Source organism: Streptomyces sp. NBC_00005 (genome assembly GCF_045160215.1).
Lineage (GTDB): Bacteria > Actinomycetota > Actinomycetes > Streptomycetales > Streptomycetaceae > Streptomyces.
Map to the genome: position 1 here is coordinate 113,743 of NZ_CP108316.1, position 55,559 is coordinate 169,301.

At 69.0% G+C, this 55,559-nt stretch carries 52 protein-coding genes and 9 pseudogenes (2 of these 61 only partly in view); 23 read left to right on the forward strand and 38 right to left on the reverse strand.

The window, feature by feature from the left end; all coding sequences use genetic code 11:
- Positions 1–66, reverse strand: partial view of an NAD(P)-dependent alcohol dehydrogenase gene (locus tag OG303_RS00565; RefSeq protein ID WP_405863606.1) — the 5' portion only. Its footprint begins 894 nt before the window's first position; only the first 66 of its 960 coding nucleotides appear in the window; the start codon lies at positions 64–66; its stop codon lies off the left edge, out of view.
- Positions 67–218: 152 nt separating this feature from the next.
- Here OG303_RS00565 and OG303_RS00570 point away from each other — a divergent pair, with 152 nt between their 5' ends.
- Entirely contained in the window at positions 219–1,061 is an 843-nt protein-coding gene (locus OG303_RS00570) for a helix-turn-helix transcriptional regulator (protein WP_405877021.1), read from the forward strand.
- Between the two features lie 75 nt (positions 1,062–1,136).
- Here the strand turns inward: OG303_RS00570 and OG303_RS00575 are convergent.
- Positions 1,137–1,427: pseudogene (locus OG303_RS00575) on the reverse strand (transposase family protein); the annotation flags it as partial.
- Between the two features lie 319 nt (positions 1,428–1,746).
- Between OG303_RS00575 and OG303_RS00580 the strand changes: the two are divergent.
- Positions 1,747–2,439, forward strand: coding sequence for a transposase family protein (locus OG303_RS00580; RefSeq protein WP_405863608.1), 693 nt, complete (start codon positions 1,747–1,749; stop codon positions 2,437–2,439).
- Between the two features lie 431 nt (positions 2,440–2,870).
- Here the strand turns inward: OG303_RS00580 and OG303_RS00585 are convergent, their stop codons facing one another.
- Positions 2,871–3,035, reverse strand: a complete 165-nt coding sequence (locus tag OG303_RS00585; RefSeq protein ID WP_405863610.1) for a cold shock domain-containing protein — start codon at positions 3,033–3,035, stop codon at positions 2,871–2,873.
- A 73-nt stretch (positions 3,036–3,108) separates the two neighbouring features.
- Between OG303_RS00585 and OG303_RS00590 the strand changes: the two genes are divergently transcribed.
- On the forward strand, positions 3,109–3,513 hold the full coding sequence (locus tag OG303_RS00590) for a hypothetical protein (protein WP_405863612.1): 405 nt from the start codon (positions 3,109–3,111) through the stop codon (positions 3,511–3,513).
- 847 nt (positions 3,514–4,360) lie between these two features.
- Here the strand turns inward: OG303_RS00590 and OG303_RS00595 are convergent.
- Together OG303_RS00595 and OG303_RS00600 are read right to left on the reverse strand one after the other, a co-directional pair.
- Positions 4,361–4,801 carry a PaaI family thioesterase gene (locus OG303_RS00595; protein ID WP_405863614.1) on the reverse strand — a complete coding sequence of 147 codons (441 nt, stop codon included), beginning with the start codon at positions 4,799–4,801 and terminating at the stop codon, positions 4,361–4,363.
- 58 nt (positions 4,802–4,859) lie between these two features.
- Positions 4,860–5,744, reverse strand: coding sequence for a molybdopterin dinucleotide binding domain-containing protein (locus OG303_RS00600; RefSeq protein ID WP_405863616.1), 885 nt, complete (start codon positions 5,742–5,744; stop codon positions 4,860–4,862).
- Positions 5,745–5,874: 130 nt separating this feature from the next.
- Between OG303_RS00600 and OG303_RS00605 the strand changes: the two genes are divergently transcribed.
- The 3 genes and pseudogenes from OG303_RS00605 to OG303_RS00615 form a co-directional block, all read left to right on the forward strand.
- Entirely contained in the window at positions 5,875–6,174 is a 300-nt protein-coding gene (locus tag OG303_RS00605; RefSeq protein WP_405863618.1) for a transposase, read from the forward strand.
- Positions 6,171–6,965 (forward strand): annotated as a pseudogene (locus OG303_RS00610) (IS3 family transposase); the annotation flags it as partial. The gene OG303_RS00605 and the pseudogene OG303_RS00610, both read left to right, overlap by 4 nt.
- Before the next feature lie 128 nt (positions 6,966–7,093).
- A pseudogene (locus OG303_RS00615) lies at positions 7,094–7,339 on the forward strand (IS30 family transposase); the annotation flags it as partial.
- Between the two features lie 77 nt (positions 7,340–7,416).
- Here OG303_RS00615 and OG303_RS00620 read toward each other — a convergent pair.
- The 3 genes from OG303_RS00620 to OG303_RS00630 are packed head-to-tail and all read right to left on the reverse strand — an operon-like array spanning position 7,417 to position 12,471.
- On the reverse strand, positions 7,417–10,170 hold the full coding sequence (locus tag OG303_RS00620) for a phosphoesterase (RefSeq protein ID WP_405863620.1): 2,754 nt from the start codon (positions 10,168–10,170) through the stop codon (positions 7,417–7,419).
- A 13-nt stretch (positions 10,171–10,183) separates the two neighbouring features.
- Positions 10,184–11,533, reverse strand: a complete 1,350-nt coding sequence (locus OG303_RS00625; RefSeq protein WP_405863622.1) for an ABC transporter permease — start codon at positions 11,531–11,533, stop codon at positions 10,184–10,186.
- Positions 11,530–12,471: an ABC transporter ATP-binding protein gene (locus tag OG303_RS00630; RefSeq protein ID WP_405863624.1), complete on the reverse strand. Its 942-nt coding sequence runs from the start codon at positions 12,469–12,471 to the stop codon at positions 11,530–11,532. The genes OG303_RS00625 and OG303_RS00630 overlap by 4 nt, the downstream gene beginning before the upstream one ends.
- Before the next feature lie 1,286 nt (positions 12,472–13,757).
- Here OG303_RS00630 and OG303_RS00635 point away from each other — a divergent pair.
- Complete coding sequence (locus OG303_RS00635; RefSeq protein ID WP_405863626.1) at positions 13,758–14,285, forward strand: hypothetical protein; 528 nt, start codon at positions 13,758–13,760, stop codon at positions 14,283–14,285.
- Here the strand turns inward: OG303_RS00635 and OG303_RS00640 are convergent.
- The 4 genes and pseudogenes from OG303_RS00640 to OG303_RS00655 form a co-directional block, all read right to left on the reverse strand.
- Complete coding sequence (locus OG303_RS00640) at positions 14,245–15,078, reverse strand: IS5 family transposase (RefSeq protein ID WP_405863628.1); 834 nt, start codon at positions 15,076–15,078, stop codon at positions 14,245–14,247. The genes OG303_RS00635 and OG303_RS00640 overlap by 41 nt on opposite strands.
- A gap of 1,095 nt (positions 15,079–16,173) precedes the next feature.
- Complete coding sequence (locus OG303_RS00645) at positions 16,174–16,452, reverse strand: SpoIIE family protein phosphatase (protein WP_405863630.1); 279 nt, start codon at positions 16,450–16,452, stop codon at positions 16,174–16,176.
- A gap of 91 nt (positions 16,453–16,543) precedes the next feature.
- Positions 16,544–17,254, reverse strand: coding sequence for a hypothetical protein (locus OG303_RS00650; RefSeq protein WP_405877883.1), 711 nt, complete (start codon positions 17,252–17,254; stop codon positions 16,544–16,546).
- Positions 17,164–17,502, reverse strand: a pseudogene (locus tag OG303_RS00655) (hypothetical protein); the annotation flags it as partial. The gene OG303_RS00650 and the pseudogene OG303_RS00655, both read right to left, overlap by 91 nt.
- Between OG303_RS00655 and OG303_RS00660 the strand changes: the two are divergent.
- Together OG303_RS00660 and OG303_RS00665 are read left to right on the forward strand one after the other, a co-directional pair.
- The gene (locus OG303_RS00660; RefSeq protein WP_405863632.1) at positions 17,416–17,652 is read left to right on the forward strand and encodes a hypothetical protein; all 237 of its coding nucleotides are present in this window, start codon (positions 17,416–17,418) and stop codon (positions 17,650–17,652) included. The pseudogene OG303_RS00655 and the gene OG303_RS00660 overlap by 87 nt on opposite strands.
- Before the next feature lie 342 nt (positions 17,653–17,994).
- Entirely contained in the window at positions 17,995–18,402 is a 408-nt protein-coding gene (locus OG303_RS00665) for an SgcJ/EcaC family oxidoreductase (protein ID WP_405863634.1), read from the forward strand.
- Between the two features lie 69 nt (positions 18,403–18,471).
- Here the strand turns inward: OG303_RS00665 and OG303_RS00670 are convergent, their stop codons facing one another.
- Positions 18,472–19,140 (reverse strand): sigma factor-like helix-turn-helix DNA-binding protein, encoded by a 669-nt coding sequence (locus tag OG303_RS00670; protein WP_405863636.1) that lies wholly within the window; start codon positions 19,138–19,140, stop codon positions 18,472–18,474.
- Positions 19,141–19,334: 194 nt separating this feature from the next.
- Between OG303_RS00670 and OG303_RS00675 the strand changes: the two genes are divergently transcribed.
- Positions 19,335–19,586 carry a tyrosine-type recombinase/integrase gene (locus OG303_RS00675; protein ID WP_405863638.1) on the forward strand — a complete coding sequence of 84 codons (252 nt, stop codon included), beginning with the start codon at positions 19,335–19,337 and terminating at the stop codon, positions 19,584–19,586.
- A gap of 4 nt (positions 19,587–19,590) precedes the next feature.
- On the opposite strand, the gene OG303_RS00680 is transcribed toward OG303_RS00675, so the two are convergent.
- The 6 genes and pseudogenes from OG303_RS00680 to OG303_RS00705 form a co-directional block, all read right to left on the reverse strand.
- Positions 19,591–19,734 carry a hypothetical protein gene (locus OG303_RS00680; RefSeq protein WP_405863640.1) on the reverse strand — a complete coding sequence of 48 codons (144 nt, stop codon included), beginning with the start codon at positions 19,732–19,734 and terminating at the stop codon, positions 19,591–19,593.
- Positions 19,731–20,276: a dihydrofolate reductase family protein gene (locus OG303_RS00685; RefSeq protein ID WP_405863642.1), complete on the reverse strand. Its 546-nt coding sequence runs from the start codon at positions 20,274–20,276 to the stop codon at positions 19,731–19,733. Before OG303_RS00685 ends, OG303_RS00680 begins: the two co-directional genes overlap by 4 nt.
- A 60-nt stretch (positions 20,277–20,336) precedes the next feature.
- On the reverse strand, positions 20,337–21,281 hold the full coding sequence (locus tag OG303_RS00690) for an RNA polymerase subunit sigma-70 (protein ID WP_405863644.1): 945 nt from the start codon (positions 21,279–21,281) through the stop codon (positions 20,337–20,339).
- A gap of 151 nt (positions 21,282–21,432) precedes the next feature.
- Positions 21,433–22,345 (reverse strand): annotated as a pseudogene (locus OG303_RS00695) (IS982 family transposase).
- An 85-nt stretch (positions 22,346–22,430) separates the two neighbouring features.
- Complete coding sequence (locus tag OG303_RS00700) at positions 22,431–23,369, reverse strand: MerR family transcriptional regulator (RefSeq protein ID WP_405863646.1); 939 nt, start codon at positions 23,367–23,369, stop codon at positions 22,431–22,433.
- A 220-nt stretch (positions 23,370–23,589) separates the two neighbouring features.
- A complete protein-coding gene (locus OG303_RS00705) occupies positions 23,590–24,219 on the reverse strand; it encodes a TetR/AcrR family transcriptional regulator (RefSeq protein ID WP_405863648.1) in 630 nt (209 codons plus the stop codon).
- Positions 24,220–24,308: 89 nt separating this feature from the next.
- On the opposite strand from OG303_RS00705, the gene OG303_RS00710 reads away from it, so the two are divergent.
- Positions 24,309–24,722 carry a DUF4345 domain-containing protein gene (locus OG303_RS00710; RefSeq protein WP_405863650.1) on the forward strand — a complete coding sequence of 138 codons (414 nt, stop codon included), beginning with the start codon at positions 24,309–24,311 and terminating at the stop codon, positions 24,720–24,722.
- Positions 24,723–24,741: 19 nt separating this feature from the next.
- A pseudogene (locus OG303_RS00715) lies at positions 24,742–24,998 on the forward strand (ATP-binding protein); the annotation flags it as partial.
- A gap of 324 nt (positions 24,999–25,322) precedes the next feature.
- On the opposite strand, the pseudogene OG303_RS00720 reads toward OG303_RS00715, so the two are convergent.
- From OG303_RS00720 to tnpA, 9 genes and pseudogenes are all read right to left on the reverse strand, one after another.
- Positions 25,323–25,512, reverse strand: a pseudogene (locus OG303_RS00720) (transposase); the annotation flags it as partial.
- Between the two features lie 272 nt (positions 25,513–25,784).
- Positions 25,785–27,035: an SWIM zinc finger family protein gene (locus OG303_RS00725; RefSeq protein ID WP_405863652.1), complete on the reverse strand. Its 1,251-nt coding sequence runs from the start codon at positions 27,033–27,035 to the stop codon at positions 25,785–25,787.
- Entirely contained in the window at positions 27,032–29,935 is a 2,904-nt protein-coding gene (locus tag OG303_RS00730; protein ID WP_405863654.1) for a DEAD/DEAH box helicase, read from the reverse strand. The genes OG303_RS00725 and OG303_RS00730 overlap by 4 nt, the downstream gene beginning before the upstream one ends.
- A gap of 76 nt (positions 29,936–30,011) precedes the next feature.
- The gene (locus tag OG303_RS00735) at positions 30,012–32,207 is read right to left on the reverse strand and encodes a plasmid pRiA4b ORF-3 family protein (RefSeq protein ID WP_405863655.1); all 2,196 of its coding nucleotides are present in this window, start codon (positions 32,205–32,207) and stop codon (positions 30,012–30,014) included.
- A gap of 240 nt (positions 32,208–32,447) precedes the next feature.
- Positions 32,448–33,174, reverse strand: a pseudogene (locus OG303_RS00740) (IS200/IS605 family accessory protein TnpB-related protein); the annotation flags it as partial.
- Positions 33,175–33,267: 93 nt separating this feature from the next.
- Entirely contained in the window at positions 33,268–33,651 is a 384-nt protein-coding gene (locus OG303_RS00745; RefSeq protein WP_405863657.1) for a toxin Doc, read from the reverse strand.
- A gap of 3 nt (positions 33,652–33,654) precedes the next feature.
- Positions 33,655–33,903, reverse strand: a complete 249-nt coding sequence (locus tag OG303_RS00750; RefSeq protein WP_405863659.1) for an antitoxin MazE7 — start codon at positions 33,901–33,903, stop codon at positions 33,655–33,657.
- Positions 33,904–33,974: 71 nt separating this feature from the next.
- Positions 33,975–34,367, reverse strand: a complete 393-nt coding sequence (locus OG303_RS00755) for a hypothetical protein (RefSeq protein ID WP_405863661.1) — start codon at positions 34,365–34,367, stop codon at positions 33,975–33,977.
- A 261-nt stretch (positions 34,368–34,628) separates the two neighbouring features.
- Positions 34,629–35,060, reverse strand: coding sequence for an IS200/IS605 family transposase (gene tnpA, locus OG303_RS00760; protein WP_405863663.1), 432 nt, complete (start codon positions 35,058–35,060; stop codon positions 34,629–34,631).
- Positions 35,061–35,086: 26 nt separating this feature from the next.
- On the opposite strand from tnpA, the gene OG303_RS00765 reads away from it, so the two are divergent.
- Positions 35,087–36,412: an RNA-guided endonuclease InsQ/TnpB family protein gene (locus OG303_RS00765; protein WP_405863664.1), complete on the forward strand. Its 1,326-nt coding sequence runs from the start codon at positions 35,087–35,089 to the stop codon at positions 36,410–36,412.
- Positions 36,413–36,501: 89 nt separating this feature from the next.
- On the opposite strand, the gene OG303_RS00770 is transcribed toward OG303_RS00765, so the two are convergent.
- On the reverse strand, positions 36,502–37,479 hold the full coding sequence (locus OG303_RS00770; RefSeq protein WP_405863666.1) for an aldo/keto reductase: 978 nt from the start codon (positions 37,477–37,479) through the stop codon (positions 36,502–36,504).
- Between the two features lie 338 nt (positions 37,480–37,817).
- On the opposite strand from OG303_RS00770, the gene OG303_RS00775 reads away from it, so the two are divergent.
- Together OG303_RS00775 and OG303_RS00780 are read left to right on the forward strand one after the other, a co-directional pair.
- Positions 37,818–38,705: a helix-turn-helix domain-containing protein gene (locus OG303_RS00775; RefSeq protein WP_405863668.1), complete on the forward strand. Its 888-nt coding sequence runs from the start codon at positions 37,818–37,820 to the stop codon at positions 38,703–38,705.
- A 141-nt stretch (positions 38,706–38,846) separates the two neighbouring features.
- Positions 38,847–39,692: an aldo/keto reductase gene (locus tag OG303_RS00780; protein ID WP_405877023.1), complete on the forward strand. Its 846-nt coding sequence runs from the start codon at positions 38,847–38,849 to the stop codon at positions 39,690–39,692.
- Positions 39,693–40,610: 918 nt separating this feature from the next.
- Here OG303_RS00780 and OG303_RS00785 read toward each other — a convergent pair.
- Positions 40,611–41,024, reverse strand: a complete 414-nt coding sequence (locus OG303_RS00785) for a winged helix-turn-helix transcriptional regulator (protein ID WP_405863670.1) — start codon at positions 41,022–41,024, stop codon at positions 40,611–40,613.
- Between the two features lie 106 nt (positions 41,025–41,130).
- Here OG303_RS00785 and OG303_RS00790 point away from each other — a divergent pair, with 106 nt between their 5' ends.
- From OG303_RS00790 to OG303_RS00800, 3 genes are read left to right on the forward strand one after another with little or no spacing between them, the layout of a single operon-like run.
- The gene (locus OG303_RS00790) at positions 41,131–41,844 is read left to right on the forward strand and encodes a DsbA family protein (RefSeq protein ID WP_405863672.1); all 714 of its coding nucleotides are present in this window, start codon (positions 41,131–41,133) and stop codon (positions 41,842–41,844) included.
- Between the two features lie 46 nt (positions 41,845–41,890).
- On the forward strand, positions 41,891–42,535 hold the full coding sequence (locus tag OG303_RS00795; protein ID WP_405863673.1) for an FMN-dependent NADH-azoreductase: 645 nt from the start codon (positions 41,891–41,893) through the stop codon (positions 42,533–42,535).
- A 14-nt stretch (positions 42,536–42,549) separates the two neighbouring features.
- Complete coding sequence (locus tag OG303_RS00800; protein WP_405863675.1) at positions 42,550–43,212, forward strand: hypothetical protein; 663 nt, start codon at positions 42,550–42,552, stop codon at positions 43,210–43,212.
- A 240-nt stretch (positions 43,213–43,452) separates the two neighbouring features.
- On the opposite strand, the gene OG303_RS00805 is transcribed toward OG303_RS00800, so the two are convergent.
- Entirely contained in the window at positions 43,453–44,472 is a 1,020-nt protein-coding gene (locus OG303_RS00805; protein ID WP_405863677.1) for an amidohydrolase family protein, read from the reverse strand.
- Positions 44,473–44,645: 173 nt separating this feature from the next.
- Here OG303_RS00805 and OG303_RS00810 point away from each other — a divergent pair, with 173 nt between their 5' ends.
- Positions 44,646–45,857, forward strand: coding sequence for a LuxR C-terminal-related transcriptional regulator (locus OG303_RS00810; RefSeq protein ID WP_405877025.1), 1,212 nt, complete (start codon positions 44,646–44,648; stop codon positions 45,855–45,857).
- A 424-nt stretch (positions 45,858–46,281) separates the two neighbouring features.
- Here OG303_RS00810 and OG303_RS00815 read toward each other — a convergent pair whose 3' ends face one another.
- Genes OG303_RS00815 through OG303_RS00825 form a run of 3 tightly spaced genes read right to left on the reverse strand, consistent with a single transcriptional unit; the run spans position 46,282 to position 48,913 of the window.
- A complete protein-coding gene (locus OG303_RS00815) occupies positions 46,282–47,007 on the reverse strand; it encodes a maleylpyruvate isomerase family mycothiol-dependent enzyme (protein WP_405863679.1) in 726 nt (241 codons plus the stop codon).
- Positions 47,004–47,837: a fumarylacetoacetate hydrolase family protein gene (locus OG303_RS00820; RefSeq protein WP_405863681.1), complete on the reverse strand. Its 834-nt coding sequence runs from the start codon at positions 47,835–47,837 to the stop codon at positions 47,004–47,006. The genes OG303_RS00815 and OG303_RS00820 overlap by 4 nt, the downstream gene beginning before the upstream one ends.
- On the reverse strand, positions 47,834–48,913 hold the full coding sequence (locus OG303_RS00825; protein ID WP_405863683.1) for a cupin domain-containing protein: 1,080 nt from the start codon (positions 48,911–48,913) through the stop codon (positions 47,834–47,836). Before OG303_RS00825 ends, OG303_RS00820 begins: the two co-directional genes overlap by 4 nt.
- Positions 48,914–49,046: 133 nt before the next feature.
- Between OG303_RS00825 and OG303_RS00830 the strand changes: the two are divergent.
- A pseudogene (locus OG303_RS00830) lies at positions 49,047–49,145 on the forward strand (helix-turn-helix domain-containing protein); the annotation flags it as partial.
- Positions 49,099–49,308, forward strand: coding sequence for a hypothetical protein (locus OG303_RS00835; RefSeq protein ID WP_405877885.1), 210 nt, complete (start codon positions 49,099–49,101; stop codon positions 49,306–49,308). The pseudogene OG303_RS00830 and the gene OG303_RS00835, both read left to right, overlap by 47 nt.
- 78 nt (positions 49,309–49,386) lie before the next feature.
- Here the strand turns inward: OG303_RS00835 and OG303_RS00840 are convergent, their stop codons facing one another.
- The 3 genes from OG303_RS00840 to OG303_RS00850 are packed head-to-tail and all read right to left on the reverse strand — an operon-like array spanning position 49,387 to position 51,958.
- The gene (locus OG303_RS00840; RefSeq protein WP_405863685.1) at positions 49,387–50,091 is read right to left on the reverse strand and encodes a 3-oxoacid CoA-transferase subunit B; all 705 of its coding nucleotides are present in this window, start codon (positions 50,089–50,091) and stop codon (positions 49,387–49,389) included.
- A complete protein-coding gene (locus OG303_RS00845) occupies positions 50,088–50,759 on the reverse strand; it encodes a 3-oxoacid CoA-transferase subunit A (RefSeq protein ID WP_405863687.1) in 672 nt (223 codons plus the stop codon). Before OG303_RS00845 ends, OG303_RS00840 begins: the two co-directional genes overlap by 4 nt.
- Positions 50,756–51,958 carry a thiolase family protein gene (locus OG303_RS00850; protein WP_405863689.1) on the reverse strand — a complete coding sequence of 401 codons (1,203 nt, stop codon included), beginning with the start codon at positions 51,956–51,958 and terminating at the stop codon, positions 50,756–50,758. The genes OG303_RS00845 and OG303_RS00850 overlap by 4 nt, the downstream gene beginning before the upstream one ends.
- Positions 51,959–52,041: 83 nt before the next feature.
- Here OG303_RS00850 and OG303_RS00855 point away from each other — a divergent pair, with 83 nt between their 5' ends.
- On the forward strand, positions 52,042–52,929 hold the full coding sequence (locus OG303_RS00855; protein ID WP_405863691.1) for a LysR family transcriptional regulator: 888 nt from the start codon (positions 52,042–52,044) through the stop codon (positions 52,927–52,929).
- Positions 52,930–53,115: 186 nt separating this feature from the next.
- Here the strand turns inward: OG303_RS00855 and OG303_RS00860 are convergent, their stop codons facing one another.
- A complete protein-coding gene (locus tag OG303_RS00860) occupies positions 53,116–54,681 on the reverse strand; it encodes an MFS transporter (RefSeq protein WP_405863693.1) in 1,566 nt (521 codons plus the stop codon).
- Positions 54,682–54,808: 127 nt separating this feature from the next.
- Here OG303_RS00860 and OG303_RS00865 point away from each other — a divergent pair, with 127 nt between their 5' ends.
- Positions 54,809–55,559, forward strand: partial view of an Lrp/AsnC family transcriptional regulator gene (locus tag OG303_RS00865; protein WP_405863695.1) — the 5' portion only. The gene runs 245 nt beyond the window's last position; the window shows 751 of its 996 coding nt (coding positions 1–751); it begins with the start codon at positions 54,809–54,811; its stop codon lies beyond the right edge, outside the window.

The window sequence follows — 55,559 nt, forward strand, 5'->3', positions numbered from 1 at the left end:
CCGGTCGACGTCATTGACCCGCAGGACGTCCGCCGCGCCGTAACTCATGACCTGAACGGCCTTCATGTCGCTGTTCCTTCCGTGACCGGCTGTGGTTGATCCGATGCTGGACCCCGCGCGCGACATCACGGTCGTTCTCCTTTTCCTCGGTCCGGCAGACCCACCCTCGCGAGCCACGCACGCCGCATACTGGCGCCGTGACCGACTCCACCCACGCCATGAGCGACGATCCCCGCCGCGAACTCGCCGAGTTCCTGCGCACCCGCCGAACCCGGCTGCGGCCACAGGACGTCGGCCTGGAGCCCGGCCCGCGCCGACGCGTAGCCGGACTGCGGCGGGAGGAACTGGCGCTGCTGGCCGGGGTGAGCTCGGACTACTACCAGCGCATGGAACAGGGCCGCGAGGTCCGGCCCTCCGCACAGGTCCTCGACGCCCTCGCCCGCGCCCTCAACTTCTCCCCCGAGGAGACCCGCCACCTGCACAGCCTCGCCGCCGCCGCACGCACCCCGGCCCGCCTGCCACGTTCGTACGCGCCGGAGGAGGTACCGGACACCACGCTGCGGCTGCTGCGCACCATGACCTCGCCCGCTCTGGTCGTCGGCCGGTTCCTGGACGTGCTGGCCTGGAACCCGCTCGGCGGCGCCCTGCTGGGCGAGTTCACCCGGCAGCCCCAGCCTCAGCGGAACCTGCTGGCGCTGTTCCTGCACCCCGAGGCCGACCGGACCTGCCCGAACCGGGCGGCCACCGTCACCGAGCTGATCGGCATGCTGCGCACCCAGGTCGCCGCCGATCCCGGCCACCCGCGCGCGGTCGAGCTGGTGGGTGAACTCGCCGTCCGCAGCGACGAGTTCGCGGCCCTGTGGGCCCTCCACGACGTGGAGGAACCCACCCGCGGCCAAATGCGCCTCAACCACCCCCAAGTCGGCGAACTCAACCTGGACTGGGACGCCTACCCGATACCCGGCAACCCCGGCCCCGCACTCATCGTCTGCACCGCCGCCGAAGGCACTCCCGACGCCGAACGACTCCACCTCCTCGCCAGCCTGCTCAACACGCGCTGACCCACAGCAGACTGACGAGGCAGAACCAGTGCGACACACCCGCCCACAGCCTGGAGACCTTGACCGGCCACGCAACTCGGTGGAGGCGGTCTTCAGCGCCTCGGTAAAGGTCGGCGCGAGGGCAGCGAGGACGTCGATGGCCTCCGCGATGTACCGGTAGGCGGTGGTGGCGCCGATGCCGAAGCCTGCGGCCAGTTGGGCGTAGGTGTGGCCGGAGCGCAGGTGTGCCAGAACGAGGAGGGCCTGGCGGTCCGCGCTCACACGGCACCATCGTGTTCCGCGTTCCTGGCGGCGGGCCCGTAGACGGGCGGAAAGGTAGCGCAGAGTCGAGGCGGACACATCGAGGCCTGACGCGTAGACAAGCACGCGGAAGCTCCTGGTGGGCACGTGATCTTGGTCGTGAACCCGTCTATCAGGGGCTACTTCATGTCCACACACCACCTCACGAGCCCAACTGACGGCCTCTCCGGTGAGGTTGGAGAAGGTTCGCTGTCACCACGCCACCCAATCAGTGAGCTTCTTCGAGCGGGCCACCGATCGGGTGACGGTCCGTGAAGCGCAACGAGCGAGGCCCCCGGGCAGTTGATCGAGATGTCTGACGTCTCAACCACGCTGCTCAGGGGCCTCGTTAGTCATCTATCCTGCCGCACTCGACCTGCCACATGCGCTCGTGGAGTGGGTCACCATGCTCATCGTCACCCGTGAGGGTGACCGCCGCTGCAAGCTCCGTCCGTCTCAGCGCGCGATAGTGGCACTGGTGTACCTGCGCGAGCACACCACCCTGGCGAAGGTCGCTGCCGGGTTCGGGATCAGCGAGTCCACCGCCCACGCCTACACCAGCGCGGTCATCGACCTCCTCGCCGACCGTGCACCGGGCCTGCTGAAGGTCCTACGCGAGCAGGATCCGGACTTCGTCCTCCTGGACGGCACGCTCGCCGAGTGCGACCGGGTCGGCGACGGACGGGCCGACTACTCCCACAAGCACCGCCGGCACGGGGTGAACGTGCAGGTAGTCACCGATCCGGACGGCCGGCTGCTGTGGCTCTCGCCCGCGCTGCCGGGCCGCTCCCACGACCTGACCGCCGCCCGCACCCACCGGATCATCCGCATCTGCAAGCGCCAGAGCGTCCCCATCCTGGCCGATCTCGCCTACCAGGGCGGTGGCCCCTGGCTGACCACGGGCATCAAACGCAGGCCCCTGCGGGAACTCACCCCTACCGAGAAGACCGTCAACCGGGCTCTGGCCGCGGCACGGGCACCGGTTGAGCACGGCGTGGCCTGCCTGAAGTCCTGGCGGATCTTCCGCAGGTCCCGCTGCAGCCCCAACCGCATGACGTCAATCGCCAAAGCCATTCTCACCCTGGAGCGGCAACGCTGAAGAGGCTCAGTGTTTGTGAAGCGTCAGTAGGATCACGTCATGCGTTCCCGACAGCCCGCCGCTACCTGCTGTCTACCCTGCTGGTCGTGGCACTGGTCGCGTTCGGCTACTACGCTCTGCAGCCCGTCCGAGCAGCTTGTGCCCTCAACTCCGGCCCCTATGGCTCCACCTTCACCCCAAACAACGCCCACGCATCCGGCGATGGTCATTGCGGTGAAGAGCGCACGCGGTTCCTGACCTGGCTCGGGCGATGGGCACACCCGACCGGTCGAAGCCGCTGAGCTCAGGGTTTCCGCTGGTCAGGAGCTGCCTGACAGTCGCTGAATTGGCCGGTTGGTGGGCCCCTGATCGGTGGTGCCGTGGCTGTTGACGGTCCCCTTCCACCCGATCCGAGCGGTACGACGCAGGCTCAGAAGCCAGGTTGGAAAGCCTCACTCCCCCTCGTCAAGAGTGCGGTAGCCCGAAATCTCGATTTCCGAGTAGTGGACGAAGACGCCCTGGTTGCCGACCCCGATGTCGTGGTCCGCATAAGCCTCCACCGTGAGGTAACCGTAGCCCTTCTCGCTGTTGAACCACTTGAAAAAGCTCTCAGCCATGCCCTGCCTCCGGTGGCCCGACATGCACAATGGCCGGACATCGCCTTTCATCATGTGATGGTGGACCTTTAGGGTGTCAGTGATCGAAAACGGAGGGATCATGAAAAAGGTTTTGCGATTTAGGGTCGTCGCGCTCCTGCTGACTGTTACGGCCTTCAGTCTGGCGTTTCCTGGCGCCGCAAATTCTGCGCCCGGCAACTCTGGGAATATTTCCTCGTCGTACTCCAACTCCTGCGCAACGGGGTGGGTGGCGCCTGCGTCCGATGAGATGCCCATCCGGTCTCAGGCGCGGAACAATGCCACCGTTCTGGAAAGGGTCAAGCTGGGTTACATCATTCGCTGCTCGAAACACGTAGCGGTTACAGGTGACCACTACAACGGATGCGGCATCTATGACGCCAGCGCGTGGCTCATTGTGCTGACGGATGACGGGGTGCTGGGCTATACCGCGATGACGTGTTGGAGGGATTTCCACTGAGCCCTGAAGCAGCTCGAGTACACCTCTACGATCTACGTGAGGAAATAGCAAGGCTCGGGCTTCTCGTCCCAAAGCTCCCCGCCGGAATGACGCTCAGCAAGCGACCGGATGAGTACCTGGCTCACGACGATGACGGTCAGGTCGTCAGCCGTTGAACTCAACATGATCCTCCGCCATTCTGAGGCTGGAGCTGGTCGCCGGCACCGGTGCCCAGTTCCTGGGACGGCTCCGCGCCAACCGCCGCACCCCGGTTCTGGTCATGCTCGCGGACGGCTCCTACCTGTCCGTCCTCGGCACCCTCCCGGTCCGGGTCGTAGAAGCACAGATCGCTGTGACCTGCGACGACAGCAGCACCTTCACCGGCTCCTACCGCCTGGTGACAACTCCTCACCGGCGCCCGCCGCTACCCGGCCGGCGGTCTCGTCGGCCTCTACCACCAGCGGTGGGAGCACGAATCTGCCTACTTCGCGCTGCGGCACACCGTGATGCGGGGCCGGGTGCTGCGGTCGGGCGACCCGGTCGGTGTCGAGCAGGAAATGTGGGCCCTGCTCAGCCTCTACCAGGCCCTGCGGACCGTGATGGTCGAGGCGGCAGAGTCCCGGCCGGGCACCGACCCGGACCGATGCGGCTTCACCATCGCCCTGCACACAGCCCGTGACCTGGTCGTCCAGGCCGGGAGCATCACCGGAAGTGCAACGATCGGCGTCATCGGCCGAAAACCAGATCCTGCGCCAGCAGCTCGGGCAGCGCGCTGCCATCGTCCACGCGCTGCCCCCGCAGCCTCGGCCGCCGACGGCCCACGCGGAACGCGACCTTCATAGCAGGTGAAGCCGACCTCGACGAACGCCTAAAGGATCATGCAGGTGGTGGCGTGGGCGATCAGTTTGCCTTGGTCGTCGAGCACCTTGCCTTCGGCGGTCGCGGTGCGGCGGCCAGCGTGGATGACGATGCCCTCGGCGGTGAGGGTCTGGCCGTCGGTGCGGGCGGCGCGGATGTAGTTGACCTTGAGTTCGAGGGTGGTGTAGCCGGTTCCGACGGGGAGGGTGGTGTGGACGGCGCAGCCCATGGCGGAGTCGAGGAGGGTGGCGGCGATGCCGCCATGGACGGCGCCGAGGGGGTTGGCGAAGTCGGGGCGGGTGTCGAGGGAGATGACGATGCGGCCGTGGGCGACCTCGTCGAAGCGCATGCCGAGAAGGCGGCCGATGGAGGGGATCTCGGTGGGGCGTTCGGTCTGCACCCAGCGCATCAGTTCCAGGCCGGTCATGGCGCTGAGGTCGGTGGTGGTCACGGGTCGTTCTCCTTGCATGGTGCTGGTGGTGCCGCCGCCCCGAGGGGCGGTGTGTTCATCAGGCGGGGAGGGGCTGGATGCGGGCGGGGACGTGTTTGTGCCAGGGGGTTCCGGCGATGGGGTCGCGCCAGGTGAGGTCGGTGAGGGTGTTCAGGGCGACGCCGGTGCGTTCGGTGCCGCCGTCCTGGGTGGGCAGATCGAGGCCGAAGCCGTTGGGCAGGGCCGCGTGCCCGGGTTGCAGGCGGTCGTCGATCTCGACCACCGCCTCAGCGGTGCCGCGCGACGTGGTGATCTGGGCGAGAGCGCCGTCGGACAGGCCCAACTGTTCGGCGTCGTGCGGGCTGACGCGCAGCGTGCCCTGGGGGTCGCGCTTGCGCCAGGTGTTGTCGCGGAAGATGGTGTTCGCGGTGAACGCCCGGCGCTGGCCGGCGGCCAGGACGATCGGGAAGTCGTCGCTGGTGTGGACGGCGGGGGTGGTGTCCAGGTCTGCGAGGAGGCCGGGGAGTTCGGGGATGGGCAGCGGGATGCGGTGGCCGGGGTGGCGCACGTAGGTCCAGGCGTCGCCGTACTCGTCCTCGGTGAACGTGATGCCGGACCGGCCGCCCAGCATGGCGTCGAACAGGGCGTCGGGGCTTCGGTGTCCGGCCCGGCGCATGGCGGTGGGGTACTCCTTGGCGATGGGCTGGGCAAGCGCCCACAGCACGGCGCCGGAACGGGCGCCTGCGGGAAGGGTGCGGCCGAGGGTCTCGTACAGCAGATACGGGGCCATGGCGAAGGTGCTCTTGTCGAGCGCGGCGAGGGCGGCGAGGGCGGCGAGGGCGGCGAGGGCGAGCTTGTAGGGCGTGCGGCCCAAGCGGGCCGCGGCGCGCAGCAGGGTCAGCCTGCTGCGGGGGACGGCGTTCAGCTCGCGGACGAGGCGGGCGTATATCTCGGGTTCGGGCAAAGTGCCGGGCAGCGGATCGAGGACCGGGGCACGCAGGTGGAAGGTGTTGTGGGGGAACTCGCAGGTGATTCCCCTTGATCGTGGGCACCTGGAGACTGGGATCTCGAGGTTCCAGAGGAAGTAGCACCAGGTGGGAAGCAAGTACACGAAGCGGTACACCGAAGAGTTCAAGCGGGACGCGATCGCGCTCGTCGACTCCTCGGGCAAGACGGTCACGGCGGTCGCCCGGGAACTCGGCATCAGCTCCGAGTCCCTGCGCGGCTGGTACCGCAAGGCGAAGGCGGAGCAGGGCGAGGGCACTCCCGGCGAATTGAGCAGTGCCGAGCGCGAGGAGCTCAAGCGGCTGCGGCGGGAGAACCGCGATCAGCAGCAGACGATCGAGATCCTGAAAAAAGCGACCGCCTTCTTCGTGAAGGACAACGACCGGTGAGCGAGTTGCGCCGGTTCATCCATGCGGAGAAGGCGAACTACCCGATCGTTGTGTTGTGCCGGGTGCGGCACGTCGCCCGCTCCTCCTACTACGCGTGGCGCGAGGGCGAGGCCGCCCGCCATGTCCGGCAGGCCGCCGACGACGCGCTCGCGCACGAGATCACGGTGCTGCACGTCGCCTCCCGCCGCACCTACGGTGTCCCGCGCATCCACGCCGAACTGCGGCGTCCAGGGCGGCGGGTGAACCGCAAGCGCATCGCCCGCGTGATGCGCGAGCGCGACATCCGAGGCGTCACCCGGCGCAAGCGCCGCTCGTTGACCCGGCCCGACAAGAAGGCGAAGCCGGCCCCTGACCTGATCGGCCGCGACTTCCACGCCGAGCGGCCCGGGATCAAGCTGGTCGGCGACATCACCTGCCTGCCCGCTGCCGAGGGCTGGCTCTGCCTCGCCTGCTGGCTGGACCGGGCCACCCGCGAGGTCGTCGGTTATGCCATGGCTGATCACCACCGCGCCGAACTGGTCATGGACGCCCTCGACATGGCCGACGGCCGGGGGAACCTGGAGCCCGGCTGCGTGATCCACAGTGACCGCGGCAGCGAATACACCTCGACCCAATTCCGCGACCGAATAAGGGAGTTGGGACTGCGGAACAGCTGCGGACGCACCGGATCATGCTTCGACAACGCGGCCGCGGAGAGTTTCTGGGCCCTGCTCAAGGAAGAGATCGGCACCCGCATCTGGCCCGACCGGGCCACCGCCCGCGCCGAGGTCTTCACCTTCATCGAGACCTTCTACAACCGCCGCCGCCTCTGCAAGCACAAGACCTTCGGCTACCTCACCCCGGCCGAGACCAGGCAGCGACATCAACACGCCCTCACGGCATATCCGACGAGTGTCCAAGATCACGGGGAAACTTCACCCACCACAGCTTCACCGTCGCCACGGACATCCCGGTCTACTTCTGCGACCCGGCAAGCCCCTGGCAGCGCGGCTCCAACGAAAACACCAACGGCCTGCTGCGGCAGTACTTCCCGAAAGGAACCGACCTGTCCGTCCACAGCCGCGAGCACCTGGACGCCGTCGCCGCCCAGCTCAACGGCCGCCCACGCAAAACGCTCGGCTGGGAAACCCCAGCCGAGCGTCTGCATAAACTGCTCGCCGTCTGACACAACCGATCATGTGTTGCGACGATCCCTAGAAACCAACGACGCCGGCCAGGGGCCCTTGATGCGATGGGGCTGTCTCAGCCGTCGGACTCCGACGACGGGAGGTAGGCGCCCGGTACGTCCTTGGGCGCGTAGATCTTGCTGTCGCCGGGGTACGGCTTGGCCCAGTTGTGGGTCTGGTACCAGGTGTAGCGGTTCATCTGGGTGGGGTTCGCGTAGTCGGGCACGGCGTTCGGGCCCGTCAGCCGCTGGTGCGACGCCCAGGTCTTCCACTGCGCCGCGACCTTCGTCTCGGCCGCCGGCACCGAGACCGTCGTCGGTGCGGCCGCCGCCTTGCTGTCCTGGGGCGCGGGGGTGTCCGAGCCGCAGGAGGGCTGGGGGCTTACGCCGAGGGTCAGCGAGGTCCGGTTGGGCACCGCCGTGAACGGCGTGTCGTCCGCCTTCGACGTGAACGCCCCGTACATCGGGGTAGCCGCGCTGTCGAGCTGGTTCATCGGGTGGACCCCGAGGATCTGCTCGATGGTGCGGACCATGGTGATCTGCGAGTAGTAGTGGTCGTCGACGGTGTCGTGCTTGGCGTACGGGCTGATGACCTGGACCGGGGCGCGGTGGCCGTCGACGTGGTCGAGACCGGCCTGGGAGTCGTCCTCGACGACGAAGATCGCCGAGTCCTTCCAGTCCTTGCTGTGCGTGATCTCGTCGACCATCCTGCCGACCGCGAGGTCGTTGTCGGCGACCTCGGCGGCAGCGTTCGCCGGGCCACCGGTGTGGTCGTTGGAGAACCAGAACATGTTCAGGTTCGCCGGACCGTTCTTCTCGAAGTCCTGCTGCCAGATCTGTTCCTTGTAGACGTCCGGGACGTCGAGGTCGAACAGCGGGAAGCCCTGCACCGACACCTTGTTGAGCGAAGGGATCGCCGAGCCCGTCTTGATGGGGTACGCGGTCTGCGCTCCGGTCGCGGCCATGTTCTTGCTGTCGCAGTACAGGTTCTGCCAGGTCGCGCCGGACGGCTTGGTCTCCAGCGACTGGAACTCGCCGAAGTCCTTGACGGACTTGCCGGCCGCCTGCGCACCGCTCCAGATGAACCCGGACTTCTGGTGGCCGAGGACGTCGTTCTCGGTGTCGTAGCTGCGCGTGTACTCGCCGGCCGAGGACTCGGTGTACTCCGGGTTGTCGGACTGCATCAGCCAGTTGTGGCCCTCGGCGGAGTTCGTGCCGATGTCGTAGAAGTTGTCGTACAGACCGAACTGCTGGGCCAGCGCGTGCTGGTTGGGCGTCACGTTCTCGCCGAACTGCGTGAGCGAGGAGTTGCCGTTGCCCTGCGGGAGGTCGCCGAAGACCTGGTCGTAGGTGCGGTTCTCCTTGACGAGCAGGAAGACGTGCTTGATCGTCGAGGGGTCGCCGAGACGGGCGGGGACCGGGACGGCCTTCGTGCGGCTCTTGCCCGTGGCCGTCTTCACCGACCCGGCCGTCCAGCCGTTCTGCTTGAAGACCTTGGCCGTCTGGGACCTGACGACGAGGTCGCTCGGGAGCGTGAACTGAGTCAGGCTCGACGTCGTGTCATGGGTGTTGTGGCCGGCACCGTCGGGGCGGAGCGCGTCGATGCCACGGGTGTTGGAGACGACCACCTTCTTGCCGACGGTGGTGATTCCCGAGGGGAAGTAGTCCGTCGGGAGCAGGCCGATGTAGCGGGCGGGCTGCTGCGGGGAGGTGTAGCGGTAGACGGCGACCGCGTTGGCGCGGCCGAGCGTGACCAGCAGACGGCCGTCGTCGGTGAGCGTCACCGCGTTGGGCTCGTAGCCGACCGACGCCTCGGGCCACGGCTGGGTGGCGATGGTCTGGACGACCTTGTCCTTGCGGGTGTCGATGACCGACACGCTGTTGTCGGCGGTGTTGGTGACGAACACCGCGCCCTTCTTGGCGTACACCGCGGTCGGGTGCAGACCGACGTCGATGGTGCCGACGGCGGCGGAGGGGTCCGCGGTGTCGATGACGCTGACCGTGCCGGTGGTGGTGGCACCGGTGTCGGGGTTCGCCGGCACATCGGTGCCGTAGGAGTTGATGGTGGTGTCGCCGGCCTTGGCCGGGCGCCCGCCCTCGTTGCTGACGTAGAGCTTGCCGCCGACCAGGGCGAGACCGCGCGGGGCGGTGCCGACGGCCCAGCTCTGCTTGATGGTTCCGGTCGCCTCGTCGATGGCGACCACCTTGTTCTGACCGTTGACCGCGGAGTACACGGTGGAGCCGTCGGCCGAGAACACCGCCGCGCCCACCAGCGCCTGCTTGGAGCCGTCGGCCGCGATCGGTACGGCTGTCGGGTCGGAGAGGGTGCCGTCCGCGTTGACGGTGAACTTGGTGTAGCCGTCGGCCTGGCCCAGCCACAGCTGCTTGCCGTCGGGCGAGTACGTCGGGCCCTCCTGGCCGACGGCGCCGTTCTTGATGCGCAGGTCGTCCGCCGCGTTGGTGCCGACCTTCTGCTTCACCTGCCCGGTAGCCAGGTCCATGACCACCAGGGACGCGTCACCGTCGGCGACCGAGGCCGCGAGGTGGGTGCCGTCCGGGCTGACCGTCGACGACATGATCTTGCCGTCGTTGATGACGGTGCGGCTGCCGTACGGCTTGATGTACTGGTCGCTGGAGATGACCTGGCCGTTGGCGGTGGTCTGGCCGACCTGCTGGGTGCCGAACTGGTACGTCGAGGCGACCGCGGTGCCCGTGACGCCGAGGGCGACGGCGATGCCTGTCGTCACCAGCAGGGCACGGCGGCCGACGTGTCTACCGAAGAGGTTGACTTGCTTCTTCTCGTTGAGCCGACGCTGGCGGGTTACCTGCACGGAACTGTTCCCTTCAGTGGGTTTCGAGCAACTCGACGTTGCCGTCGAACTGCCACAGCGGATTCGGGGCGTCACCGGTCGAAGTCCGCACCAGGAAGTAACCGTTGACTTCCTTGGGACCGTCGCCGTCCGCCACGAACCGCCCGTCCGAGGTGATGTCGAGCTGATAGATGGCCGTCCCAGTGACCGCGACCCCGGGGAGATGCCAGGTCACGACGCAGCGCCAGTCGTTGCCCGCCCCCTCCTGGGCGGCCTGGCCATCGCTCTTGGTGCACGCCGCCGCCGTCCGCAGCTGGGCCTCGGTGACGGCGGGGCGGTGGAGTTGCCGCGTCTGCAGGCGATAGAGGTGGGCGAACACCGTGGCGAGGGACCGCTGCACCTTGGCCTGCTCGATTCCGGAGCCCGTCGACGGCGTCGCCACGGCCACCGCCCCGACGGTGACGGCGGTGAGCACGGCCAGCGGCAGCAGTCCGACGGTGATCGCGCGGCGCCCGGAGCCGTCGTAGGCCTGGTTGGTGAAGTCGCGCCGTACGAACAGCAGATAGGCCAGCGCGGTCGCGAACACGGCCCACACCAGGCTGACCGCGATGCCGATCAGGAGCGGGGCGAGCTGGGCCGGGCTGGTGAACAGACCGTTCCAGGCGATGAAGGCGTAGCCGGGCAGGGCGAGGCGCACGGCGACGGGCAGCGGCAACATCTGGGCGACCTGCATCGCGAGCGCGAACAGCACGGGCAGCAGCAGCCCCATAGAGGACCGCCCCAACGCGACCGACCCGAGGAGTCCGATCGCGGCAAGGGCCAGGGTCGGGGCGAGGGCGCAGACCCAGGCGAGCAGGACCCGGCCCGCGGCGTCACCCGGCGCGAACAGGTGACCGTCGAGGCCGACCAGCGGCTGGTTGCCGACCGACACGAGCCCGCCGGCCGCGCTGGAACAGGCCAGCCCTGCCACGAGCACCAGGATGACGGTGAGGCTGGCCAGAGACTTCGCCACGAAGATCCGCCTGGGCGAGCGGACCGCCACCAGCAGATGGCGCCAGGTGCCTAGCCGGTCCTCGGAGGCGAACACGTCGCCGGCGACCAACGACGTCAGCAGCGGGAGCGCCCAGGTGCCCGCGAAACCGAGCATGACCAGGGGTCCCGCCCACCCCGTGGCGTGCATCCAACGACCGAAGAGAGTGTCGGAGGGGAGCGTGCCCTGCCCGCTCACCCCGGCGACGAAGAGCGCCGGCGCGACCCAACAGGCGAGGACCAGCAGGCGGATCCGCCATTGCGAGACCAGCTTGACCAGCTCGAAGCGATAGCCGCGCGAAACCGAGACGCGGCGGGCTACGACGGCGTGTTCGGCGACGGCGGTCGCGGTCATCGGCCGGCCTCCTGCTGCTCGGTGAGGGCGAGGAATGCGGCCTCAAGCGGCGACACCACGGGGGCGAGCTCGCGCAACGCGATGCCCGACTGCACGAGACCCACCACCAGTTCATCGAGGGCGGGCACCAGCGCGCGCACGACGAGCACCTCGGCGTCATGCCGTGCCCCGGCGTCGTCGACGACCCGGATCCCGGCCGTGTCGGCAGCCAGCAGGCGCGCGGCCTGCGCGTCGGAGGTGCGCAACCGGTAGTCGAGTTCACGGCTTTCGGCAGCCAGCTTGTTCAGCGGGCCGGAGAACACGACCCGTCCGGTGGCCAGGATGGTGACCTCGGAGCACAGTGCCTCGAGGTCGTCCATGTTGTGACTTGAGAGCACGACGCCGGTTCCGTCCGCGGCGAGCCGGGTGAGCACACCGTGTACGTGTCTTTTGCCGGCCGGGTCGAGCCCGTTGGAAGGTTCGTCGAGCACGAGCAGCCGGGGCTTGGTGAGCAGGGCTGCGGCCAGCCCGAGCCGCTGACGCATGCCGAGCGAGAATCCACGGGTCCGGTCATCGGCGACATCGGTGAGCCCGACCTGGTCGAGCACGTCGTCAATTCCCGCTGTCCGCGCGTCGCTGCCGCGAAGGGCGGCCAGCGCAGCGAGGTTCTGCCGGGCGGTGAGCGAGGGATAGAGACCGGGCCCGTCCACGAAACCGGCGACACCGTCGGGAGCGGCGAGCGCCCGCCCGACCGGTGTACCCAGGATCTCGAGGCGGCCGCCGTCGGCGACGGCCAGGCCCAGCAGGAGGCCGAGCAAGGTCGTCTTGCCGGCGCCGTTCGGTCCGACCAGGCCGTGGATCTGCCCCTGCGTCACATCCAGATCGATGCCGTCGAGTGCGACGACGTCGCCGAAACACTTGGTGATCCCGCGAGCCCGGATTGCGAGGAGTGCGTCCATGAGCCCCTTCTTTCGAAACACTCAGGGGACCCTAGGGACGGCACACAACGCAGGCACAGACGGCTGGTTGAACGCTCAGGGAACGGATCGTCAAGGCGTCGGCAAGTCCGTGTGTACAAACTAGCCAGCATCGAGCCAGACTCGGGCAACCTTGAAGACACGGATCCGTACGAAATACTGTGGCCCGCAATTCGTCGCCCTACCCAGCACGAAGCGCGCGCCCGCGGCGCTTCGTGCTGGGTAAGGCGCTGCAACGGCGCCGAAGACGGCCGGCTCGGCAACCCGCTGACCTGCAGCGGCACTTGGATACCTACCCGCCCCGCCGGCGGATACCGAGCGTGGCCCGGATCCCTGAAGGAATTCAGCACCTCACCATGGCTGGCCAGAGTGGCAGTTGACGCGCTCAAGGACGACGGAACTCTCTACTCCCGCAGCCCCCATGGACACTTCGTCCGCCCGGCTGCCGAAGAGCGGCGAGGACCGCAATGAGCCGAGGCGGGAAGCAAGCCCGCCAGGGACCGGCACACCACGCCCGCACTGGAGACCAAACCGGGTACGTCCTGCTCCCCTCGGCCTCCACACGCCGCCCAGCCGATGGCAGGCAAGCAAAGGGCCGCGCACCGAGCCACCGGACGCGGACATGATCTCGCGGCACGCGGCTGTAGCGCCGGTGCAGCGACCGTGGCTATCAGCACGTGGCCGTTCCCCTGCCACCTTCCCCTCGGGATCGCCCTTCGCGATCACCGTCACAGAGCATCAAGTGCCCCACGAGGCACAACAGACGGGCAGAACTCTGCTGTTTACACAAAAGCGCCTGGCCTGCCACGAAGACCGTTTACAACGCGGGTCCCTCTCGGCGGACCCCTCATCGAGGTCTGCCGCACGGGAGAGGCCGCCATAGGTCTCCCGACCATGTCGAGTTCACCTACCCCGTAACGCTGACGACGGCACCCGCCTATCGCACCGCCCGCACTGGGCGGCTGGCCTCGTCGGCGTCACGAGGAGGCGAGTTGGCACATGGCGATGGGGCCCACATCTCCTCACGAAACAGCAGGCGGCCGCGGCCCGTGACGCACGGTCGTCGTGCCGCCACCGCACCGGACGCCTCCTCAACGTCTCTGGGTGGCCAGACAGGGAATCCGATTTACCCTCTACTGCCCTGTGTGCCCTAGAAGCCGTTGTCTTTCCGGATGTGCTTGTTGAGTTTCCGCTGCTCAGGCATGGTTCGGGCGTCGTTGCGGGAGAGTTCGGGCGATCAGATCGTTCTCGCGATGCGGAGATGACCGGTGACATCGGTGATGGGTTTGCTGGAGGAACGTGAGACGGCTGCCCGGGTGCGGGCGGAGGGGCTTCAGGCGGAAGCGGATCGGATTCTTGCGGAACTCGCCGAGGCGGAGGCGGTGTTGGAGCGTCGGGTGATCGCCAGGGTCGAGCTGGCCGAGGCCCTGGCCGCGCCGGGCGCTGCCGCGGAGGCGTCTGCCCAGGAGGTGGCGGCCCCGGTGCCGTCGGCCGGGGCGGCGAGGGTTGCGGTCCCCGGATGCGTCGTGCAGCGGTGGCGGGAGGGGATGACGGCGGTGGCGCTCGCGCCGGACTACCGGCGGATCGTGGAGCTGCTGGAGGCCGAACTCCCGGATGGCGGGGAGGGGTTGATGGCGAAGGAGATGACGGTGCGGCTCGGGCTCGAGTTGGTGCCGGCGAAGATCGAGGGGGTGCGGTCGAAGGCGAAGCGGCTCGTTGAGCGGGGCTGGCTGACCTCCTCGCCGTCGGGCCGGTTCATGCCGCGAGTGTCGTCCGCTGCTGACGCGGCGTCCTGATCGTCTGGCCGTGGGCAGTGGTGCGGGCCAGGCGGCGGGTCATGAGCATGGTGGCCGAGAAGTGGATGAACGCCTCGCTGCTGGCGGGTAGCGTCTCGTAGTCCCGGGCCAGACGCCTCGTGCGCAACAGCCATCCCAGAGTTCGTTCCACCACCCACCGTCTCGGCAGTACCACGAACCCCTTCATGTCGTCGCTGCGCTTGACGATCTGCAGGGTGAGCTGGAGTTTCTCCTTCGCCCAGTCGACCAGGACGCCCGTGTATCCGCCGTCGGCCCATACCAGGCTGATCTTCTTGAACCGCGTCTGCAGCCGGGGCAGCATGATGCGGGCGGCCTGCCGGTCGGTGACGTGTGCGGCGGTCACCGGCACCATGAGCAGCAGGCCGAGGCAGTCCGTGATGACGTGCCGGCGCCTGCCGTTGATCTTCTTCCCGCCGTCGTAGCCGCGTGTGGCGGACGGCACCGAGGCGGCGCCCTTCACCGACTGCGAGTCGATGATCGCCGCACTCGGCTCCGCCTGACGGCCCTCGGCCTCACGGACCTTCCCGCGCAGCCGGTCGTGCAACTCCTTGACCAGGCCGTTCTCCCTCCACCTGCGGAAGAAGGCGTACACACGGTCCCATGCGGGGAAATCGGCAGGAACCGCGCGCCACTTGATCCCGTTGTCGGTGACGTAGAAGACCGCATCCAGCATCTGGCGGTGGCAGTAGCCCTCCGGCTGCCCGCCCCGGCCCTCCAGCCACGCCGGCACTGGCAGCGCCTCACGCACCACCGCCCACTCCGTATCCGTCATGTCCGACGGATACCGCCGTACCCTCTCGGGCCGGTCGGCCGCGTTCCCGAACCGGTGAGCGAGGCAATCGCACACCGACACGCGGGAGTTGGACGGGACGAGGGCCGTCACGCAAGACTGGAACAACAGGGCCTCCTGATACTCGAGTGGCATCGCAACCCCGAGCTACCAAGGGGCCCTGTTCTCATGCATCCACCCGGCCAAGATCACCCGACCAGGCACCCTGTTCGACCAGAACCGTCCTCGTGATCGATAGGAATACGGTTTCTAAACGGACAAACGGTAGACGAGAACGACATACCAACTGGTTCACTCATGAACCGGTCACGCACCCTCGACAGACGCACGTGAGAGGGGAGATCGTGTCATCTGCGTCGCCCTTCGAAGGCCCTCATCTCGCACCTCGCACGTGAAGGTACGAGTTGTACCTTCACGGCGCGGAGGCCGAACTTCCGCACCAGACTGGCTTCCTGACAGGAGGTCAGAAGGGAGACGGGTCTTGAAGCCGATCCGTTGGCTGAAGGACCGGTGGCAGAGCTCCGTACGACCGAACGTCTCTTCGGAGAGGATCTCCGCGGCATGCGAAGTATTCCTTGTGACCGTGTGGATCTGGGAGAACTGGCTCTGAAAGCGGAGAGCCCCGGCTGAGACGTCAGCCAGGGCTCACCACACCGGGCAGCGACCCTGTCCTCGCAGTCCACCGGGTGGAGCCGGTGGGAGGGCGGGGCCTCTGTCGTATCGCGGAGTCGCGTGTTGGCATGCTGACACACTTGTGCCCTTCGGGGCTACTACGCCCCCCTCGGTCACCAGCCGCTTCGCCGCTGTTGCGCGGACCGCCGTGGCTGAGCACCGCAGCAGTCGCGTATCAGCCCGCCGTGACCTTCCGGCACCGAGCCGGAACACCGAGCCAACCCCCGGCCTGCCACAGGCGGGAAGCCCCGGCCAATGCGTCCGCCCCACCAATGCCACCCGTTCGAGGCCCCCTTGGGCGGCGACCGGCCATGCGGTCACAGCGGGGAACCAGCGTGCCCAACACCGTTCGGGACACGCGGCTGAGCATGAGCCCTGGAAACAGGACTCACTCCCGCTCAGTTTCTAGGAACGGTAGAAGAGTCCGTCGGTATTGCGTGCTTCGATGACGCCGTCGGTGTAGAGGAGCAGCAGGTCGCCGACCTCGAAGGGGAACGTCTGGACGTCGTAGGCGGCAATGCCGAAGACCCCTCCGAATCCGATCGGGAGATGCCGGGACTCTACCCGGATGCGCGGCGGGTGCGGCCGACCGCGCGGATGATCTTTTTCCACCTGGGCGAACTGTGGCTGCGGATCGGCAGCGCCACCGACCCGCCCACCATCGTCATCACCCGCGGCGTCCAAGTCTATCTCCTCGACCTCCTGGGGGTCCAAGTAGACCGTCCACGCTGGCCAGAGACCTGAACGAGCTACCCACGAAGTGCCGGCCGAGACGTCAGTCGGACCGGCTGCGCAGGAGATAGGCGATGAGGGCGACGGCCGCGGCGGCGACCGCCACGGACACGCCGATCTGGGCGACGCTGTTGACGCTCATCGCCAGACCGGCGACGCCCAGGAACGCCCCGACGAGACCGAAGAGCGACTCCCTGGTGAGTTCACGCCGCTGCGTCGCGGCGGATGCCGCGGGGGGCGCCGACGGTGCTGACGGTGCCGGGTCGGCCACCGTCGCAGTGGCTGGCCCGGCCGTGGTCTCGGGCGGGGGTGGAGCACCCTGCCCGACGGCACGGAGCCCGACCAGCCCGTGGACCGCTGCCGCCGCCCCGGCACCGGCGACGCCCACGAGGGCGTACCCGAGCGTGCCGCCCATCAGGACGTCCTGCCAGCGTCTGTAGGCTTCTTCGTGCAGCCAACGGCCCATGTAGTAGAAGGCGATCAGTGACGCCAGACGGCTCGCGAGCAGCACATTGCGGGTGAGAGGCACCGCCAGGAGACGCCGTTCCGCCACCCAGACGGCCACGCGCAGCACGAGCACGACGACCGAGGGAATCAGCCCCTGGAAGCTCTGGACATCCACGCCGAACATTCTCAGGACGTGCTCCGGATCGAGGGTGGCGGTCACGGCGAACACGCTGACCAAGCACACGTCCGCGGCGACGAGCAGCCGCCATCCCGTCCGGTGCCACCCGACAAGTTCGCTCGCTGCCATGCCGCCCCCCAACGCGCTGCAGGTGGTACTGCGCCCCGATGGTCCCACGGGGGTGCAGGAAGGACGCCTCTTTTCGCGAGCAATGGCGACGAACCTATGACGGTCACGGACTCCGGCTCACGCTCCACGAGCTCCCGAGGCCGCTCGTGGGCGGTGAGGGTGTGGAGTTCGGCCCGGTCGAGTGGCTGATGCACCTCGACGTACTCGCCGTGCGGCAGTCGCTTGATCAGGCTGGTCGGCCGGCCGTGCGGATGATCTTTTTCCACCTGGGCGAACTGTGGCTGCGGATCGGCAGCGCCACCGACCCGCCCACCATCGTCATCACCCGCGGCGTCCAGGTCCATCTCCTCGACCTCCTGGGGGTCCAAGTAGACCGTCCACGCTGGCCAGAGACCTGAACGAGCTACCCGCGAAGTACGGGCCTAGCTGCACTATTGCTCTCCACCCGCGTCAGCATCGCGGCAATGCCGCTCGCCTTCAAGATCGTTCACGGAACTGCGGCCAGAGCCTTGAAAGTCCCCACCCCTTGCTCGGGGGTGGGACAGACCTGCTCGCTGAGATTCCCCACGTAGCAGAGCGTTGCGTGCGTGGCTGCAGCCTCGCCGACAGGCCGACGGTGTAGAGGGGACTGCGCTCCGAAGAGAAGATCTCGAGGTTCGCGCGATGAGTTCCGAAAGGGACGCCGGTATGTACTCACGGGCCCCTTCGGTCCCGACCAAGTGCAATGACTGGAGAGAACGATGTCCGACAACCGCGCGAACGACACGGCCGCGATCACTGCCGTCCTTGAGAACCTCTACAAGGCATGGGACGCCGGCGACGCCGACGCCTTCGTCGCCGACTACACGCAGGAGGCCACCGCAATCATGCCCGGCTCCTACCGCGCCTCCCGCGAGGAGGTCCGGCAGGGCATGGCGGCGGGGTTCGCCTCCTTCCTGAAGGGCACCACGACGACCAACCGGCAGCTGGGGATCCGGTTCCTGGGTCGCGACGGCGCGATCGTCGTGAGCGAGGCCGGCATCCTCTTCCCCGGCGAGTCCGAGGTTCCCGCCGACCGGATCGTGTACGCGACCTGGGTGTTGGAGAAGCGCGACGGCGCCTGGCTGATCGCCGCCTACCACAACAGCCCGGTCAAGTCCGCCAGCTGATCCAGAGTCAGTCCTGCCCGGGTCCGCCCGCACCTGTCGGGCGGGCCCGCGCCGACAGGTGCGGGCGGATCAGCCGTCGACCTTCTGCGCCAAGCCGAAGGCGGCGAACACCTCGGCGTCCAGGAAGACCGAGACACGGCCGATGCCCCCAGCCGTGACCGTGAACACCTGCAGGGTGTGCAGCTCGAACACGCCGACGTCCCCGCGCCGATAGGCGGCGAAGCCGGCCTGCCCGTTGGCCCGCGCCGGCAGCAACCGCCAGGCCTTGCCGGCCTTGGCGAACACCCAGCCCATGAAGCTCGCGTAGTTCTCCCGGCCGCTGAACCAGTTGACCATGGGCCGCATCTCCATGAGGACGTCCCCGGTCACCACCCACGACCGTTGCTCTGCGTCGGAAGGCTCAGCGACCTGCTCCTGCAGCACTCCCGCGGCCCGGATCCGGGCGCGAGCCCGCTGCAGCGAGCTGTTCACGGCCGCGACCGAGGTCTCCAGGATGTCCGCTGCCTCCGCCACCGGGTAGTCGAGCACGTCGCGCAGGATCAGGACAGCGCACTCTCTCGGTGCCAGCAATTGCAATGCTGCGACGAAGGCCAGCCGCAGGCTGCCCCTGTCGATCGCCGCGGTGGCCGGGGCGCCCAGGCCGAGCAGGCTATCCGGGAGCGGCTGCAACCAGGTTGCCTCCCCGCCGTGGACGAGCGGGCGCAGCAGTTCGCTCTCGGTGACCGGACCCGACGGCATGGGGCGGCGGCCGAGCCCGTCCAGCGCGGAGCAGGCGGGTACGTGAGAGAACCGAGCGCTTCCACGCCGCCCACGAGCACCCGCGCCTCTACCCACCCCGACCAGCCAGCAGGATTACGACCTCACCGCTTGATCGCGAGCTTCACTCGAAACGAACCGCAGCCAACCACTTTCGTGCCCCGTTGGGAGGGCCGATGAAGTATCCGAGTACGTACGAGTTGTTCAAGCGGCTCGCCGGACGTGCTGGGCTCAAGGCACGGCCGCATATGCTCCGCCATTCGGCGCTCACGCGCTGGGTCCGTGCCGATGTGCCCCGCGATGTGATTCAGAACATGGCCCGGCACGCCTCGCCGTCGTCGATGGACCCGTACACCCATGCCACTGATGGGGACAAACGCGCCGCAGTGGAGAGGGTGGCCGCAATGAGGAAGGAGATGCGCTCGTGACGGCTCAGGGGAACGTCGTCCCGCTCCACCGCCCGAGGACGTCCGCCTCAAACAGGTTTGCGAGGATCGGGTTCGCGTCGGACAGGTCCGCGCTGGTCAGGTGCGGTGCGCGGTCGAAGAGCACGAGGGCCAGCCATTGGGGCCTCATCTCTGCATCTCGTAGGTCAGCTTGACGATCTTCGAAAAGGTCTTCACGCCCGCGAGCCTCAGCTTGGCATCCTGCCCCTCCCGAAAAAACTGCTTCCCACTCCCGGCCATGAAGGGGTAAATCGCGAGGTCGATGACATCGATCAGCTGCTCTCGCAGAAGAGTCTCCCCGAACTGGCCGTGGCCGAGAAGCAGCAGGTTCCCCCCGTCTTGCCGTTTGAGGCGGGCCACCTCGGCAACGGCATCGCCCCGAACGATGATCGAGTTGTTCCAGTCGGCCCTCTCAAGCGTCGAGCTGAACACGTACTTCGGGATCGTTGTGAGTCGATCGGCCCACATCGGCTTATGGTCTGTGCGACCGTCATACAGTTCAGCGAACGCTTCGTAGGTGCGGCGCCCAAACAGGATCGCGTCGCAGGCCGTCAGCAGGCCCAGACCGTCCCGCAGATAGGCCTCATCCTGGTACTCAGCCACTCCCCTGCCCACCGGGTCTTCAACGACACCGTCAGCCGAGGCCAGAACGTACTCGATCACTTTCCGCATAGCGCCAACCCTCCTCATTCGGTTACCGCTACCTACGAATGAGAGCCCTCGAACTCATCGCTACTGTTCGAAGAGCGCGAACAGCGTCGGGTCCCGGTAGACGAGCAGATGGGACAGCAGGCCGTCCGCTCCCCCCGTGAGCACATGGAGCGTGTTGGGCTGCACACCGTCGTCGGTGACGTGATAGAGCAGCAACCCTGGTTGATGATTGGCCGAGATGAGACGCGTCTGCCAGCGGGCGCCACGCCGGCGGAAGAAATCTTCCATGAATCCCCGGTACGGAACCCGGCCGCGCAACCACTGTAGAACTGGCGGCATCTCGAAGACGACATCCGCTGTTACCAACTGCTCCAGTGCCTCTGCGTCCCCCGCTTCCAAAGCCCGGGCGTACTGCTCGACCAGTGCGGCTTCGATGCCTCGTTGCTCAGGGCGGCCATCAGTTCGCGTCTGTGAGAGGCGAGCGCGAGCGCGCTGGAGTGCAGAGTTGATCGCAGGTACTGAGGTGCCGAGTGCGGCGGCAGCGTCAGCCGAGGAGTAACCCAGCACCTCACGCAGAATGAAGACCGCGCGCTGTTGCGCTGGCAGCGCTTGCAGGAGAGCCGTCAACGCCAACCGGACTTCGCTGCCCCGCACCACAGCATCGGCGGTGCCATCCCCGCCCAACCAGCTTGACGGGGCCGGCTGCAGCCACGGGGTGTCGAACCGAGGGACCAGAGGGGCGCCCACCTCCAATCCCGGATCGCTGAGATCGCGCGGCAGCGTACGGCGACTCGCGTTCCGAAGCCGATCCACGCAGACATTCCGAGCGATCCGAAACACCCATCCGGTCACGCTCCCTACCTCGGCGTCAAAGTCACCCCGCGCTCGCCATACCCGCTCAAGCACATCTTGGACGGCGTCTTCAGCATCGAACGGAGAACCCAACATCTGATAGCAGAACGCCCACAACTCGCGGCGGTGCTCGCCGAGGAAGCCATCCAGGACCTCCGCCCATCCCCTGTCCACAGGGCTAGTATTCACTCACCGCAACAAGGCCGACGACCACACTCGGACACTCAGGACTCAGCGACTGAGCCACCAACCCCGGCTCCGCAGGCGTCAACAAGATCCTGACCCGCAACAACTAGATGAATGAGTCCAAGGGGTGTCGTTGCGGTCAGTGATCGTAGGCAGTGAGTGATCGCTTGATGGGCTGTCCAGTTTGGTCGTTGTGCCAGATCGCCGCTGTGAGTGCGAGGATCCGGCACAAGACCCGGGCCGACGCCCCTGCAGGGCTCTTGCCGCCGTGTCGTTCCAGGTTGAGCTGCCCCTTGAAGGTCTGATTGATCGACTCGATGACCTGCCGCAGCGGTTTGAACAGGTGTGACCCGGCCGGCTCGGCTTCCCCTTGCGGGCCGGCGCAGCAACTTCAGGTGATGCTCGGCAAGGCCGTGCTCGAACTCGCGGCCGAAGTAGTTCTTGTCCCCGATGATCATCTGCCCGGGGTGAACGGCGAGGACGTCTGGCGCGGTATCGAGCATGTCGCGCAGCGTTTCGCGCTCGTCCGCCTTGGCTCCGGTGAGTGCGAACAGGACCGGCAGTCCGCCGAGCGTGCACACCAGGTGCAGACCCAGCCCCCAGAAGTATCGCGAGTGTGATGCGCAGTAGCCGTACTGGGCCCAGCCTGCCAGGTCCGAGCGTTTGGCCGTCTCGCGGGAGCAACCGCAGCCGACCGGTGTGGAGTCGACCAGCCACACATCGTCGCTCCACAGTGAGGTATCGCGGGCCACGATCCGGATCATGCTGGTGAGCAGTGAGAACCCGGCGCGCAGCCGCTTGTTGTAGCCGGACTGCTGGGGCACGTAGGGAAACAGGTGGCCGAAGTCCCGCCCGACGCGGCGAAGCCAGCGCCGCTCAGAGGTGTATCCGAGCAGCGCCGACATGACCGCGAGCGTGATCAGCTCGGCGTCACTGAGCGTGGGCGTGATTCCGACGGCAGGCCGCCACGGCGCCAGCCACGGTGAAGCCTTCAACTCGTCGTCAATCCGGGCATAGAGTGCCGTTGCGAGGGTGTCCAGGTCGTTAGTCACACATCGACGTTGGACGCCCTCGTCTCCTGTCCGCAGGCGATCCTCTGGACTCATTCAGGGATCCGGGGCGTGCCCACTGCAGTGACTATGCGTCACGGCTATTTCGCAGGGCCTGGATGAGCCACGGGTATACCGGGATCAGGTTCGGTACTACCTGCCAGCCGTTGACGATCCACGCCAGTCGCCAGTATCGGTCTACCCGGGGATCGTGCGCCTCTTCGAACTGCTGGGCCATCCAGTCCCGGAATTCCATGTCAGGGGTGCGCGCGAACACCTCGGCGAAGCGGTGCACCAGGTCGTCGATGATGGGTGCGCCCCTGTCGCCGAGCGGGTCGATGCCCGACTCCATGGCCTCCGCCACCTTCTGACGGGTGAACTCCATCAGTTCCTCGCCGGCATCGCTCTCGATGTCGAGCGGGCGCCCGGCCGCCTGACGTACGGCCGTCCGGCGCATCCGGACACGGAAGTCCTCGTCGCCGACCAGCTCGGCGAGCTCCACCCACGCGGCGACCTGCTCGCCGGTCGGATCATCGGGGAGGTCGGGAGTGGCGGCGCGAACCATGGCCACCGCGGCCGGGTCGGCATCCACTGTGCCGAAGGTGCCATCCATGAAATCGTCGATCAATCGTCTGCGTTCCTCGCCGGACAACTGCGTGAGCCTGTGCATGAGCTTGGTCTCCTCGGGACTGGACCCGCGGCTGGCCACGACTCGCAGAACGCTCCGACGCAGTCGCAGCACCCGGATCTGGACGTCCAAGGCGTCGGCGTGCGCCGCGGCGACTTCCGCCACCGAGAGCTCACGGTCCAGCACCCGTTGAATCGTGGCCAGGTCCATGCCCAACTCGCGCAGTGTGCACAGGAGTTCCAGACGAAGCAGTGCGTCGAGGTCGTAGAGCCGATAACCGGCGGGACTACGGGTGGTCGGCGCTACCACCCCCGAATCGGAGTAGAACCGGATGGTCCTCACAGACAAGCCGGTCCGCCGGGAAAGCTCCCCGATCGAGTAGAGGGTCGTAACGTCCATGTCCCCCACTCTGCTGTCTCCAGTCACTGGAGACTCAAGGCCATTCCCCAGCCGGGCCCCGACCCAGACGTCCAATGAGTTACTGAAGCATGCGTCGCGTGCTCTCCGCTGACCTCCAAAATGAAACGGGCACGCCTTGCACGCGCTGGGCGAGCGATGGCAGCGACATGCAACACCACTCGCTGGCGGCCTACAGCTACGAGCCCTTGGACTCAATCATCTAGGCACCCGCCCCGGGCCCTTGCGGCGGCCAGTCGGGGGCGGGGTCCTCGGCGAGCAGCGGCCGGAGGGCGCCGAGAACCGCGCCGATGCAGACGTCGCGCAGCTGGGTGCGGGTACAGGTCTCATGGGTGAGCCAGTCGACGCAGAGGACCTGGACGAAAACCAGCCAGCTCTTCAGAACGCCGGACACAGCCTCGCGGGCGCTCTCGTCCGCGAGGGGGAATACGGCCAGCAGCCGCGCACGGAGCGCGTCCAGCTCGTTCGTCATGATCGTCTGGATCACCGGGTCGCCCGCGAGGACCCGGTTCGCGGCGAGGACGGCGTTGCGGTTCGCGACGAAGTAGTCGAGATGGACGTCCATACCCTGGATGAGCTGCTCCACCAGGGAATCGGCGGAGTCGAGCCGCGTCTCGGCAAGTAGCTGGTCCGCCGCCTGCTGGTAGACGGCTGCGAAGAGGGCGTGCTTGCTGGGGAAGTGACGGTAGAGCAGCGCCCGGGAGACACCGGCCTCTTCGGCGACCTCCTCCATCAGCACGTCGGCGTACGGGTGTACGGCGAAGAGCCGTGCGCCGACGGCGAGAAGTTGGGCGCGGCGGTCGGCGGGGGTGAGCCGCTGGCGGGGAGGCACGAACGAAGTTTAGTTGACATGGGTCTACTAGCGCGCCACTGTAGTAGACGAATGTCAACTAAGCTCCGCCGAGACGGCTTGGAGGGATTATGGCCAGGGTTCTGCGCATACTCACACAGCTGATGGGCTGGTCCTGCGTGGCGATCGGCCTGCTCCACGTGGCACTCGGCAACGCGGCGATCCCCGGCGCCGGTTCCGCCGGCGCGACGGTCGACAGCTGGGGCCGGTTCATGGGGGCCAGCTTCGTCGGCTACGGGCTGGCCTGGCTCTGGGCCGCACGGCAGCGCCCGATCCCGGCTCGGGCGGTGCGGTGGCTGGCCGGCGTTTTCCTGCTGGGCGGCGTGGGCCGGCTGCTCTCACTCGCCGTGCACGGCTGGCCGCAATGGTTCCAGATCGCGCTGACGGTGATCGAGCTCAGCCTGCCGCCGGTCTTCTTCTGGCTGGCCGACGCGGAGGAGCGGGCCCGGGGCAGCGACGTGGAGGCGGTACCCGCCGGGCGATGAAGGCGCCTGAGCTCTTCCTCGCGGCCCGCTGCGGCTCAACATGCGGTGCGTGGCTCACGCCTGCGGTGCGAGGTCGAGGACACCAACCCCGCCGGCCCAATCTGCCGTGCTGCCGCTCTCGATGCGGAGGGCGGGCGCGGTACCGAACTCCTCGACCTGCTCGCCGAAGCCTGGGGCAGCTCCCGTTCGGGCGCCGGCAAGACCACATGGTTCGAACTGCCCGCTCCCACACCCTCATGCGGCTCGCACGCAACAGCTGAGGCAATCCGGCCGTGACTCTCCTGGATGTTGAGCGACGCACGACGAGCTGGACGAGTTCGAGTTCGTCGATGAGGATGACGAGCGGGTGGCTGGCCGAGGGTGACGCCGTGGCTGCTTTCAGAAGGTCCAGCTGATCCGTGGTCAGTCTTCGGCGCTGCCCTGTGCTTGGGCCGCCCTAGCCTCGATCTTGCGTGACGGACTGTCGACGAAGTCGGCAGGCCGCTTTGCGATGGCCGGTAGGTGAGGGCAGGCCGGTGGCCCGGCTGACGTGTCGGGTGGGCGCCGGGTTCCACTGTTCCGGGTCGTTGGTGCTGCTCGTTGGGACGGGGACTCTGCTGGTCAGCCGGGGTTCGGGAGTGGGGCGAGCCGGTCGAGGGCCGCGGTGATGTGGCTGTTCCAGGGCCAGTGACGGGCGAGGCGGAGAATCCGCCCGCGGCCGGTGATGGCGAGTTGTCCGGCAATCGTGAACAGGCGGAGCCGCAAGCGGCGGGGCTCCCAGCATCTGGCCCTTGCCGGTCAGCGCGAGCACGGTCGCCAAGGCGTACCTCTGCGCCCGCTCCGAGCAGCACTGGCTGCGCTGCGCGAACGAGCCGGGGGCTGGCCCCGCAAACGAATCCCACGTTGAGTGTTTTGCCGCCGCAGGTCACCAGGTGCGAGATCCTTCCGACGGGGCCTTGCAGTTCCGACTGGCCTGCACTCAGCGCATCGTTCATAGTCAAGGACGGCGCGGGAGCCTATTCCTCCTGGTCAGGATGCGATGGGCGAAAAAGCCTTGACTGACGTGAACTTGTTCCCCTTGGCTCACTGGCGTTGCTGCCAAACCGCGGTGAGTGCGGCAACGGGGTCGGGGTCGGCCGGTGCCGCCGGCGACCATTCACCGTCGTTCTCCTGGAGGTAGGGGTACCAGCGGGCGTCGGGGCCCAGGCGGAGCTGGATGCCGTGGTCGGTAAGGGTGAGGCGGTTGCGCCAGGCCATGAGGCGGCCGGGGGCATCGGTCATCTCGGTGAGGGCCGTGGTCAGGGCGGTACGGGCCGCTGTCATCGCCGACGGGCCCGGGCTGTGGGGCTGCTCGGCGACGGTGATGCCGGTGGGGCCGCCATGGCGCCATGCGCGGGTGAGGCGGGCGAAGGCCGTGGGTTTTGCGCCGGTGTTCTGGATCAGGTGGTGGAACCACTCGGGGCCAGGGTTATTCGCTGCGATGCGTAGGGCGTCATGGTGCTGGGGCAGGTGCAGGGTGGTGGTGTCGCCGGATAGCAGCCGTGTTGCCCGCACGGAGGCGTCGGTCATCAGACGCTCCAGGTCCGTGCTGGTGAGACCGCTGTTGGAGGGCGGGGGAACCGGTAGCGCGGCGGCGTGGGCGGATGGTTCAGGCAGGTCGGGCAGGCCGGGCCGCCTCGCATCGTGCTCGGCCAAGGCGGCCCACGCCGCATAGGCGCTGGCCGCGTGGACACCGGCCGGAGCGTGCGGGGTGTCGACGGTCCGGCCTGTTGAGCGGCGTGCGCGCAGCTCCGCGAGGACGTCGTCCCGTCCGCGGCCACGCAGCGCGAAGAGCACGAACGGGTCGGCGTCGATGGTGGCGGCGATGGCGTAGCAGAGCGCGGCGGCGTGCTTGCAGGGGTATCCCCAGTCGGGGCAGGAGCAGTCCGGGTCGAGTTCGGTGGGCTGCGGCAGCAGGGGGACGCCGGCGTGGCGGGCGTCATCGACGAGTTCGGCGGGCATCTCGCCGTCGAGGAGCGCGGCGAGATGCCCGGCTCGGGCCGCGATGGTGTCGAGCAGGGTGTCCCACTGGGCGTCGGTGAGGACGGGCAGGTGGACCGAGGAGCGGTACGGGCGCGGCTGAGTGCCCTGGACGGCAGCCTTCACCTGGCCCGGGGCCACGGCGGCAGTGCCGACCATGCCCTTGCGGGCGTAGGTGCGTCCGCGTGACAGGCGCCCGGCGTCCAGGGTGGAGCCCTCCAGGGCCGTCACCCATGCCTGCCCCCACCATGTCGCGGCGAAGGCACGCCCGCCTCGGGCGGGCGCGCGGCGCGGGCCGGGGAACGAGGGGCTCATGGCTGCCTCCCGAGGGCGACGAGTTCGGCGAGGTCGGCGTCGGACAGTTCGGTCAGGGCGGCCTCGCCGGAGCCGACGACGGCGTCGGCGAGCGCGCGCTTGGATTCCAGGAGCTTCGCCACCTTGTCCTCCACGGTCCCCTCCGCGATGAGTTTGTGGACCTGGACGGGCCTGTCCTGGCCGATGCGGTAGGCGCGGTCGGTGGCCTGGTCCTCGACGGCCGGGTTCCACCAGCGGTCGTAGTGCACGACGTGGGTGGCGCGGGTGAGATTGAGGCCGGTGCCCGCCGCCTTCAACGACAGGAGGAACACCGGCACTTCGCCGCGCTGGAAGCGTTCCACCATCTCCTCGCGCCGCGGGACGGGGGTGCCGCCGTGCACGAAGAGGGTGGGGGTGCCGCGTTCGGCGAGATGTTTCTCCACGAGGGTCGCCATCTGCTTGTACTGGGTGAAGACCAGCACCGACTCGCCCTCGGCGGTGATGGTGTCGATCAGTTCGTCGAGCAGGTCGAGCTTGCCGGACCGCCCACGCAACGGGCTGGGCTGGCGCTGACTGTGCTCTTTCAAATACTGGGCCGGGTGATTGCAGATCTGCTTCAGCGCGGTCAGCAGCTTGAGCACCAGGCCGCGGCGGTGGATGCCCTCGGCTTCCGCGATCTTCGTCATGGTCTCGCGGACCACCGCCTCGTACAGGCTGATCTGTTCGGCGGTCAGTGAGACGACGAGGTCGGTCTCGGTCTTGGCCGGCAGTTCGGGTGCGATGCCCGGGTCGGACTTCCTGCGGCGCAGCAGGAAGGGGCGGACGAGACGGGACAGGCGCTCGGCGGCCTCGGGTTCTTCGCCTGTCTCGATGGCGCGGGCGTGCCGGTCGCGGAAGGCGGTGAGCGGGCCGAGGAGTCCGGGGGTGGTCCAGTCGAGGAGTGCCCACAGTTCGGAGAGGTTGTTCTCCACCGGGGTACCGGTGAGGGCGACGCGGGCGCGGGCGGGCAGGGCGCGCAGCTCGCGGGCGGTGACGGCGTAGGGGTTCTTGACGTGCTGGGCCTCGTCTGCGGCGATCAGCGACCAGGCGGCGTCGGCGAGGACTTCGCGGTCGCGGCGCAGCACTCCGTAGGTGACCAGGACGATCTCGTCGCCGGCCAGATCGTCGAGGTGGCGGTCGCCGCCGTGGTAGCGACGCACGGGGATGGACGGCGCGAACCTGGCCGCCTCGCGCTGCCAGTTGCCGAGCAGGGAGGCGGGGCAGACGACGAGCGTGGGGCCCGCGGTGGCGGGGTCGGTCTGGCGGTGCAGGTGCAGGGCGAGAAGAGTGATGGTCTTACCCAGACCCATGTCGTCGGCGAGACAGCCGCCGAGGCCGAGTTCGCACATCTCAGCCAGCCAGGCGAGGCCCCGCTTCTGGTAGTCGCGCAGCGTGGCCTTGAGCGCGGGGGGCTGCGCGGCGGGGGTGCGGGATGCGGGGTCGCGGATACGGGCGACGAGGTCGCCGAGCGCTCCCACCGCCGCACAGGGGATCGGCTCGCCATCCCTTTCCACCTCTCCGGTCAGCGCGGCGCTCAGCGCCTCCATGGGGGTGAGCGGTTCCATCCGACGGCGCCTGGCGCGGGCCACCAGCTTCGGGTCGGCGACCACCCACTGCTCGCGCAGCCGGACGAGGGGGCGGCGGGCCTCGGCGAGGGTGTCCATCTCGGCCTCGGTGAGCGGCTCGCCGCCGAGCGAGACCTGCCAGCGGAAGTCGAGGAGGGCGTCGGCGTCGAGGAGACCGCCCGCGCTGGAGCCTGGGGCGGTGCGCTGCCCGATCTCCGCGGTCGCGGTGAGAGCCTTGACCAGCTCGCGCGGCCAGTGCACGTCGATACCGGCTGCGCGCAGCACGTCCGTGGCCTCGCCCAGCAGGTGGAAGGCTTCGTCGTCGGTCAGCCGGAGCTGATCGGGAGCGGCATCCTTCAGCAGCCGCTGGAGCGGGGGCCAGACACGGGCGCCGCGGCGCAGCGCGAGCAGTGTCTCGGTCTCGGCGCGCGGTCCGAGCAGCCGCTCCACTTCGGCCGGTTCGCTCCACAGCCGTGCGGCGTCGACGACCAGTGCCGGATCCGCCGCGGTGTGCAGTTGCAGGACCGCTCGGAACTGCCGGCGCCGCCCCTCGGGCAGGTCGACGCGCAGGGAGACGCCGACCTCGGCGGTGAACGCGGCGGCGGTCTCCTCGGCCCACTCGCGCAGGGCGGGCACGGCACGCGCCTCGCGCCAGGCGTACGGCAGCGCTCCCATCGCGAGCGGCGCGGCCGGAGTACGGACCAGGTCGTCCGCGACCGCGTCGCAGAACTGGCGTACCAGCGCTGCCGGTTCCGCGATGCGCAGCGGGGCCGGCCCGGGCTCGGGCAGGCAGTGGGCGTGGGGTGGGAAGGCGGCGGCGAGGGCGTCCAGCGTCTGCCGCTGGGCGGCGGTGAAGGGGCCCGCCTGCCAGGTGTCGTAGCCGGCGGGGGTGAGGGCCGGGTGGAGACGGCCGTCGGCGAGCAGCCGCAGCGCGAAGCGGGCGGCGGCCTGCCAGGCGGCAGCCGAGGGATGCGGTGGCTGTGTTCCGGTCAGGGCGGACACGGTGAGGGCGACGGGCAGGGCATAACCCTCCACCCTGCGCCGTCTGACCGAGCGGCCGTGCGGCAGCACCAGCTCCACCGCCTCGGTATCCACGCCCGGGGGTACCGTGCCCTCGGCGGCGGCTGCCCCGGCGGGCTGCCAAAGGAGCAACCGGCCGAGGCGGGCCGGCTCGCCGGGCAGGAACACCGCCGCCCAGCCGCCGCCGAGCAGGCCCCGCGCCCAGGCGGCCGACTCCGGTGCGGCCAGTGGCGGCCCGCTCCGCGTGCCCGTGCCCGGCTCCCGTACGACGACTCGTGCCACTCTCTTTCGCCCCATCGTTTTGCAAGCGAGTCGCACCGCGCCCCGCTCACCACCACGCGCCGTCACCCACCAGCAGGTTCCGGCCCTGCTGTCACCGGCGGGAGTGCGCCTTGTTCGCCGCGGTACGCATGCGTTTGGCCAGCCGCTTGTCGACGCCGCGCAGGCCCTCACCCAGTTCGGCGAGCACCTGGGCGGTGGCCGGATGCTCCACCCGCCACAGGTCGTCCACCCGCTGTTCGAGCGCCTCCGGCGCCATGTTCCAGTTCTCCAGGAAGCCCCGGACCAGCTCTTCGCTCTCCCCCGCACCGGCGAGGAGCGACAGCCCGTCGATGAGCAGCCACAACCCGGCGGCCTCCGCCCGCGCCGGATCTACCTGCACGTCCGTTCCAGGGCGTGCGCCCAGGGTCGCGGTGGCCACCTGGCGGCACCCGTCGACATCGGAGTCCGCTGCCTTCCGCAGCACCCGTAGTGCCCGGGGGGCGTCGAGGTCGGCCAGCACCAGTTGGGCCACGGCTCGCTTCGCCGCTGCCTCGGGGCCCTCTCCCGCGCAGGCGTCGAGGAGCCCCACCGCGGCATCCGCCGCAGAGCGGTGTCCCAGCCACTCTTCGACCTCCCGGCGCATCTCCTCGGGGGAGTAGCCCAGGAGCCCCCGGAGCAGAGCGCCGGCGTCCGCTTCGGCGTACTCACCGAGCAGCGGCGCAGGCACACCGCACTCCATCAGGTAGGTGCGGAGCCCGTAGCGGCCGAGCGGGGTGAGCCGCATGCGGTCCCTGCGCCTCTCGCCCCGCGACCGGTCCGACGGAGCCGACGAGGTTCTTGGACCGCCCAGCTCCTGTCCGCCCATGGTGTTCAGGAGTGTGCGCAGAGCCGCCTCGGCCGAATCGTCGCCGTCACCGGGCTCGTACTCCACCGCGCCCAACTGAGCGAGCCCGTCCCCCAGTTCTCGGAAGGACGCCGCGAACAGCGCCTGGAAGAGATCGAACTCCGGCCCGTTCTCGCCCGCCTCACGGGCCTTCGCGCCCAGGTCATCGACATCCACCCAGACGTCGTCCGGGGCGTCGTACAGCAGGCCGACCAGTCCGTCGGCGATCTGGGCCGTCAGCTCACCCAGCTCACCGTGCCACCCATCCAGCACCCCCGTCTCACCGATCTCCTCCAGCAGATCGCCCATCGTGGCGGCCCAGAACTGCAGAAGGTCCTCACCGGCGAGGTCGGTCGCCGCACCGCCCCAAGCGCGACCCCCGCTGATCGTGATCACCCCGCCGTCCACGGCGAGCCACCACGGATCCTCGAGAACGGCCACGTCCTTGGCACTGCGCAGCGATTTCAACGCACGAGCCCGCGCGACGGCATCGGCATACGGCGAGTCGTCGCCGGCCAGCTTCCACAGCTGGAGCTCCTCCACGGCCTCACGGGCGAGCGCGGGTCGCAGCACCCGGCCGGCGGTGACCTGCCGTCCCTCGCGGCACCATGCGGCGAGCCGCAGCGCCGCGTCGAAGAGCGGGACACCCCGCACGGCAGGTACAAGGTCCTCCTGCGGAGCCAGGGTCACCGGGCGCAGCACAGGCACATCCTCGGCCGGTCCGTCGACTCCGGCATCGACCGGCTCGCCCACCCGGCACTGCCCGCAGGTACACAACGCCACGTCCTCGGCGGTCAGCCGACGGGCACCGCCGCGTCCGGCCGGACCACCGGCCGACTGCCTCGCCGTGCCGGACGCCATGTCCGGCGTCAGCCGGGTCAGCCGCTCGGTGATCTCGTCCCGGTCGAAGGCCGCCGGGTCGTAACCCGCCGCGCGGAGCCCGGCGACGAGTCCGCCGTGCACGTCGTGCTCGGCCCCGTCCGGGCACTCGATGAGTTCCAGCACGTCGGCCAGCCCCCACACGCCGCCGATGTCCTCGCCGGGCACATCGGCGCGGCGCCCGCCTGCGCAGCGCACCGTGCGCTCCGCGTCCGCCGGGCGTGGCAGAGTCTTCTCCAGCGTGATCCCGTGCTCCCAGTCGTCCCCGAAGTCGTAGGTGTAGCGCAGCCGTGCCCCCTCCTCGGCGAGCACGTCGCCGACCGCGGTGGCGTCCTCGTCGCCAACCTCGCGGCCGAAACCGAGATCGATGAGGTCGGCCGCGACGCCGTACCCCCGACCGAACTCGTCGGTGAACAGGTGCAGATGACCACCGTGCCAGCCGAAGGCGACCTGGATGGCGTCGTGCAGCGTGCCGAGCGAGGTGTCGGACGGCAGCACGAGGCGCCGCCACAGTGGCGGTCTCGTACCGTGCAACACGATCTTCAACTGGACATCGGACGGGGTTGTCTTCCCGCCTTGCCGCATCTGCTGCTCCCACCGCGCCGGGGCTACTCGAACGGCCCCATCATGGCGCCATCGGCGTGCCGTGCCCAAACCCGGCTGGGGCGGCGGCTGTCCTTTCGGGTACACACGGTCTCGGCGCCGCCCGCAGTGGATATCCTGCGTCCCCGCGACCGTTCCTAGAAACTGAGCGGGAGAAGTCCTGTTGCCAGGACTCGTGCTCAGCCGAACGCCCCGAACGGTGTTGGGCGTTCTGGTTGCCCGCGTTCGCTCCGTATCCGGGCCCGACGGATCGTGTCCGTGGTCCGGGCATGCGGGGGCGGGTTCCCTCACGCGCGGGAACACGCCGACCGGCCTGGGCGGTCCAATGCCCCTGCTCATCACTCCGGTGAGCAGGGGGCGGTGCCGTCCGTCGCCGGATCGGGTGTCCCTGGGCGCGTCTTCCGATCGCCACGACAGCCACGTCATGGCGAGTGGTCTTGCGGGTGGTGCTGGCGAGGGGCTTCTGCCAGTGCTGGGCGCCCCACCGGCTGGTATAGGCCGGGTCCACCGCGATGACCGCGACGCCCGTGGCGTCGGCCATCGAAGACAATCGGGCGCGGAACTTCCTGGTGGGCATGCCTGAGATCAGCTGCCGGAACCGCTTTTTGCGACCGTGTTTCTCCCGGGTCGTCTCCGCGCCGAAGTGCCAGGTTCCTCGACCGCGATCGCGTGCACGTCACAGGTGCGGGCCAGTGCAGCAGGCGGGTGAGGGCATGCCGTACTTGGGCGTCACGATGCTGCGCGGTGCCGGACAGGTCGTAGGAGTAGCGGCGCGGGGCACCGGTCAGCCGTGCACGTCCAGACGCCAGGCGGCGAGGTGGTCGGCGTTCGTGTCCACGGCGATCACGCCTTGGGCGAGCGCGGCGTCCAGCGGGATGACCGGGACGGGCGGGATCTGCCAGGGTCGGGTAGCCGGGCCCCGTCGCCGGGTCCCGGCCCCTCAGAACCGTGCGTGCGGCCGATGGCGTCCTGTTGAGCCAGCTCGCCCTGGCGCCGGCCGGGATCAGTCCTGGCGCCAGGAACGCAGCTTCTCGGCGATGCCGTACGAGTCCAGCCGCAGCCCTCGGATGTCGTAGATCAGTTCCCGCCAGAGCTCAAACTTCGTGTCCACGCGTTCCCCGGAGGCCTCCAGGTAGGCGATGGCGACGCCGTATCCGTACACCTCGTTGCGGGCCGGGAGCGGGCGCAGCAGCACGCACTCCTCCAGCATGACCGCAGCCCGCCAGAAGGCGTCGGGGTGGTGCTGGTCATGCCGGGGCGGGTCGACCCGGTGGCGCTGGGCCAGGCCGACGAGCACAGAGAAGTCGTTGACGGTCAGGTCGTCCCGGAGGGTGTCTTCCTGGCGCTCGAGGAACCACCGGTAGTCGACGTATACGACGGGAGGCACAGGTCAGGCCGCCCGCGAGGTGTCGTGCGCGACGGCCGGCAGCCCGCCGAACTCGGCGTCGAAGGCGTCCATGACGCCGGGCTCGCTGATGGTGCGACGGAAGGCGGCGGTCGCCGTCTGCAGGGCCCGCTCCTGTTCCTTCTCCCCCGCCACCTTGGCGATGTAGGCCTTCACGGACAGGCCCTCAGCAGCAGCGAGGCCCTGCAGGGTGTCCCTGGTACTCGTGTCGACCTTGACAGTGGTTTCAGCCATACCCGAAGTATCCCGCAAGGTATACGTGCGGCGCTACCTCCTCCGCTGATCCGCCCCCTCACGGGCGGTACCTACGCATTGCCTCGCGCTGAAAGGCGCAGCTGGGCGCCGCGCGGCCTCCGCCCCGTCTTCTTCGCGGTCGTCTTCTTCTCCGCGGTCTTCTTGGCTGGCTGCTTCCTGGCCGCCTTTTTGGCGGCGGCCTTCTTCTTCGGCAGCTCGTGCACCGCACCGGACCCGGCGTTCTCGCCGCGGGCGGCCTTCGACTTCTCCACTGACTCCTGAAGGGCGGCCATCAGGTCAAGGACCTGGCCCGGTCGCTCCGGCTCCGGAGCCTCGGGGAGCTCCCGGTTTTCCCGCTTCGCCTCGATGATCTTCGCCATGGCGTCGGTGTAAGCGTCCTCGAACTCCGGTCCCTCGTCGGGCGAGTTCATCCGCAGCGCGCTGGGAGAGGTCCTCGCCTTCATCGGCCTCACCGACTCAACCGGCCAGCCTCTATCCTCGCGCCGCACGACTTCCGCCGCCTGTTCATCTACCGATGCCATCCGCTCCGGCCTCCCACCTCACATCGCGCAGGTCATCGCCGGCCACGCCAACATCAACACCACGATGGGCTACAACGCGATCTACCTTTGATCTTGGCCGGTGCTCCGGCGTTGACGCCGGGGGTGAAGGCCATCTCGGAACTGCTGTGACCCGCGCATGGGCATGGGTTCGCAGTATTGAGCTCAGCCCACGGGGCGCTTCTGGTTTTCGATGTACTGCTTGACGACGGTCAGGGGCGCCCCGGCGCAGCTTCCGGCGAAGTAGGAGCCGGACCAGAAGCGTCCGCCCCACAGGTACCTGCGGACGTGCACGTCGTAGTCCTTGCGCAGCAGGCGGGCGGAGACTCCCTTGAGGGAGTTGACCAACTTGGAGAGCTGGACCTTCGGCGGGTAGTGCACGAGCAGGTGTACGTGATCCTCTTCGCCGTTGAACTGCTTCAGGTCGGCTTCGAAGTCCGCGCAGACCTCCCGCATGATCTCTTCGCAGCGTGTCAGCATCTCGTTGGTGAATGCTTTGCGCCGGTACTTGGTGACAAACACCAAGTGGACGTGAAGGTTGCAGACGACGTGGCGGCCGGTTCTGACATCGGGATTCGGATTCCAGCGCGGTGACATGAACCAAGTGTAGTAGAGTGATCGCTATGAGTGAACTCGGCCTGGTGAAGCGGCAGTTCGGGCACCGTGCCCGACTGGCGCTCAGCCCTGCCGAGATCCGGGTCATGGACGACCAGGCGCACGCGGCCCGCACCATGTGGAACTGCCTGCACGCCTGGTGGCAGATGATGCCGAAGGACAAGCGGACCCTCGCCGCCGCTGATGCGGCGATACGACAAGCCCGTAAAGAGCTCGACTTCCTCGCCGAGCTACCCGCGCAGGCATCCCAGGCGGTGCTGAAGACGTACGTCCGCGCCTGGGTGAACTGCTGGGAAGGCCGGGCGGACGAGCCGAACTTCAAGGCCCGGTTCCGGTCGGCGATGTCCGTGGACATCCCGCAGGGCCGTGACCTGAACATCGTCCGCGTCCACCGCCGCTGGGGCATGGTCAACCTGCCGAAGATCGGCCGCGTCCGCTTCCGCTGGACCAAAGACCTTCCCGTGGGCAAGCGGGCAGGCACCGACAACCGGATCACCGGCGCCCGGCTGGTGAAGGATGCGCTCGGCTGGCACATCGCCTTCCGCATCCAGACCCTCGAAGCCCAGCCACCGCCCGGCCAAGGCCCGGAAGTCGGCATCGACGCCGGAGTGAACATCCCCCTCGCCCTGTCCAACAAGGACCACCAGGACCACGGGCGTCCTCCACGCCTGCCGGACGGCACCGCCGACCGGGACAAATGGCTCACCCCGAAGGAGAAGGCCAAACTCCTCAAGCTGGAACGGCAGGCCGCACACCGCAAGAGCCTTCGCAAGCAGGGGGAGAAGACATCCCGCCGCTTGCAGCACACCTACGACCAGATCAAGCAGCTCCGAGCAAAAGCCACACGACGAGCCCTGGACTGGCAGCACAAGACGACCACCTACCTCACCCGTACGTACGGCGTGATCGTGGTCGAACAGCTCAACATCACGAACATGGTCAAGTCCGCCCGGGGCACCATCGAACAGCCGGGCAAGAACGTCAAAACCAAGGCCGGTCTCAACCGCTCCATCGCACAAGAGGCGTGGGGACGCACGGTGACGATACTGACGTACAAGCTCGCCCGCCACGGCGGCCGGCTCGTCAAGGTTCCCGCCCCGAACACCTCCCGACGCTGCTCCGCATGCGGATTCACCGTCCCCGGCAGCAGGGAAGACCAGGCCACGTTCGTATGCAAGAACCCCGACTGCGACTTCCAGTGCAACGCCGACTGGAACGCAGCGAGGAACATCTTGCACCTGTACCGGATCGGCCACGCCATCGTGGAGGTCCCGGCCGCCGGAAGGCGCGGTCGCAGGGCGGCTAAAACCGTCAAGCCCGTCGCCGCAAGGTAGACGGAAATCCCCTTCCTGAGCTTACGAAGGGAGGGGAGAACTTCAACGAGAAGAGTCGACTGAAGTGGGGCAGACCCTTGGTTGGCCGATCAGAAGAAGGTCGGCAGGCGCGGGGTGTAGGGGTCTTCCAGTGCGGCGATCTCGTCGTCGGTGAGCGTGAGGTCGAGCGCGGCGACGGCGTCGGTGAGGTGGTGGGTCTTGGTGGCGCCGACGATGGGCGCGGACACGACAGGGTTGTTCAGTACCCAGGCCAGCGCGACCTGGGCCATCGGGACACCGTGCGCGTCGGCGATCTTCTGGATGGCGTCGACGATGGCTTCGTCGGTGTCGACGAACAGGGGGCGGCCGGCGTAGTCGGTGTCGGGGGTGGCCTTGGCCCGTGCGGTGCTGTCCTGGCCCCAGGGGCGGGCGACGCGGCCGCCGGCCAGGGGACTCCAGGGGATGGAGCCGACGCCGGAGTGGGCGAGCAGGCCGAACATCTCCCGCTCCTCCTCCCGTGCCAGCAGGCTGTACTGGTCCTGCATGGACACGAAGGGCGTCCAGCCGTGGCTGTGGGCGGCGTGCTGCATGGTGGCGAACTGCCAGGCCCACATCGAGGAGGCGCCGAGGTAGCGGACCTTGCCGGCCTTGACGAGGTCGTGCAGAGCTTCCATGGTCTCCTCGACCGGGGTCTGCGGGTCGAAGCGGTGGATCTGGTAGAGGTCGACGTAGTCGGTGCCCAGCCGGGTCAGGGAGGCGTCGATCTGCTCCATCACGGCCTTGCGCGACAGGCCGGACCCACCGGGTCCGTCGTGCATGGGGTTGAACAGCTTGGTGGCCAGGACTACGTCGTCGCGCTTCGTGTACTTCTTGATCGCACGGCCCACGATCTCTTCGGAGGTGCCGTAGCCGTAGATGTTGGCGGTGTCCCAGAAGGTGATCCCGGACTCGACGGCCTGGCGGAAGATCGGTTCGGCGCCGTCGTCGTCCAGAGCCCACGGCATCTGCGAGGTGTCGCCGAAGCTCATGCATCCGAGTGCGAGGCGGCTGATCTTCAGTCCGGAGGTGCCCAGACGGGTGTACTGCATGACGCGCTCCTCATCGTCGGCGCAGCCGGCCGACACCGGCTGCCTCGTCATCGACGCTAGGCAGCCGACGGTCGCGGTGGGAGATGCTGCCAGCACCCCCCAACCGGGCAAGCGACACGCCTGCTGCTTGAAGTGAACGAAGCCAGCCGCCTGGGGTGCGGTGCTTCCTGGCCACCCGACGGGCACAGGTCACCCGGACTCGCGGTCAGGTGCGCGCGATGACCCGCAGCCCGGCATGATCGTGCGGTGGCGCAGCGGACGCCGCCGTACGGGATGGTGCTGAGGGGGGTGCTGGCAGCATCTCCCACGTCCGAAGCAGAGCTCGTAGCGTGAAAGACATGAACAACCGCAGCGAGGTACGGGACTTTCTGATCTCACGCCGCGGCAAGGTCACCCCCGAGCAGGTGGGCCTCGTCGACCACGGCGGCACCCGCCGTGTGCCCGGTCTGCGACGCAGCGAGGTGGCCGACCTGGCAGGGGTGTCCGTGGAGTACTACACCCAACTGGAGCGCGGCAACGTGCGCGGTGCCTCCGAGAGCGTCCTGGACGCCGTGGCCCGGGCGCTGCTGCTGGACGAGGCCGAGCGGGCACACCTGTTCGACCTGGCGCGTGCGGCCAACAGCGGCACGGCGGTACGCCGACGCCCGGCGGTGCAGCGGGTACGTCCGGCCATCCAGGCGATCCTGGACAGTCAGCTGTCCCCGGCCTATGTCACCAACGGCCTCGGGGACGTCGTGGCCACCAATACGCTGGGCAGAGCCCTCCTGTCTCCGCTGTACGAGGACCCCGCCCGGCCGGTCAACGCCGCACGGTTCCGCTTCCTGAACCCCCGCGCGGCCGGTTACTACCTCGACTGGGAGGCCACCGGCCGCGACAGCGTCGCCGGGCTGCGGCTCATGGCCGGCAAGAACCCCTACGACAAGGCGCTCACCGATCTGATCGGGGAGCTGTGCACCCGCAGCGAGGAGTTCCGCACCCGGTGGGCCTCACAGGACGTCCGCATGCACCGCACCGGAGTCAAGCGGCTGCACCACCCGGTCGTCGGTGACCTGGACCTCTCCTACGAAGCCCTGGAAATGCCTGCCGACGCCGGTCTCGTGCTGATCGTCTGCACCGCGGAACCCGGCTCACCCAGCCGCCAGGCCCTCGATCTGCTCGCCAGCTGGGCTGCCGCGCCGGACCCCGTCGAGCCCGCTCAGGAAGAGCCGAGCGACCGCGGCCAGTAGCACCTGGCCCACATTCCCCAAAACCATGCAGCCCGCCGCCGGCCACCGGCTGAGCACGGGCGACGAACCGCCGTTCCCCCACGTGCCGGCGCGCACCCTCGCGCCCTTCAGCACCACCCCGAAAGGTTCACCATGTCCAAGATCCCCCATGTCACGCTCAACAACGGTGTCCAGATGCCGATCCTCGGCTTCGGCGTCTTCCAGGTCCCCGCCGAGGAGACCGAGCGGGTCGTCACCGACGCCCTCACCGCCGGCTACCGCCACCTCGACACCGCCGCCGCCTACGGCAACGAGGAGGCCGTCGGCAAGGCGATCAAGGCCAGCGGCATCGCCCGCGACGAGCTGTTCATCACCACCAAGATGTGGGTCAACGAAAAGGGCGAAGAGGGCGCCAGGGCGGCCTTCGACACGTCCCTGCGCCTGCTCGGGCTGGACTACCTGGACCTGTATCTGATCCACCAGCCCTTCGGTGACTACTACAGCTCCTGGCGCGCCATGCAGGACCTGCACCGTCAGGGCCTGGTCAAGGCGATCGGCGTGTCGAACTTCTACGCCGACCGTCTGGTCGACCTGATCGACCACAACGAGATCGTCCCGGCGGTCAACCAGATCGAGACCCACCCGTACTTCCAGCGCGCCGACGACCAGGCCCTCATGGCCGAACGCGGCGTGCAGATCGAGTCGTGGGGCCCGCTGGCCGAGGGCCGCAACAACATCTTCAGCGACCCGACGCTGAGCGCCATCGGCGAAGCGCACGGCAAGTCCGTGGCCCAGGTAGTACTGCGCTGGCTGACCCAGCGCGGTGTCGTGGTGATCCCCAAGTCCTCGCGACCGGAGCGCATGGCCGAGAACATCGCGGTCTTCGACTTCGAGCTGACCGGCGACGAGATGGACCGCATCGCCGCGCTGGACACCGGCGCCAGCATCGTCTTCGACCACCGCGACCCGCAGACGGTCAGCGCCGTCGGCGGGTACCGCCTCGGCTGAGAAACGCCCTTTCCTTCTCGTGGACATCGGCGTGCAAGCGACACAGCCATGCGGGAGAGCCAGCCGGTCAGCTGCTGGCGCGGGGGGTCATTCCACCTGACGGCCCAGAACACAATCCTGCCCACCCCGGCCGGACTCCCTCGTGCTGACGGGTGTTCCGGGCCGGGGTGGCCCATGCCCGGAGCCCAGGAGCCCTGCGGGGCACCGCCTGCTCACCTATGCGTCAACGCGCCTCGGTGTAGTCCGTCCAGCACTGCCCTCCACGCAGCCTTCAAGGACGAGGCGTCGATATCGGACGTCGACGGCCAGATCTAGTTCAGAGAAGTCACGAGGCCGAAGCTGACAGCACCTGACCCCACAGTTCGGGGCGTGGCTGACCTCCACAAGAGCCCCGAGCAGCAGCAGCCTACGAGCACCACCGGCGCCCCGCATGCGGGCTGCCACCCGCACGTGCCAACCGCTGGCTCGCCCGTCGCGCACGGCGGGCCGCGGCGGCCTCGGGATTCATGGCTGTGACGTCCGAGGCCGCCTTCACCGGCTGCCCCACCGGAGGGCGCGACCCGGTCCGCCGCCGGGCAGACAAACGGACTCGGGCCGCCGACACACCTGCACGCGTCGTGTCACGAACAGAACGAACGCGCCCCAATGAGCGACACGGCCACGTCAACCCAGCAGCTCGTGGGGCCAACCGGTCGGCCCCACGCGGCTCAACCTTCTTGGCTCCGGGGGGAGATGGCCGGGCGCTCACGATGGTCGATTACAGCTTCGCCGCCCGCCCGTCGCGCGAGGGACTGCGGCCTGCGCGACCCGGCAACCGTCCACCTCGACGAGGACGACGGCGAATCGGTGTAACAGCGGACCGGGCGGCTCCCTCGCGCTTGCCGTCCGACACCCCTGAGTGTCGGTGGGCGCCGCGGCTCAGGATCGGGAGGAGGCGGCGGTGCCCGTCTGGGCGCGGTTGGCGCGGATCTCGTCGTGGTGGTCGGCGGCCCAGCCGATCAGCTGCATGACGATCTCGTGCAGGCCGCAGCCGAGCGGGGCGAGGGCGTACTCCACACGCGGCGGCACCTCGGCGTAGGCGGTGCGCGTGATCAGGCCGTCCTCCTGGAGCTGGCGCAGTGTGTGGGTGAGCATGCGCTGCGAGATGCCCGGGATCTGGCGCTGCAGGTCGGTGTAGCGCAGTGAGCCGTTCTCCAGGACGGCGATGATCAGCATGCTCCACTTGTCGCCGACCCGGTCCAGTACCTGCCGGATGAAGGCCATGTGGTCGGCGGGGATGCTCGCGCACGGCCCGATCGCAGCCGCCATCTCCTTACCAGTGCTGTCCTGCATGGCGCCCGTTCCTCTCCGTCGCGCACACCCGTGTGCCTTTTGTAACGACTTCCATACTGGCGCATCATGGCGTTACGAACAAATGAGAGGAATTGGAGCTCAGGCCGTGAAAATAGAGATCTGGGCCGAGGTCACCTGCCCCTGGTGCGGGCTCGGCAGCCATCGTGTGGACCGGGCCGTGGAGCGGTTCGAGCACAGCGACCAGGTGGAGGTGGTCCACCACTCGTTCCCGCTGGGCGCCGGCTTCCCCGCCGACCGCACGGTCAGCGTCCGCGAGGCCCTGCTGAGCAAGCACGGCATCAGCGGCGCGCAGGCCAAGGCGGCGACCCGGCAGATCGAGACGCTGGCGGCCTCGGAGGGACTGAGCCCCTACCGAGTGCTGGGCAACGTCGTCGGCGACACCGAACTGGCCCACGAGTTCCTCGCCCACGCTTCCGTGCAGGGTAAGAACCGCGAAGCCTGGGCCATGATCTTCCGTACGTACTTCGGCAAGGCCGAGCCCGTCTTCGCTCTGGACGACCTGCTCCGGCTCTCCGACGAGCTGGGCCTGGACCCTGACCTGACGCGTCAGGTGCTCACCGAGCGCCGCTACCGTGCCCGGGTCCAGGGAGACGCCCGCCGCGCTCAGCGCCTCGGCGCTACCGGCGCCCCGTTCATCGTCGTCGACTGCCGCTACGGCGTCCCCGGTGCGCAGGACAGTGACACCCTGCTCGACCTGCTGCGTACCGCCTGGGACGAAACCCACCCGGTCACCCTCGCCCCCGCAGGCGACGCCCCGGGCTGCGGCCCCGATGTCTGCGCCGTCCCGGCCCGTCCCTGACCCGTCACCCATCCCCACCCCCATCTCTGTGAAAGGCACAACAGCCATGTCGTACCTGCTGCACATCGACTCTTCCTCGCTCGGCGAGGCGTCCGTCTCCCATCAGGTCGCTCAGTCCTTCCGCGACCAGTGGCAGGGCCCGGTCGTCCACCGCGACCTCGCCGCCTCGCCGGTGCCGCACCTGAGCGCCGCGGGCATCACGGCCCGCATCACCGACCCGGCCCAGCACACTCCCGAGCAGGCGAAGGCGGCCACGCTTCAGGACGAGCTGATCGAGGAGTTCCTGGGTGCCGGCGCGTACCTGTTCACGGTGCCGATGTACAACCTCTCGATGCCGTCGGTGTTCAAGGCATGGCTGGACCAGATCATCGTCACGGACCGCACCCTGATCTTCAACGGCACCTCCCCGGTCGCGGGCCGTCCGGCCGTACTGATCTCCGCCCGGGGCGGCGGCTACGGCCCCGGCACCCCCAACGAGGGCCTCGACTACGTGGTGCCCACCCTTGAGGCCGTCCTGGGCCACGACAACCTCCTCGGCCTGGACGTCACCACCGTGATACCCGAGCTGACCATGGCCCCCATGGCTCCGGCCCTCGCCCCGCTCCTTCCTCTGCACGAGGCATCCATGGCCGCCGCCCACGACCAGGCCCGCTACCTCGCCACCGCCATCGGCACACCGCGTGCCGCCTGACGCAAGAGGCCCGGATGCGCAGCCGGCAGGCCGCCCGTCACCGCCCGCCCCGCCAGCGCACCGCCGACACCGCCCGCGTCTGGGCCACATGGACCGCCCCGGAGGACGACCACACCCCGGACGCCGACCACCACCTGGGCGACTTCATCGACAGCCAGTACGCCGACAAGACCGGCGCCCTGGTCTTCGCCTGCCTGCTACACCTGGCCGGCGACAGCAGCGGCGCCCGCTTCTGGTGGCGCTTCGCCGCCGGCGTCGGCCACCTGGCCGCCGAATACTGCCTCTTCCTCGAACACGCCCACAGCGGCGAGTACTACGACGCCGACTACCGGCGCGGCCAGCTGCTGCGCCACCACTTCGAACCCACCTACACGTGCGGCGACCGCGCGGATGCCCCCTGCTCGCTCCGGAACTCATCGGCCAGGTCCACCCGCACATCACCCGCTCCCACCACCCCGAGATCGGCACCCTCCCACTCCCCCGCCCACCCCTCGTCCAGGAACTGCGCCACCCGACCACCCTGCTGTAGGACCACATCGCCCGGCCGGCACCAGCCGGGCGGATGCGGCCGGCACCAGCCGGGCGGATGCGGCCGGCACCAGCCGGGCGCCGGGCGACCGCGAAGGTGTCCTGGTTCAAACGGCGCGCGGCCTCAACAGGGGAACACTCAGGGGTGATTGATGGTTCATCAGTATGTGACCGCGGAGGGACAGTGTCCCCGGGCCTCACCCACAGCCCATGGGGACGATCGTCCGGCTGAAGCCTCATGGAGCCTTCCGCCGGGAGGCGACCGCCCTTCGCACGTCACCTCGATACGGCCCCGGCAGGTCTCCCCCGCCGGCTCCCGGCATCACGGATCTCGGCTTCCCTCTGGTGTCCCGAGCCCGGATGAGTGCGAACGAACGGGATGGGTACGGTCAGGCCAGACTGAACAGGGCGCGCGCGTTGCCATGGGCGATCTTGCGGCGGTCGAGCTCGCTGATCGGTGCCTTCTCGATCCATGCGGCACCCTTGGCATTGTCCGCATAGGGGTAGTCGACGGAGAACAGGATGTGGTCGGCGCCCACGGTGAGGATGGCGTTGGTCAGCGCGTGGTCGGAGAAGTTGCCGCTGGTGGTGATCCAGATGTTGTCGGCAAAGTACTCCGGCAGGCTCTTATTGATCTTCTTGTCGAAGGGGTTCAGGTCGAACATGTTCTGGGTGCGCCACAGCAGCGCCGGCAGGCCCTCACCCAGGTGTCCCAGGATCAGCTTGGCGGTCGGGAACCGGTCGAAGTGACCGTCCAGCAGCAGCCGTACGGTGTGCGCGGCGGTCTCGGCGCCAAAGCCCCAGGTGGCGCCCTTCATCTCCGGATGGCCTTCGTACAGGGTCAGCCCGCCGGTCAGGGCGGGACGCGGGTGCAGGTACAGGGGAACGTCGAGTTCGCACAGCGCCTCCCAGAACGGGTAGTACGCCGGGTCGTCGAGATAGCGGCCGTGCGCGGCATCGGTGGTGTTCGTATAGCCGTTGACCATGACGCCCTTGAAGCCGAGGTCAACGACGGCGCGGCGCAGTTCGTTCACGGCGTTCTCGGGCTCCTGCAGCGCGACCGCGGCGAAGGCGGAGTAGCGGTCGGGGTGCCGGGCGACCTGCTCGGCGAGGAAGTCGTTCTGCTTGCGGGCCTCGGCCGTGGCCGTCACCGGGTCAGTGATGATCTGTATGCCGGGGGCGGTCAGAGACAGGATCTGGTGATCGATGCCGGCCGCGTCCATGCCGGCCAGGCGCACCTCGTCGAACTCGCGCAGCTTCTCGAAGATCGGCCGGTAGTACTCCGGCGTGATCCCGCCCCCGTGGGCCGCCCTCGCAAGCTCCTCGTTGTCGGCCAGGATCCGGGCGACGTCGTCCGGGTGCGCGTACGCCTCTTCCAAAGTGATCTTCGGCAGACGAGTGATGCTCATGCTTTCCTTACTCCATACGGGTGATCCGGTGGCCGCTCCCCGGGAGGGACGACGGCGAGACATCGCGCGGCTCCGGTTCATGTTCCGTCCGGGAGAGCTCGCACCCGGCCACTCCTCGGAGCGGTCTTACCTACCCGAAGGAGCAGGTCATCGAGACAGAGATCTTGGACTCGGTGCTCGCCCTGCTGCGGGCGTCCGACGCCGAAGTGCTGCCGCGGCTGTCCGCCGCACTCGCGGGGCCGGTTCCACACTCATGGGCTGCCGCACTGGTGGCCGGCAGCGTGCGCACCACGGGTGGCGTCGCCGGCGATGCGGACCCGGAGCCGACCAGAGCCGAACTGGCCGATCTCGCCGACCGGATCCCGCCCGGCACCTCCTGGTACGGGCGGGCCGAGCTCGGCGGCACCGCCCGGCAGGTGCTCGCCGTGGTGCCCGAGGAACCGGCCGCCGCCGGCTGCGTCCTGGTCCTGGCCCATGCCCCGGAGACCGCCGCGGCGCACGCGGTGGCGCGGGGTCTGTGGGAGATCGCCGTGGTCCGACTGAAGACGCTCGTCTCCCTCGGGACGGTCGACCCCCTGACGCACCTCGCCGCGAACCGGGTCGCGGCCGGCGAGCACGCCAAGGACCTGGCGGTTTTGAAGGACGCTCACGCGGCTACGCTCACCGCGGTCCTGGGGGCGCTGCGCTCACGGCGTCTTGGCGATGCGGCCGCCCGGGAGGTCGCGGTTTCGGTCGCCTCGTCGGCGCTGACCGCCCTGCACGCCCACCCGATCGCGGGGGAACAGACCGCAGGTGAGGCATTCGACTCCCTGGCCGAGCGGCTGAGGACGCTGGCCCGCCACAGCGGCTTCGAACTGGAGCCGGCACCACCGAAGCACGCCGGCAGGCTGCTCCCGCCCGAGGTGGCCGAGGGCGCCCGGGCGATGGTGCGCGGATGTGTTCTGGCCATGTTGGAACACACGGGGCTGAGCCGGATCAGGGTCGGCTGGGAGGCGGAGGACGGTCACCTGGTGGTGAGCGTGCGCGACGACGGCGACGGGGCCCTGTTCCCTCAGGCGCTGGCGGAGTACCGGCTGCGGGAACGGCTGGCCGCGCTCGGCGGCGACTTCGCCATGGAGGCCGTTCCCGGCTGGGGCACCTCGGTCACCGCGCGCTTTCCGCTGGCCCTGCCCCCGGCACCCCGACCGGGCGTGCTGGAGGGCCTCAGCGGTCGCGAGCTCGACGTACTGACCGAGCTGGCCCGTGGGTGCAGCAACCGTGAGATCGCCGCGCGGCTGAACATCACCGAGCACACGGTGAAGTTCCACGTGGCCAACATCCTGTCCAAGCTCGGCGTACGCTCCCGGGGCCAGGCCGCCGCGGCAGCCCGGGCCGCCCGCCTGTGAAGCCCTGCGCGCAGCTCTGACCATCCGCTGCTCGCGGGTACTTCGCGGTCCGCGTGAGGCGGGGGACGGCACCGTTCGCCCTGTCGACCAGGGCGAAGGCCGCAGGTTTCAGCAGGGTCTTGCCGACCACGGCCGCCCTACCGATCCCGTCGACACGCTCGCGCGCGCCGTGCACCCCGCACCTCGATGTCGTGCCGGTGCCGGCCGTGCTTCTCCAGCGTCTCGCTGAGCACCGGGCCTGCGGCGCGATGGCGTCGGGTGCGGCGTCGGAGAAGACCACACCGAAGCCGACGGTGTCGTCGGGGCGGTTGCGTTCGAAGACCACGACCTCCGTCCCGGGCCGGTTCCGCTTGAGCAGCGTGGCGAGGAACAGGCCGCCCGGCCCGCCGCGATGCAGGCAACTGTCATCGCGTTTCCTTCACGTTCACAGCCACGCGGGCAGCTTCGGTACGGATGCGCCGCCGGCGGGGTGCAGGGGGCCGGGCACGGGGCGTCCGGTCACGTAGGTGGTCAGGCTCGGAGTGTCACCGCTCACCACGACCGGGTCCGCGGTGCCCGGCGTGCCCAGGAGCCAGGTCCGGCCGCCGTCCTCGGCCCGCAGCTCAACGGGCGGGAATTCGGGACGACTCCGGGAGGTGGCGGCCATGTCGTCGACGAGCGCCGCGCACACCTCGCGCGAAACGTCGTCGAAGGTGGTCTCGGTGTTCAGGTCGACGGCGTGCACCCACACCTCCCGCACCCGCATCCAGGCCACCTCGGAAGCGGGCACCTCGCGGCCCCGCACCGTCCGTACGGTCGCGTCCCAGCACTCCTCCGGCAGCGTGGTGAGCTCCTCGGCCAGCCGTCCGTCGGCCGCGAGCAGGGCCGCGCGCAACTCGCCCACCGGGCGGCCGGCGCCTTCCTCGATCTCGCTCGCACGCTGGTCGGTGGTGGCGTACATGGGTGTCTCGACCCCTGTACGGGCCCAGGTCAGCAGGTTGACGAGCGCGTCGGCGTTGCGGGCCACGTGGGCGACGACATGGGCGCGGCTCCAACCCGGCAGGTGTGAGGGCCTGGCGAGGCCTGCGTCGGTCACCCGGTCCACGGCGGCCTCGAAGGCGGCCGTGCCGCCGGCAGCCCACTCCAGCATCGAGTCGGGCCGCGGGCTCACCGAACCTCCCTGCGGCAGACGTTGCGGCACTCGCCGATCCCCTCGATCCGCGTGACGAGGACCGATCCGTCCTCCAGATAGCGGGCGGGCTTACGGGCATGGCCCACCCCGCCCGGGGTCCCGGTGGCGATCACATCACCGGGGGCGAGCGTGACGATCTCGGACACGTAGGCAACGAGCGTGGCCGCGTCGAAGACGAGGTCGGCGGTGTCGGCCTTCTGGACCGTGTCGCCGTCGACCTCGCACATGAGGCTCAGGCCCTCGCCGGCCACCGCGGGGTCGTCGGCGGTCACCAGCCACGGCCCGATGGGCGTCGTGGCCTCGAAGGTCTTGCCCTGGTGCCACTGGGGCGTGCGGAACTGCCAATCGCGGGCGCTGACGTCGTTGACCACCGTGTACCCGGCGATCGCGGCACGCGCCTGCTCCTGGTCCGCGTGCCTGACCTCCGCCCCGATGACGATGGCGAGCTCGGCCTCCCAGTCCACCTGCGTGGACGAGGCGGGCAGGATTACGTCGTCGTACGCGCCGACCAGTGCCCGCGCGTACTTGGAGAACAGCGCCGGGTACTGGGGCAGCTCCCGGCCCATCTCCAGAATGTGGTTGCGGTAGTTCAGGCCCACGCAGACGACCTTCTCCGGGGCGACGACCACCGGTGCGTAGTCCAGGCCGCCGAGCTCGTAGTCCTCGCCGGAGGCGGCCGCGGCACGCGCGGACCAGTCGGTGTGGCGCAGGAAGGCGACCAGGTCGCTCTCCCCCAGGTCCACCGCCTTGTCCTCGTCGACGCGGACGGCTCGGGTGGTGCCGTTGACCCGGATGGTGGCGAGCTTCACTTCTGTTCTCCTCGGAGGGTGGTACGGGCGAGGCCCAGTGCCTCGTAGACGGGTTCATCGCTGAAACGGAAGAGGTCGACCTGAGTGCGTGCGGTGAGCGTGACCTCGCACCAGGACGGGACGACGAACAGGTCGCCCTTGGTGATCTCGAAGACCTTGTCTCCGACTTCGGCGACCGCCTCGCCGTCGAAGACCTGCCAGACCGCCGAGCCGACCGAACGGACCGGCACGCTCCGGGTGCCGGCCCGCAGTCGGCGCATCTCGGTGCGGATGGTGACCAGGGCGTCCTTGCCGGTCGTGGGGTTGGAGAAGCGGACTCCGGCGTACCCCGGCTCGATCACGCCTGGGACTCCTTCGGCCTCCAGCTCCAGCTGAGCGGTGAGCGCGGCGTCCGTGTGCTCCCAGCGGTAGGCGGCCAGCGGGGAGTTGGGCCGGTCGGGGTGGTTGATGGGCCGCAGGCCCGGGTGGCCCCACAGCCGCTCTCCCCGTGAACGCTCGGGCGTGGCACGGGTGGACAGCTCGTCGGGTCCGAACTCGAAGAATCCGGCGTCCAGTTGCGAGACGAGGGGGATGTCGAGGCCGTCGATCCAGGTCATCGGGTGGTCCGTGACGTTCTGGTGCTCGTGGAAGGCCCAGCTCGGCGTCAGCAGCAGATCGCCGCGGCGCATCGCCACCGCGTCCCCGTCGACGTTCGTCCACACGCCCTCGCCGTCGACGACGAACCGGAAGGCGCCCTGGCTGTGCCGGTGGGAGGGGGCGACCTCGCGCGGCCCCAGGTACTGGATCGCCGTCCACAACGTCGGCGTGGCGTACGGCAGCCCCGGCAGCCCCGGGTTCGACAGCGCCATCGCCCGGCGCTCCCCGCCACGCCCCACCGGCACCAGCTGCCCGAACCGCTCGGCGATCGGCAGCAGCTGCGACCAGCGCCACAGGTGCGGGACCGCCGCGGGCCGGGGCGACGTCGGCATGAGGTCGTCAAGCTGGGTCCACAGCGGTATGAGACCCGCATCCTCGAAGTCTGCATACAGCTCGTCGAGGAGCTTCTGCCCGATCCGTTCGCTCGCTGTGTCGGTCACGGCAACCTCCAGATTCTGCACTCCGTGGCTATGCTCCGCAGCTCACTGAAAGTGTGCACAGTTCAGCATCAGAGGTGACGTTACACAGATGTTTCCCCTCACGGGAATCCTCGAGGTCAACATTCCGCCCCCACTGGGGGTGGCGCGCTCGACCGCCCACCGGATCCTGGCGATGCTCGTCTTCCATGGCTTCGCCGAACAAGACCGTCACAAGGTCTACCGGCCCGGGCCCGCCCAGCGAGCGCGGAGTGAGCGCCGTCGGTGCGTTCGTCCGCGACCGGGCGGGCGCCGCCGTCGCCGTGGCGGCCCCGTCCTCCCGCTGCCCCCGAGCCCGGCTGACGTCAGTGGCGCAGCCGCTGCTCGCGGTCGTGCGGGGCATCAGCCGGCGTCTGTGACGACGGGTGACCGGTCCCCGGAGTGCGTACGCCTGGCTCACCTGCCGTCAGGACACTGCACGGGCCGTCGGCAGAGCGTCATGAGGGCCCCGTCGGCAGCGTCCCGGCTCCGTTCGCCGGTGCGAGAGGTACGTCAAGGCGCGTCGCAAGGTCGTCATAGGTGATGCCGAAGGTCTCGAGCACGGTGGCGCCCTCGGGGCCGACGCGGAAGGTCGCGAGGTCGGTGTAGACGCGGTCGACGCATCCCAGCCCGGTGAGCGGGTAACTGCATTCCGGCACCAGTTTGGGCGAGCCGTCCTTCGCGAAGAGCGTCATCATGACGAACACCTTCTTGGCGCCGATCGCAAGGTCCATCGCACCCCCGACGGCTGGGATCGCGTCGGGCGCGCCGGTGTGCCAGTTGGCCAGGTCACCGGCAGCCGAGACCTGGAAGGCGCCGAGCACGCAGATGTCGAGGTGGCCGCCGCGCATCATCGCGAAGGAGTCGGCGTGATGGAAGTAGGACGCTCCTGGTAGCTCGGTGACCGGGATCTTCCCCGCGTTGGTGAGATCCGGGTCCACCTGACCGGGCTTGGCTGCGGGGCCCATGTTGAGCATGCCGTTCTCGGTGTGCAGCACCACCCCCGCTCCCTCGGGGAGGTGGTCGGCGACCAGCGTTGGCTGGCCGATGCCCAGGTTGACGTAGGAGCCGTGCGGGATGTCGCGAGCCACGATGGCGGCCATCTCGTCCTTGCTCAGCGGCCCCCGGTCGAGGTTCATCACGAGTGAGGTGGTCGAGTTCATGCGGCCGGCCCTGCCTTCACGATGCGGTCGACGTAGATGCTCGGCGTCACGACAGCCTCCGGGTCGAGTGCACCGGTCTCGACGATTTCGCGGACCTGTGCCACGACCGTGGTCGCGGCGGTGGCCATGACGGGTCCGAAGTTGCGGGCGGTCCTGCGGTAGACGAGGTTGCCCATCCGGTCGGCCCTGTGGGCGCCGATCAGCGCCACGTCGCCCTTGATGGGGTGCTCCAGGACGTAGGTGCGGCCGCTTATCTCGCGGGTCTCCTTGCCCTCGGCAAGGGGTGTACCGACGCCCGTGGGCGAGAAGAACGCGCCGATCCCGGCACCGGCCGCACGCATCCGTTCGGCGAGGGTGCCCTGTGGCACCACCTCGAGCTCGATCCGTCCCTCGCGGTAGAGCCCGTCGAAGACCCAGGAGTCGGACTGGCGGGGGAAGGAGCACACGATTCTGCGCACCCGCCCCTTGGCCAGCAGCGCGGCCAGCCCCGTGTCGCCGTTGCCGGCGTTGTTCGACACCACGGTCAGATCGCTCGCGCCCTGCCGGATGAGCGCGTCGATCAACTCGACCGGCATGCCGGCCATGCCGAACCCTCCGACCAGCACGGTCGAGCCGTCCCTGACCCCGGCCACGGCCTCATCGGCATCCGCACACATCTGAACAGTCATCGGGCCTGCTCCGAAACGTTCTCCAGGACGACCGCCAGGGCCTGTCCGACACCGATGCAGATCGCGGCGACGCCCCACCGCTCCCCCGACTCGCGCAACCGCGCGGCGAGGGTGCCGAGGATCCGGCCGCCGGAGGCGCCGAGCGGATGGCCGATCGCGATCGCACCACCCTTGGTGTTCACGATGGCCGGATCGATCTTCCAGGCGTCCACGCAGGCCAACGACTGAACGGCGAAGGCCTCGTTGAGTTCGACCGCCGACACGTCCGACCAGGAGATCCCTGCCCGCTTCAGCGCCCGCTCGGCCGCCTCGACCGGCGCGAACCCGAACATCTGCGGCTCCAACGCCGACACCCCGCGGCCGGCGATCCGCGCCAGCGGCGCGAGGCCGATGCGCGACGACGCGTCCTCCGAGCCGATCAGTACGGCGGACGCACCGTCGTTCAGTGGCGAGGCGTTGCCGGCGGTTATGACGCCGTCGGGGCGGAACGCCGGCTTGAGGCCGGCCAGCTTCTGCGACGTGGATCCGGGCCGGATGCCCTCGTCGCGGGAGAGACGGACCTCGCCGTCCAGCACGACGGGAACCACCAGGTCGTCGTAGAAACCCGAGTTCCAGGCATCGTCCGCGAGTTGGTGCGAGCGGGCGGCGAACTCGTCCTGCCGTTCCCGGGTGATGGCGAACCGCTGGGCGAGCTGCTCGTTCGCCTCGCCCAGGGAGACGGTCCACTCCTTCGGCATGCGCTCGTTGACCAGCCGCCACCCCAGGGTGGTCGACACGGCGGTCACGTTGCCGGCGGGGAAGGCACGTGACGGCTTCGGCAGGACCCACGGCGCACGCGTCATCGACTCCACCCCGCCGGTGAGAGCGATGTCGGCGTCACCGCTCTCGACGGCGCGCGAGCCGATGATCGCCGCGTCGAGCGAGGAGCCGCAGAGCCGGTTGACGGTCGTGGCCGGCACCGACGTCGGCAGCCCCGCCAGCAGGACCGCCATCCGGCCGACGTTGCGGTTGTCCTCGCCCGCGCCGTTGGCGTTGCCCCAGACCACGTCGCCGATCAGGGCGGGGTCGAGCGACGGCGCCTTGGCCAGGGCTCCTGAGACGGCGACGGCGGCGAGGTCGTCGGGCCGTGCCTCGGCGAGCGCCCCCCCGAACCGTCCGAAGGGCGTTCTCACTGCTGTGTAAACGAAGCTGGCAACCATGGGACTCAACGTAGGCTCCGGGATTGATCTCGTCCAATATTTAGTTCCGCTCGATTAATCAGCGAGACAGATAAGCTGAGGTCATGGAACTTCGGCATGTCCGTTACTTCCTCGCTCTCGTCGAGGAATGCCACTTCGGCCGCGCCGCCCAGCGCCTGCACGTGGCCCAGTCGGCCCTCTCCCAGCAGCTCAAACAGCTGGAGCGAGAGCTCGGGACGACGCTCTTCGCCCGCTCCACACGGCGCGTGGAGCTCACCGAGGCCGGCCGCCACCTGGTCACCCATGCGCGGTCGATCCTGGCCGAGGTGGAGCGGGCGGAGGAGCAGATGGCGCTGCTCGCCACCGGCCGGGCCGGACGCGTGTCCATCGGGTTCGTCGGAACCGCCACCTACGACGTCCTGCCGCGGATCGCCCGTACCGTACGGGCGCAGCTGCCGGGCGTGTCCCTGGAACTGCGCGGCGAGCTGCTCAATCCCGAACTGGTCGAAGGCCTGCTCTCAGGCACCTACGACCTCGCCCTGTTGCGCACCGACGCTCCGGTGGACGCTGCCGTCGAGGTCACCACCCTCCGGTCCGAACGGCTGGTGGCCGTCCTGCCCACCGGCCATCCGCTGGCGGGCCGCCGCGAGATCCCCCTCGCGGCACTCGCCGACGAGCCGATCGTCGTCCACCCGTCCCGCGACCGTTCCTCCATGCACGGCCGGGTCCTCGCAGCCTGCGCCCGTGCAGGCTTCGAACCCTCCGCCCTGGTCGAGGTCGGTGAGACCGCAACGCTGGTCGTGTTCGTCGCCGCAGGTCACGGCGTCGCCCTGGTCCCGGAGTCGGTACAGAGTCTCCGCGTCGACGGCGTGACCTACCTGCCGCTCACCGAGACTGAAACCGTCGACCTGGGACTGGCACGCCGTGCGGGCCGGAGTTCAGCAGCAACGGAACAAGTCGCAGCCGTCATCGAGACATGCGTAAGGCACTGAGCAGCGCCGCGACTCCGGGCCGCTCGGATTCTCGCTCACACGCGCCGGCCCACCCATCCAGCCGCGGATGGTGGAACACATCGCCGCGGGTGGCCGGCCTTCGGCGACCGGCATGGGCCGGCCGCCGAAGGCCGCGACGGTGGAAGGAACTACAGGCTGCGGCCGAGCGGCGTCGCCTGCCAACGGTTACCGGGCGGCGGGGCTGGTCGCAGTGACGGTCCCGCTGTGCTGAGGGCTCGTCCGGGCAGCGGAGCCGGCCTGGTCCTGCTCGTTCCCGCGCCGCTGGGGACGCATGAGGACAAGGGCCAGCAGACCGGCCACGATCCCGGCAGCACCGGCGACGGCGAAACTGGCCTGCAGGGCATGGGCCGAGGCGCCGTGCAAGGCCGTGACCAGGTCGGCGTGCTGGGCGGCGGGTGTGGTGGCCAGGACCTCTGCTGCCCGCCCACTGGACAGCGCCGAGGCCAGCGAGTGCGCTCCGGACACCGCATGGCTGCTCAGCCAGCCGGACGCCTGAGACGAGAAGACGCTGCCGAGCACGGCGATCCCGACGGCGTAGCCAAGCTGGCGGGCGGTGTTGACCGCGCCCGCGGCCATCCCGGCCCGCTGCCGGCCCACCGCAGCCGTCGCTGAGGAGCCCAGGATCGGCATCATGGCCCCGGCACCGATGCCGATGACCAGGTAGCCGGGTATCAGCGCCGCCCACCCGGAGCCGGCGTGGATCAGGGCGCTCTCGGTCAGCGAGCCCAGCCCGACCAGCAGCATGCCGATGCCGATCAACAACTGCGGACGGACTCCGTGCAGGAGACGGCCCACGAGCAGCGAGCTGGCGAAGACCGCCAGCGACATGGGCAGACCGGTCAGACCCGCCTGGAGCGGGGAGAGGCCGAGCAGGGACTGCAACCAGATGGAGGCGTAGGTCAGCATGGCGAACGCCGCGAAGTTGATGAGCAGCGCCGCGATCATGACGCCGTTGAAGGACCGTTTGCGGAACAGCGACAGGTCCAACATGGCGTGCCGGCTGCGGGCCTGGACTGCCAGGAAGCCGGCGAGCGCGACGGCGGCGACCGCGAACAGGCCCAGGACCGCTCCCGAGGTCCAGCCGAGTTCGTTGGCGCGGATCAGCGCGTACACCAGCGCCGCGGCGGCGAGCGTGAACAGCGCGGTGCCGACGTAGTCGGGACGGCGCTCGTGCTGCGGCCGCTCGCCCGCCAGAACGCGCACGCTCAGGGCGATGGCCACGACACTGACCGGCACGTTCACGTAGAAGATCCACCGCCAGTCGGCCACCTCGGTCAGCAGACCGCCCAGCACCGGCCCCACGGAGGCAGCGGCACCGGAGACGGCCCCCCACACGCCATAGGCGGTCGCGCGGTCACGGCCATGGTAGGAGCTGTTGAGCAGAGGGAAGGCGGTGGCGAACATGGCGGCCGCCCCGAGACCCTGCACGGTACGGACCGTGATCAACCAGCCCGTGTTCTGGGCCGCACCGCACAGCACGGAGGCCAGTGCGAAGGCGGCGAGTCCGGTCAGGTAGGTGCGCCGGTGCCCGGTCAGGTCGGCCAACGCACCGACGCCCAGCAGTACCGCCGCCAGCGCCAGTGCGTAGGCGTCGACGACCCACTGCAGCGACGCGAACGAGGTGTGCAGGTCCAGGGCCATGTCCGGCAGGGCAACGTTCACGATCGTCACGTCGATCAAGAGCATGAATGAGCCCAGACACACCGCGACCAGGGGAAGCCATTTGCGCATGGAGAAACGCATTCCTTTCATCGAAAAGCGTTCACCAGCATGCTCCGCCCTCCCACGCCACCCCAACGCGGCGACCAGGAACGCGCACGAACCTCCATGGATGCCGGTCTGGTGAAACCATGTCTTCATGGTCGACACCCTCGACAGGCAAATCATCCATGCACTGCAGCACTCACCCCGTGCCTCGTTCCGACGTATCGGCGCCGTGGTCGGCGTCTCGGAGCAGACAGTGGCCCGCCGCTACCAGGCACTGCGCAGAGACGGTGTGGTGCGGGTGCTGGGACGCATCGCCCCCGCCGCCCACGGCCATTCCGAATGGGTGGCCCGCATCAGCTGCCGGCCCGACCGGGTCAACACCCTCGCCCATGCCCTCATCGGGCGCCCGGACATCTACTTCGCCCACATCACCTCCGGCGGTGCGGAGATCATCTGCATCGTCCACTCCCCCGCTGACGGCCCCCACGACGACGTGTTGCTGCAACAACTGCCCAAGGCCGTCTCCGTACTGAATGTGCACATCGACCTGCTGCTGCACGGCTTCGGCCCGGGTCGCACCTCGAACTGGGTCGGCTACGACGACCGTCTGACGCCCGAGCAGGAGCAGCAGTTGACCGCGGACCGGATCGAACCCGTCGGTGAGACGGTGGAGTTCACCTCGGAGGACGCTGCGCTGCTCGCGGTCCTCACCGAGGACGGCCGCGCCGGCCACACCCAGCTGGCCGCGGCGACCGGGTGGTCCAAGGGCCGCGTGGCTCGCCGGCTGGAAGCCCTGGAAGCCGCCGGGACGCTGTTCTACGACGTCGACCTGCTGCCCGATCGCCTCGGCTACCACATGCACGCGACCGTGTGGCTGCGCGTGGCTCCGCACCATCTGGAAG

Coding starts and splice junctions, on each gene's coding strand:
- OG303_RS00845 (WP_405863687.1), bottom strand. CDS start 50,759: ATGACTGTTCAGATGTGTGCGGATGCCGATGAGGCCGTGGCCGGGGTC.
- OG303_RS00835 (WP_405877885.1), top strand. CDS start 49,099: ATGGCTTCGCCGAACAAGACCGTCACAAGGTCTACCGGCCCGGGCCCG.
- OG303_RS00580 (WP_405863608.1), top strand. CDS start 1,747: ATGCTCATCGTCACCCGTGAGGGTGACCGCCGCTGCAAGCTCCGTCCG.
- OG303_RS00630 (WP_405863624.1), bottom strand. CDS start 12,471: ATGGACGCACTCCTCGCAATCCGGGCTCGCGGGATCACCAAGTGTTTC.
- OG303_RS00800 (WP_405863675.1), top strand. CDS start 42,550: ATGCGCAGCCGGCAGGCCGCCCGTCACCGCCCGCCCCGCCAGCGCACC.
- OG303_RS00675 (WP_405863638.1), top strand. CDS start 19,335: ATGAAGTATCCGAGTACGTACGAGTTGTTCAAGCGGCTCGCCGGACGT.
- OG303_RS00785 (WP_405863670.1), bottom strand. CDS start 41,024: ATGCAGGACAGCACTGGTAAGGAGATGGCGGCTGCGATCGGGCCGTGC.
- OG303_RS00650 (WP_405877883.1), bottom strand. CDS start 17,254: ATGGCAGCGAGCGAACTTGTCGGGTGGCACCGGACGGGATGGCGGCTG.
- tnpA (WP_405863663.1), bottom strand. CDS start 35,060: ATGTCACCGCGCTGGAATCCGAATCCCGATGTCAGAACCGGCCGCCAC.
- OG303_RS00860 (WP_405863693.1), bottom strand. CDS start 54,681: ATGCGCAAATGGCTTCCCCTGGTCGCGGTGTGTCTGGGCTCATTCATG.
- OG303_RS00750 (WP_405863659.1), bottom strand. CDS start 33,903: ATGGCTGAAACCACTGTCAAGGTCGACACGAGTACCAGGGACACCCTG.
- OG303_RS00775 (WP_405863668.1), top strand. CDS start 37,818: ATGAACAACCGCAGCGAGGTACGGGACTTTCTGATCTCACGCCGCGGC.
- OG303_RS00850 (WP_405863689.1), bottom strand. CDS start 51,958: ATGGTTGCCAGCTTCGTTTACACAGCAGTGAGAACGCCCTTCGGACGG.
- OG303_RS00680 (WP_405863640.1), bottom strand. CDS start 19,734: ATGAGGCCCCAATGGCTGGCCCTCGTGCTCTTCGACCGCGCACCGCAC.
- OG303_RS00700 (WP_405863646.1), bottom strand. CDS start 23,369: ATGGACGTTACGACCCTCTACTCGATCGGGGAGCTTTCCCGGCGGACC.
- OG303_RS00855 (WP_405863691.1), top strand. CDS start 52,042: ATGGAACTTCGGCATGTCCGTTACTTCCTCGCTCTCGTCGAGGAATGC.
- OG303_RS00570 (WP_405877021.1), top strand. CDS start 219: ATGAGCGACGATCCCCGCCGCGAACTCGCCGAGTTCCTGCGCACCCGC.
- OG303_RS00625 (WP_405863622.1), bottom strand. CDS start 11,533: ATGACCGCGACCGCCGTCGCCGAACACGCCGTCGTAGCCCGCCGCGTC.
- OG303_RS00710 (WP_405863650.1), top strand. CDS start 24,309: ATGGCCAGGGTTCTGCGCATACTCACACAGCTGATGGGCTGGTCCTGC.
- OG303_RS00685 (WP_405863642.1), bottom strand. CDS start 20,276: ATGCGGAAAGTGATCGAGTACGTTCTGGCCTCGGCTGACGGTGTCGTT.
- OG303_RS00585 (WP_405863610.1), bottom strand. CDS start 3,035: ATGGCTGAGAGCTTTTTCAAGTGGTTCAACAGCGAGAAGGGCTACGGT.
- OG303_RS00840 (WP_405863685.1), bottom strand. CDS start 50,091: ATGAACTCGACCACCTCACTCGTGATGAACCTCGACCGGGGGCCGCTG.
- OG303_RS00765 (WP_405863664.1), top strand. CDS start 35,087: ATGAGTGAACTCGGCCTGGTGAAGCGGCAGTTCGGGCACCGTGCCCGA.
- OG303_RS00770 (WP_405863666.1), bottom strand. CDS start 37,479: ATGCAGTACACCCGTCTGGGCACCTCCGGACTGAAGATCAGCCGCCTC.
- OG303_RS00730 (WP_405863654.1), bottom strand. CDS start 29,935: ATGGGGCGAAAGAGAGTGGCACGAGTCGTCGTACGGGAGCCGGGCACG.
- OG303_RS00725 (WP_405863652.1), bottom strand. CDS start 27,035: ATGAGCCCCTCGTTCCCCGGCCCGCGCCGCGCGCCCGCCCGAGGCGGG.
- OG303_RS00665 (WP_405863634.1), top strand. CDS start 17,995: ATGTCCGACAACCGCGCGAACGACACGGCCGCGATCACTGCCGTCCTT.
- OG303_RS00755 (WP_405863661.1), bottom strand. CDS start 34,367: ATGAAGGCGAGGACCTCTCCCAGCGCGCTGCGGATGAACTCGCCCGAC.
- OG303_RS00670 (WP_405863636.1), bottom strand. CDS start 19,140: ATGCCGTCGGGTCCGGTCACCGAGAGCGAACTGCTGCGCCCGCTCGTC.
- OG303_RS00795 (WP_405863673.1), top strand. CDS start 41,891: ATGTCGTACCTGCTGCACATCGACTCTTCCTCGCTCGGCGAGGCGTCC.
- OG303_RS00805 (WP_405863677.1), bottom strand. CDS start 44,472: ATGAGCATCACTCGTCTGCCGAAGATCACTTTGGAAGAGGCGTACGCG.
- OG303_RS00640 (WP_405863628.1), bottom strand. CDS start 15,078: ATGACGGATACGGAGTGGGCGGTGGTGCGTGAGGCGCTGCCAGTGCCG.